43 protein-coding genes and 2 pseudogenes (1 of these 45 cut by a window edge) are annotated in these 55,668 nt (G+C 60.8%); 32 read left to right on the top strand and 13 right to left on the bottom strand.

Annotated elements, in window-relative coordinates; translation table 11 throughout:
* Positions 1-136 precede the first annotated feature (136 nt).
* Together N5D48_RS01055 and N5D48_RS01050 are read right to left on the bottom strand one after the other, a co-directional pair.
* Positions 137-1,282, bottom strand: coding sequence for an HlyD family secretion protein (locus tag N5D48_RS01055; RefSeq protein ID WP_279880131.1), 1,146 nt, complete (start codon positions 1,280-1,282; stop codon positions 137-139).
* A complete protein-coding gene (locus N5D48_RS01050; protein ID WP_279880129.1) occupies positions 1,279-2,937 on the bottom strand; it encodes an MFS transporter in 1,659 nt (552 codons plus the stop codon). The genes N5D48_RS01055 and N5D48_RS01050 overlap by 4 nt, the downstream gene beginning before the upstream one ends.
* A 395-nt stretch (positions 2,938-3,332) precedes the next feature.
* On the opposite strand from N5D48_RS01050, the gene arfB reads away from it, so the two are divergent.
* Positions 3,333-3,746, top strand: coding sequence for an alternative ribosome rescue aminoacyl-tRNA hydrolase ArfB (gene arfB, locus N5D48_RS01045; protein WP_279880146.1), 414 nt, complete (start codon positions 3,333-3,335; stop codon positions 3,744-3,746).
* A 360-nt stretch (positions 3,747-4,106) separates the two neighbouring features.
* Entirely contained in the window at positions 4,107-6,977 is a 2,871-nt protein-coding gene (locus N5D48_RS01040) for a hypothetical protein (protein ID WP_279880127.1), read from the top strand.
* 234 nt (positions 6,978-7,211) lie between these two features.
* Here N5D48_RS01040 and N5D48_RS01035 read toward each other — a convergent pair whose 3' ends face one another.
* Positions 7,212-8,021, bottom strand: a complete 810-nt coding sequence (locus N5D48_RS01035; RefSeq protein WP_279880124.1) for an isocitrate lyase/phosphoenolpyruvate mutase family protein — start codon at positions 8,019-8,021, stop codon at positions 7,212-7,214.
* Positions 8,022-8,174: 153 nt separating this feature from the next.
* A pseudogene (locus N5D48_RS26175) lies at positions 8,175-8,324 on the bottom strand (IS5/IS1182 family transposase); the annotation flags it as partial.
* Between the two features lie 644 nt (positions 8,325-8,968).
* On the opposite strand from N5D48_RS26175, the gene N5D48_RS01025 reads away from it, so the two are divergent.
* The 12 genes from N5D48_RS01025 (at position 8,969) to N5D48_RS00970 (ending at position 28,868) form a co-directional block, all read left to right on the top strand.
* Positions 8,969-9,700, top strand: coding sequence for an alpha/beta fold hydrolase (locus tag N5D48_RS01025; RefSeq protein WP_279880118.1), 732 nt, complete (start codon positions 8,969-8,971; stop codon positions 9,698-9,700).
* Complete coding sequence (locus tag N5D48_RS01020; protein WP_279880115.1) at positions 9,687-10,511, top strand: SDR family oxidoreductase; 825 nt, start codon at positions 9,687-9,689, stop codon at positions 10,509-10,511. The genes N5D48_RS01025 and N5D48_RS01020 overlap by 14 nt, the downstream gene beginning before the upstream one ends.
* A gap of 241 nt (positions 10,512-10,752) precedes the next feature.
* On the top strand, positions 10,753-13,539 hold the full coding sequence (locus N5D48_RS01015) for an amino acid adenylation domain-containing protein (protein ID WP_279880112.1): 2,787 nt from the start codon (positions 10,753-10,755) through the stop codon (positions 13,537-13,539).
* Positions 13,539-17,198: an amino acid adenylation domain-containing protein gene (locus N5D48_RS01010; protein ID WP_279880109.1), complete on the top strand. Its 3,660-nt coding sequence runs from the start codon at positions 13,539-13,541 to the stop codon at positions 17,196-17,198. The genes N5D48_RS01015 and N5D48_RS01010 overlap by 1 nt, the downstream gene beginning before the upstream one ends.
* A 16-nt stretch (positions 17,199-17,214) precedes the next feature.
* Positions 17,215-22,284 carry a non-ribosomal peptide synthetase gene (locus tag N5D48_RS01005; protein WP_279880106.1) on the top strand — a complete coding sequence of 1,690 codons (5,070 nt, stop codon included), beginning with the start codon at positions 17,215-17,217 and terminating at the stop codon, positions 22,282-22,284.
* 9 nt (positions 22,285-22,293) lie between these two features.
* Entirely contained in the window at positions 22,294-23,079 is a 786-nt protein-coding gene (locus tag N5D48_RS01000) for an AzlC family ABC transporter permease (protein ID WP_279880103.1), read from the top strand.
* 1 nt (position 23,080) lies between these two features.
* Positions 23,081-23,407: an AzlD domain-containing protein gene (locus tag N5D48_RS00995; RefSeq protein WP_279880100.1), complete on the top strand. Its 327-nt coding sequence runs from the start codon at positions 23,081-23,083 to the stop codon at positions 23,405-23,407.
* Between the two features lie 22 nt (positions 23,408-23,429).
* Complete coding sequence (locus N5D48_RS00990) at positions 23,430-23,987, top strand: alpha/beta hydrolase (protein WP_279880098.1); 558 nt, start codon at positions 23,430-23,432, stop codon at positions 23,985-23,987.
* A 358-nt stretch (positions 23,988-24,345) separates the two neighbouring features.
* The gene (locus N5D48_RS00985; protein ID WP_279880096.1) at positions 24,346-25,512 is read left to right on the top strand and encodes a radical SAM protein; all 1,167 of its coding nucleotides are present in this window, start codon (positions 24,346-24,348) and stop codon (positions 25,510-25,512) included.
* A 19-nt stretch (positions 25,513-25,531) separates the two neighbouring features.
* On the top strand, positions 25,532-26,899 hold the full coding sequence (locus N5D48_RS00980; RefSeq protein WP_279880093.1) for an ATP-grasp domain-containing protein: 1,368 nt from the start codon (positions 25,532-25,534) through the stop codon (positions 26,897-26,899).
* 3 nt (positions 26,900-26,902) lie between these two features.
* Positions 26,903-27,637 carry a 2OG-Fe dioxygenase family protein gene (locus N5D48_RS00975; protein WP_279880091.1) on the top strand — a complete coding sequence of 245 codons (735 nt, stop codon included), beginning with the start codon at positions 26,903-26,905 and terminating at the stop codon, positions 27,635-27,637.
* Positions 27,624-28,868: an MFS transporter gene (locus tag N5D48_RS00970; RefSeq protein WP_279880089.1), complete on the top strand. Its 1,245-nt coding sequence runs from the start codon at positions 27,624-27,626 to the stop codon at positions 28,866-28,868. The genes N5D48_RS00975 and N5D48_RS00970 overlap by 14 nt, the downstream gene beginning before the upstream one ends.
* A gap of 66 nt (positions 28,869-28,934) precedes the next feature.
* Here N5D48_RS00970 and N5D48_RS00965 read toward each other — a convergent pair whose 3' ends face one another.
* Positions 28,935-29,852 carry a LysR family transcriptional regulator gene (locus N5D48_RS00965; RefSeq protein ID WP_279880087.1) on the bottom strand — a complete coding sequence of 306 codons (918 nt, stop codon included), beginning with the start codon at positions 29,850-29,852 and terminating at the stop codon, positions 28,935-28,937.
* A 126-nt stretch (positions 29,853-29,978) separates the two neighbouring features.
* Between N5D48_RS00965 and N5D48_RS00960 the strand changes: the two genes are divergently transcribed.
* The 11 genes from N5D48_RS00960 (at position 29,979) to N5D48_RS00905 (ending at position 38,938) form a co-directional block, all read left to right on the top strand.
* A complete protein-coding gene (locus N5D48_RS00960; protein WP_279880086.1) occupies positions 29,979-30,737 on the top strand; it encodes a 5-oxoprolinase subunit PxpA in 759 nt (252 codons plus the stop codon).
* A gap of 94 nt (positions 30,738-30,831) precedes the next feature.
* Entirely contained in the window at positions 30,832-31,077 is a 246-nt protein-coding gene (locus N5D48_RS00955) for an acetyl-CoA carboxylase (protein WP_023629552.1), read from the top strand.
* 10 nt (positions 31,078-31,087) lie between these two features.
* Positions 31,088-32,461, top strand: a complete 1,374-nt coding sequence (locus N5D48_RS00950) for an acetyl-CoA carboxylase biotin carboxylase subunit (RefSeq protein ID WP_279880081.1) — start codon at positions 31,088-31,090, stop codon at positions 32,459-32,461.
* Positions 32,458-33,330 carry an allophanate hydrolase subunit 1 gene (locus N5D48_RS00945; RefSeq protein ID WP_279880077.1) on the top strand — a complete coding sequence of 291 codons (873 nt, stop codon included), beginning with the start codon at positions 32,458-32,460 and terminating at the stop codon, positions 33,328-33,330. Before N5D48_RS00950 ends, N5D48_RS00945 begins: the two co-directional genes overlap by 4 nt.
* Positions 33,327-34,301, top strand: coding sequence for a biotin-dependent carboxyltransferase family protein (locus N5D48_RS00940; protein ID WP_279880075.1), 975 nt, complete (start codon positions 33,327-33,329; stop codon positions 34,299-34,301). The genes N5D48_RS00945 and N5D48_RS00940 overlap by 4 nt, the downstream gene beginning before the upstream one ends.
* A 767-nt stretch (positions 34,302-35,068) precedes the next feature.
* Positions 35,069-35,947, top strand: coding sequence for a glyoxalase III HchA (gene hchA, locus N5D48_RS00930; RefSeq protein ID WP_279880073.1), 879 nt, complete (start codon positions 35,069-35,071; stop codon positions 35,945-35,947).
* A 52-nt stretch (positions 35,948-35,999) separates the two neighbouring features.
* Complete coding sequence (locus N5D48_RS00925; RefSeq protein WP_279880071.1) at positions 36,000-36,281, top strand: helix-turn-helix domain-containing protein; 282 nt, start codon at positions 36,000-36,002, stop codon at positions 36,279-36,281.
* The gene (locus tag N5D48_RS00920; RefSeq protein WP_279880068.1) at positions 36,256-37,041 is read left to right on the top strand and encodes an SDR family oxidoreductase; all 786 of its coding nucleotides are present in this window, start codon (positions 36,256-36,258) and stop codon (positions 37,039-37,041) included. Before N5D48_RS00925 ends, N5D48_RS00920 begins: the two co-directional genes overlap by 26 nt.
* Positions 37,042-37,134: 93 nt before the next feature.
* Positions 37,135-37,557 carry a nuclear transport factor 2 family protein gene (locus N5D48_RS00915; RefSeq protein ID WP_279880065.1) on the top strand — a complete coding sequence of 141 codons (423 nt, stop codon included), beginning with the start codon at positions 37,135-37,137 and terminating at the stop codon, positions 37,555-37,557.
* A gap of 97 nt (positions 37,558-37,654) precedes the next feature.
* Entirely contained in the window at positions 37,655-38,557 is a 903-nt protein-coding gene (locus N5D48_RS00910; RefSeq protein WP_279880063.1) for an acetoacetate decarboxylase, read from the top strand.
* A gap of 87 nt (positions 38,558-38,644) precedes the next feature.
* Complete coding sequence (locus tag N5D48_RS00905; RefSeq protein ID WP_279880061.1) at positions 38,645-38,938, top strand: putative quinol monooxygenase; 294 nt, start codon at positions 38,645-38,647, stop codon at positions 38,936-38,938.
* Between the two features lie 94 nt (positions 38,939-39,032).
* Here N5D48_RS00905 and N5D48_RS00900 read toward each other — a convergent pair whose 3' ends face one another.
* The 5 genes from N5D48_RS00900 to prpR form a co-directional block, all read right to left on the bottom strand.
* Positions 39,033-40,799 carry an acyl-CoA dehydrogenase C-terminal domain-containing protein gene (locus N5D48_RS00900; RefSeq protein WP_279880059.1) on the bottom strand — a complete coding sequence of 589 codons (1,767 nt, stop codon included), beginning with the start codon at positions 40,797-40,799 and terminating at the stop codon, positions 39,033-39,035.
* Between the two features lie 63 nt (positions 40,800-40,862).
* Positions 40,863-42,518 carry a cation/acetate symporter gene (locus N5D48_RS00895; protein ID WP_279880057.1) on the bottom strand — a complete coding sequence of 552 codons (1,656 nt, stop codon included), beginning with the start codon at positions 42,516-42,518 and terminating at the stop codon, positions 40,863-40,865.
* Complete coding sequence (locus tag N5D48_RS00890) at positions 42,515-42,844, bottom strand: DUF485 domain-containing protein (protein ID WP_279880055.1); 330 nt, start codon at positions 42,842-42,844, stop codon at positions 42,515-42,517. The genes N5D48_RS00895 and N5D48_RS00890 overlap by 4 nt, the downstream gene beginning before the upstream one ends.
* A gap of 87 nt (positions 42,845-42,931) precedes the next feature.
* Positions 42,932-44,542, bottom strand: a complete 1,611-nt coding sequence (locus N5D48_RS00885; RefSeq protein WP_279880053.1) for a long-chain fatty acid--CoA ligase — start codon at positions 44,540-44,542, stop codon at positions 42,932-42,934.
* A 243-nt stretch (positions 44,543-44,785) separates the two neighbouring features.
* A complete protein-coding gene (gene prpR, locus N5D48_RS00880) occupies positions 44,786-46,753 on the bottom strand; it encodes a propionate catabolism operon regulatory protein PrpR (protein WP_279880050.1) in 1,968 nt (655 codons plus the stop codon).
* Between the two features lie 194 nt (positions 46,754-46,947).
* Between prpR and N5D48_RS00875 the strand changes: the two genes are divergently transcribed.
* From N5D48_RS00875 to N5D48_RS00850, 6 genes are all read left to right on the top strand, one after another.
* Positions 46,948-48,006 carry a phosphotransferase family protein gene (locus N5D48_RS00875; RefSeq protein WP_279880047.1) on the top strand — a complete coding sequence of 353 codons (1,059 nt, stop codon included), beginning with the start codon at positions 46,948-46,950 and terminating at the stop codon, positions 48,004-48,006.
* Positions 48,003-48,386, top strand: a complete 384-nt coding sequence (locus tag N5D48_RS00870; RefSeq protein WP_279880045.1) for a DUF6285 domain-containing protein — start codon at positions 48,003-48,005, stop codon at positions 48,384-48,386. The genes N5D48_RS00875 and N5D48_RS00870 overlap by 4 nt, the downstream gene beginning before the upstream one ends.
* Positions 48,376-49,095, top strand: a complete 720-nt coding sequence (locus N5D48_RS00865; RefSeq protein WP_279880043.1) for a histidine phosphatase family protein — start codon at positions 48,376-48,378, stop codon at positions 49,093-49,095. Before N5D48_RS00870 ends, N5D48_RS00865 begins: the two co-directional genes overlap by 11 nt.
* A gap of 25 nt (positions 49,096-49,120) precedes the next feature.
* Positions 49,121-50,296, top strand: a complete 1,176-nt coding sequence (locus tag N5D48_RS00860; RefSeq protein ID WP_279880041.1) for an acyl-CoA dehydrogenase family protein — start codon at positions 49,121-49,123, stop codon at positions 50,294-50,296.
* Positions 50,293-51,072, top strand: a complete 780-nt coding sequence (locus tag N5D48_RS00855) for an SDR family oxidoreductase (protein ID WP_279880039.1) — start codon at positions 50,293-50,295, stop codon at positions 51,070-51,072. Before N5D48_RS00860 ends, N5D48_RS00855 begins: the two co-directional genes overlap by 4 nt.
* Before the next feature lie 88 nt (positions 51,073-51,160).
* Positions 51,161-52,108, top strand: a complete 948-nt coding sequence (locus N5D48_RS00850; protein WP_279880037.1) for a LysR family transcriptional regulator — start codon at positions 51,161-51,163, stop codon at positions 52,106-52,108.
* Positions 52,109-52,127: 19 nt separating this feature from the next.
* On the opposite strand, the gene N5D48_RS00845 is transcribed toward N5D48_RS00850, so the two are convergent.
* The gene (locus N5D48_RS00845) at positions 52,128-52,400 is read right to left on the bottom strand and encodes a DUF2790 domain-containing protein (RefSeq protein ID WP_279880035.1); all 273 of its coding nucleotides are present in this window, start codon (positions 52,398-52,400) and stop codon (positions 52,128-52,130) included.
* Between the two features lie 279 nt (positions 52,401-52,679).
* On the opposite strand from N5D48_RS00845, the pseudogene N5D48_RS00840 reads away from it, so the two are divergent.
* Positions 52,680-53,284 (top strand): annotated as a pseudogene (locus N5D48_RS00840) (malate dehydrogenase); the annotation flags it as partial.
* Between the two features lie 552 nt (positions 53,285-53,836).
* On the opposite strand, the gene chrA reads toward N5D48_RS00840, so the two are convergent.
* Positions 53,837-55,207 (bottom strand): chromate efflux transporter, encoded by a 1,371-nt coding sequence (gene chrA / locus N5D48_RS00835; RefSeq protein WP_279880032.1) that lies wholly within the window; start codon positions 55,205-55,207, stop codon positions 53,837-53,839.
* Positions 55,200-55,668, bottom strand: the 3' end of a protein-coding gene (locus tag N5D48_RS00830) for a chromate resistance protein ChrB domain-containing protein (RefSeq protein WP_279880030.1). It continues 473 nt past the right edge of the window; the window shows 469 of its 942 coding nt (coding positions 474-942); its start codon lies off the right edge, out of view; it ends in the stop codon at positions 55,200-55,202. Before N5D48_RS00830 ends, chrA begins: the two co-directional genes overlap by 8 nt.

Here is a 55,668-nt window from a genome sequence, read left to right as displayed (position 1 = left end):
GCGGCCCTTTCGCGACACAAGGCCGCTCCTACAGGCTAGCGCGGCGACTGCGGTACCAGCGGATTGATCAGTACAGGTACCACATCCTCAAAGCGCTCCAGCGCCAGCACATTGCGAAAGAAGTGCTCCAGGCCTTTCAGCGCCCCTTGCGGTCCTCTTCCGTGACGACCCGGGTATCGATGCTCACCACCACCGACATCCCTGGGCGCAGGCGCTGTGCCTGGGGTTGGTCGGGGTCGACGCTGACGCGCACGGGGATGCGCTGGGCGATCTTGACGAAGTTGCCGGTGGCGTTGTCGGACTGCAACAGGGCGAATTCGGATCCGGTGGCGGGTGAAATGCGCTGCACGTGCCCGTGCAGTTTCAGGTGGTCGAGCGCATCGACGGTGAAGGTCACCGGTTGGCCGATACGCACCTTGTCCATCTGGGTTTCCTTCATGTTGGCGATCACCCACACGGTATCGGGCACCAGTGCCATCAACTGTGCGCCGGAGTTGACGTAAGCCCCCAGGCGCACGCCGATCTGCCCCAGCTGGCCATCACGCGGGGCGGTGACCCGGGTGTTGTCCAGGTCGATGCGGGCCAGTTCCAGGGTCGCCCTGGCGTTTTCCACCGAAGCCTGCAGCGAGTCGCGGTTGACGATGACCGTTTGCAAGTCCTGACGGGCGATTTCCAGGGCCGCCTTGGCTTGGGCGAGGGCGGCCATGGCACGGGCATTGGCGGCACGGGTGATGTCCAGGTCGCTGCGTGACACCGAGCCGTCGCGAATCAACGCTTCGTTGCGTTGCAAGTCGGCGCGGCTCTTTTGCACCTGGGCCTCGTTGTCGACGATCGCCGCCTGCCGCTGGAGGATGGTGGCCTCGGCGCTGTTGCGTTGCTGCAGGTTGTTGGCCAGCGCCGCCTGCTGTTGCTCGAGTTGCGCCTGGGCCTGGTGCAGGCGTTGCTTGTAGATGCGATCGTCCAGGCGCACCAGCAGGTCACCGGCCTTGACGAACTGGAAGTCCTGTACCGGCACCTCGAACACATAGCCGCTGAGCTGCGGGCCGATGAGGGTCACCTGGCCGCGTACCAGCGCGTTCTCGGTGCTTTCGATGGCACTGCCGAAGGGAGGCAAGCGCCAGGCATAGAGCACCACCAGCACGCCGACGATGGCCACGCTGGCGAAGAGCATCGATGACAGTACGCGCTGGCGCCTTGAGCGTTGTTCACTGGCGGCGTTGGGCGGAGGGGCAACGCCTTCGGGGGTTTCGGCAATGGCGGTGGTGGTGGTCGGTTGGTTCATTGTGCAGGGGTACCACGGCTAGGGTCCAAGGTGTCCAGGCTGCTGGCGGTGCGGCTGGCGTACCAAAGCCACAGGCTGCGGATGAATATCCAGAGCATGGTCAGTATCGCGATGCTGCCGATCAGCATGAAGACATCGTTGTAGGCGAGGATGTTCGCCTCGCGGGTGGCGGCGTTGGCCAGCAGGCGGTTGCCCACCGAGGTGCGCTGGGCCGGGTCAGCGATGACCCCGGCGTAGGACGCTGCGCCACCTTGTATGCGGCTGAGCACCTGGGGATTGAGCAGGGTCAGTTGCTCGACCAGGTAGCTGGAATGGAATTTCTCCCGGGCGATCTGGAAGGTCCCCAACAAGGCGGCGCCTATCAGGCCGCCAAGGTTGTTGCAGATACCGAACATCACCGAGAAGCTCACCAGGTTGCGCGGGTTGGTACGGATGTGACTGATGCCCAAGGCCATGGTCGGGCCGAGAAAGAACGTGCTGCCGAAGGCCAGGAGGAACTGGCTCAGGTACATTTGCGGCGGCCGGGTCAGGTTGCTCGATGAGCAGTCCATGAACGAGCCGGTCGCCATCAGCGCCAGGGAAATGAACAGCGGTAGCACCAGGTGCTGCGGGTTGATGGTCAGGGCGCTGACCGCCAGCCCCGCAACCGCGCCAAGCAGCATCACCCAGTACAGGTCGCGCATCTGCTCGTTGCCCAGGTTCAACGCCTGCAGAAAACCCACCGCGCCGGTGGATTGCTCGGAGGTGACCATGCGGATCAGGATCACGCAGAAGGCCAGGCGCAGGGCCACGCCACTGCCCAGCCAGCGGGTCATCAGCAGCGGGTTGCGGCGATTGTGCTCGATGGCCAGGCCAGTGATGATCAGGGCGATCGAGGCGGCCAGGGCCATGCCGATCCACGGCGCTTCCAGCCACCAGTCGATGCGCCCCAGCGACAGCACCGCGCAGAGCAGGGCGACGCCGCTGGACATGATCAGGAAGGTCAGAAAGTCCAACGGCTCGAAGGTCTTGAAGCGGTCGCCCGGTGGCAGCTTGAGCATGAGCACGCAACCCAGGGCGGCCAGTGCCAGGCCCAGTTCGAACAGGTACAGGCCACGCCATTCGGCAATCTGCAGCAGGTCTTCGGAAAAGACCCGCGCCAGCGGCAACGCCAGCTGCGAGGCGCCCAGACCCAGTACCAGGGCTTTGAGCCGCCACTTGGCCGGGAACGCCTGGATCATGTAGTACAGGCCGAGCGAGTTCAACGCCGCGCCAACCAGACCATGGGCAGCGCGCACCGCGATCGCGGAGTTGAGATCGTTGACGAACAAGTGGGCGAATGTCACCAAGGCGTACAGCACCAGGAAAATCTCGGTGAAGGCGCGCAGGCCGAACTCCTGGCGAAACTTCACCAGCAGCAGGTTCATCGACACATTGGTCATGACGTAGGCCGCCGGCAGCCAGGCCATTTCTGCCGTGGTCGCGCCCAGCGCGCCTTGCAGAAACTGCAGGTTGGCGGTTACCAGGGCATTGCCCAGGCCACCGGTGATCGCCACCAGCAGGCCGACCATGCCGAACGCCAGGCGTTTGGGGGGGCTGTGCAGGGGCGTTGACGGCGAACCCGGCATCGAGGGCTTCTCGTGAGGCAGCCATTGTCGGGGTGCGTATTTGTCCATCCAGGTGTCTTGTCTTGGTCGGTTGGTGTGTTCGAACAGTCGGATTATAGAGACAGTCAGTGGGCGCGAAAGCTCACAAATGCCCGGCCTTGCGGCGAACCGAGGTTCGTTGCCCGCTGCACAAGCGGCAGGCCTTGCACATACTGGAGCGAGAAATCGACGCCAAGACGGCAGGTCTGATCGTCCAGTCCGACGTTTTTCAGGGCCATGTGAACGCAGGCATCCATGTATTCGTTGACGCGCTCGACACCTTGGACAATCGCCTGGATGCCTCGGAATATTTGGCAAGGGCGGATCAGGGCGTTTCGATCATTGTGATTGAGGTCAAACGTGTTTTGTTCTGTGGGAGAGCGACGAAGGCTGTGATAATGCAGGGTAATCACAAGGACCTTGTCATGCTGACCATCTCCAATAACGTGCATCTGCCGGATGCCGACATCGAACTGACCTACATTCGCGCGCAAGGCGCGGGTGGGCAGAATGTCAACAAGGTGTCCAGTGCCGTGCACCTGCGCTTCGACATCCGGGCTTCATCGTTGCCCGAGTTTTACAAGGAGCGATTGCTGGCGCTGCGTGACAGTCGCATCACCGGCGATGGCGTGTTGATCATCAAGGGCCAGCAGTACCGCACCCAGGAGCAGAACCGTGCTGACGCACTGGCGCGTCTTGCCGAGTTGATCATCGCTGCCGGCAAGACCGAGAAGAAACGCCGTCCGACCAAGCCTACCCTCGGTTCTAAGACCCGCCGCCTTGAAGGAAAAGCCAGGCGGAGCACGGTCAAGGCAGGTCGGGGCAAGGTGGAGTTTTAGTGCCGATGGTGGACGTTGCTGGCAAGTCTTGCTCCTGGTAGCGCCACTATCGCCTGAGCCAGCCATGCAGGGCTGGCATCTCCTACGCCATGCGCCAAGAACTGGTAGTCGATGGCCATGCTCAAGAAGTAGTCCGCGACCAACGTTTTGAAGGTGGCTCGACTTTACTCGTTGAGCCAAAGTCCCTCAGTGCTGCCGAAGAACATTCGTGAAGTCCTGCACTCGAGCGGCGTAGCAACGGCATTTCCACCCAAGAGAAGCAGGGGATGTCGTTTTGACATCCCTCTATAAGGTACTACCGTTGCTAAAAAGCGGTGCCTTGGCAACCCTAATAGGGTTGATGATAGCAAGGGGGGAGCCATGAAACGCCACTCATTCCTACTTTCTCGCCTGCTTGCAATCCTCCCTCTTCTCGTTGCTGTTATCACCCAGACAGGTTGCTCGCTTTTGCTTCGCCAAGCAGACGAGATGGTTGAAAGCAACTTCCCGCCTATAACCCATGCAGAGGCCAAGCGGGAAGCAGTGAGCCGGTCCGATGCTCAGTTGGCGACCATTCAATCTCCTGGGTTGCTATTCAATATTCCGCGAGCAGCCCTGAGCGAGGCTGTTGCCCATAGCCTGAGTACGTTTAACTCTGGTGAGCTGAGAGTTCTTTCCGCAGAGGTCGCCCCAGATGAACAAGGTCTAACGGTTACTGCTGAAGTTGAAGGGTCCATGGCCGAGCCTGGCGGGACCTTCAGGGCAAGACTCAAAGGGTGGAGCGTTTTAAGCATCAGCGGTCAAACTGCATCCATTCAGCCAATTCTCGAGAGCGCGGAGCTGACAAGCTTGAGCCTCGACCGATGGTGGACACCAGACAGGGTGATCGCCAATACCATCAATGCGCTACTGGCTCGGTATATATCCAACGTCAACGGTCAGATAAAGCCTCTTGAGTATCCGATAGACCAAGCGGCTACCGGGCTGCCCGCGTCTCCGGTTCCCATCACTCTACCCGACGGCCGGGTCGTCGTGGTGCCTTCGGTTCGCCTTGGCCCAATAGCAGTTCTGGTGGATGACAGCGGCGTTCATCTATTTGGGCAGGTTGACGTCCCAGGCACTGTGAAGAAGACAGAAATATTGCCGACTTCCAACTCATTTGAGGCGTACAGAAGTGCTTTCTGGAGCAAGTCCGCAGTCATTAGATCAGGAGAAAGGCGCAGTGATGCCGGTCTCTTCCTTTCGGATGCGTTGCTCGAACGCTTGCTTAAACCTAGTTTCACGCCGATCAAGCTCGAGGATCTTCAGCAAACAGCATTGGCCCAAACGCTGTTCTCGCTTAGAAGCTTCGGGGACGTGGCCGCTGGCGCTTTGGTGAGCTCGAGAACGTTGCTCGATGGAATACATGCCGGGCTTGTCGAGGCACTCAAGGATACTGAGGATACGGATTTCGGCGAACCGGTGGTTCAGCTCGGCGAACAAACTGTCTCAGTAACCCTTCCTGTGAAAGGGGTGATAAAAGGGGCAAATCTTAACTACCAAGGGACGGTACAGGGTGGTGGGGTACTGGCCTCTCAAGATGGCAAGCTGTACTACCGCCTGGTGGTCGGCAGCATCACGCTACAGCATCTGGAACATGTGGGTGGGCCAATCTCTATTCAACCCTTTGTGACCTCCGTGAACGACGTGGTCGCTCAGTTACTGCCGTACATTAACTCTGCCCTGGTTGAGAAACCGATCAGTTTACCGCTACCTGACCTCGCGCCGGTGGCGGTTTCGACCGGAAATATCAAGGTGCGGCCAGAGACGCTAGTACCTGCCAAGCCTGGTGCACTATTGCTGATTCCTCGGATCAGCCCCGAGGGTATAAAAGTACTCGTGCTTGAAGCGCCAGAGCTCCAAGACCAGGTGCTGGGCTACGATTATGCAGTCCCCAATATTGCTATTAGCCAGGCTGTTGAAACCGTCTCCAAAGCGGCTCTGGCAGCTGAAAAACGCGATATCGGCGTCTTTGTAGGAATCACCCCATCAATGGTCGATCAGGCTTTCAAGGCTCGTTGGGAGACAACCCTGCCGCCTTATTCGCTTCCTGATGCTCAGGTAGCTGAGCTGCTGGGTACGGTGTCACTGCGCTGGGTCACATCCTTGATCAATCGGACGCTGAAGCAAAACAATATCTCGATTGCAGGACACGTGGATAGCGGGAGTATTCCCTACGACAGCGGCAAACTCAGGTTGACTGGTGACCTACAGGCCAGTTGCGCCGCTGATAAAGAATGCCGGCGAACAAACGATTGCCGGCTACGGAGCTGCAGTCGGAATAGTTGCAACTATGACTGCAGAAGAGGCTTACCGTTTGGTGGATCTTGGGATGATCCCGTCTGTAAGGCATCCGAAGCGCTGTGCAATGTTCGTGAGGAAGCTCAGCGCGGAGCATGCAACATCCAGGCTACCGCCGAGAAGGCAGCCTGCGACGTAGCCGAAGAAACAAAATTAGCTGCCTGTAATACGCTGCGTGAATTGGAAAAATTGGGCTGCAACATCGTCAACGAAGCCATTCGGGCCATTCAGAAACTCGATGGCATCGGTTCAATCAGTGGCTCTGCCCGAGTACTTGCGGACGCTTCAATTACAGAACCCACGCTCGACTACGATCCCAACAAGGCCACCATGACGCTACAGATGCTTCCGAGCGTTGCTCTGGAAATGAGTGGCGATCTCCACTTTCAGCCCTACGAAATTGGTCACGTCCTGGTTTGCCCGACCCCGGGCACTGTTCCATTTCACTTGAACGGAGCTCTACTTGGCGCTCGCACCACGATAGTCGGGCATGTCGCCCCGGCAGACGCTTCACTGGGAGATCACTTGGACTTGAATATAAGTTTCGACCCGATTCAAGTGACAGGACAGCTTTCACCCGGGCCGCTCGAGGCGCTTCTTGTACAGAATCCCCATGTTTTCGTAACATGCAACCCGGTGCTGACGGGGGCTTTAGGCAGCGCGACGATTCTTGGCAAAATTTCTGCTTTCACACCGCTTGATATTGTTGGCGCGATTGAGCGGGCGGTGCCCGGCAATCAAGAAGAAACGAGCAAAATGCTAAAAATGGTGACATCTGGCCGAGTCAACCAACAGATTGAAATTCCACCAATGTCTGTGAATGTGCCGAGCATCTCAGCTGATCTGCTGGGCAAATCGATTAAGCTTTCGCCGCGCTGGTCGAGAAACCAGTTAATAATGGAGCAGCGGTAGGCGATCAATGGACGGCGAATCTCTTCGCAGTCCAAAAAAATCGACCCTTATCACGGGGTGATCTGAACGGGTTCGCCAAGCCCGGCCCGCAGGGCAGCGATAACGATGATGTCATCACAGGCCTTGCAGCCGGCTCCGTTCATACGCTGGTTGGCCTGGGAGGCAACGACACATTTAGGCGTAGGCGAGGGAGCTTGCCATAGCGCGTTGTCCTTACGTCTGAACTCAAACAGGTCAATCGGTCTGAGGTGCCATCAGTGCGTTCAGCTCGCCGTAGGTATGGGCCTTGAAGTCGTGGGTCTCGAGTTGCCCACTCTCCAGGAAATGGCGGGCCAATCCATCCATGGCGCCATACAAGAACTCGGCGATGCTCGAGCCGGCACTCAGACGTCTGACACCAAGACGTTGCAGCTCGTCGGGAGCAGCCAGCCCTGTGCGCCAGAGCAGGTTGACCGGCAAACTCGACTCCCGGCACACCGCGGCGATCTCATTGGGTTCAACGACGCCTGCGGCGAACAATCCGTCCGCGCCCGCGTTGGCATACCGTGCGGCGCGCTTGAGGAGCTCTTCCAGGCGGTGCTCGGCGGGCACCAGGTTTTTCAGGTAGACGTCGCAGCGCACATTCACGAACAGGTTGATCCCATGCTGATTGGCAACCCTCCTGGCGGCGTCGATCTTGTGCACGAGCAGCTCGGGGGAGGCCACGCCGTCTTCGATATTGACGCCCACCGCGCCTGCGGCGATGACGGCCTCGACGACTTTGGCGACCTGTTCGGGATCGTCCGAATAACCCCCTTCGATATCTACCGTCAGTGGCACGCCGAGTACCCGAGTCATCGAACCGATGGTGGAGCTGAGTAACCGCAGCGGGAGCTTGTTGCCGTCCTGGTAGCCGTGGGACCAGGCCATCGCCGCGCTGCTGGTGGCTACTGCCTTGCTACCCAGACGTTCGACGAGGCGCGCGCCGCCAGCATCAGCCACGTTGGCCAGGATCAGCAGCCCTTGCTGGTGCAGGCCATGAAAAACGTTATCCAGTGCTGCCATGAAATCCTGCTCCTTTGAACATCATGTTGATGGATCACTGCTGACCACGGGGTTGATTCCCGTGGTGACGGAGGTTGGCGCCGATCAGGGTTTCATCATGACACCATTGCTGAACCTGGTATTGGGTTTTGTCGATGGAGCCCTGGCGCACATCATGAGGGTCGCGTCTTCGCGAATCGGCACACTGAGCGCCATTCGAGCACACTGGCGTATCGAAGTGATCGCGGACGATGTTTCTTCCATTGCCGGACCGCTCCGCGAAATCCAGTTCTACAGTAAGCGAATGCGCAGCATCGCTTCCAAGCACTGTGCACGCAGGTAGTGAAATTCACTAAAGGCATATGAAATTCACCAAACGCATAGGTGAAATTTTCTTTATCGGTTGGGTCGGTTGATTTTTCCTGGAACGACGGTTACACATGTTCGTCGGCTTTTTCCAGGCGTGCCTTTCGGCTCGAGATTGGAAGCGATTCTGGGAGAAACATCATGTGTGTCAGGGACTTGATATTAGTAGATGCGTGCCGTTTTAGCGAGCGGCCAGCCTCGGCATCGCTCTTTGCCGCGGGCCATACTTGGCCAGTCATTGCGTCTAACCCTCCGTCCAGGCCTTTGATAGGCAACCCTTCCAAGACGCAGTCAGTGGGGATGTGCCGCCAGTACGCGCAAGGCTTGAATTAAGCGCCGCTTGTTCAGTTGTGACTGTTTGTTCGAGCAGTTGCATGTTTTAAAAGCCAGCAACTCATACAACGTGTATTGGGTGTCCGTGTGCGCTCGTAAAACACTTGCCAAAAAAGCAGGTTGCTGTTCTGCGCTCAAAAGTGTGGCGGTTGTGTTTTGTTGTCGCTGTTCCTTGAAGTGTTTGTGGAGGGCGTTGTAATGCTTGTGATCTAAGTTTCACTTCAAGTCGCGTTATTAATTGTCTCGGATAATCTCTATCTAGGTGCAGAATGTCTAAAGTTCCATTGTTGTGCTTTCCGTTTGCCGGAGCCGGTCCCTCTGTCTTCCAGCCATGGAAAGCCTTGGCGGGTGATCTCTTTGAAATTCTGCCGGTGACCTTGCCGGGCCGTGAGCGACGGTTTGTCGAGCCGGCCTACCGGTCGGTCAGGGACGCCATCGAGGGTAGCCTGGCGCAAGTTCTGGAACTCCTTGCGGGACGCGCTGAAGTGGCGATTTTCGGCCATAGCATGGGGGCCGTTCTGGCATTCGAGATGGCGCGCAAACTCTGTTCCGAGCCGTCAGTGAAGGTCGTCCATCTGGTCGTCAGCGGCTCGCCGGGCCCCATGTCTCCCCGTGAGGCGCGGGCGACAGGCCTGAGCGACGACATGTTCCTGGCGCAGGTTGCCTCGTTCGCCGGCTACAACCATCCGGCGCTGAACAACCCCGATATGCGCGCCATGCTGCTGCCTTCCCTGCGTGCCGACGTCGAACTGCATGAGGGCTACCTGCCGGAATCGGATCAGCCGTTGCCCGTGCCTGTGCTGTCACTTCGCGGCGCGCAGGATGACCTGGTCACCCGCGAGCAGGCCGCAGAGTGGTCCCGCGCCACCACGGCCGCCTTCACCGCCCTGGAAGTGGAGGGCGGGCATATGTACCTGAGTGAAAACCCAGGCGCCGTATTGCAGGCCATCCACACAGCCTTGTCGCGCGTCGCGCCGGAGGCTGCCCATGCGGCTGGCTGACAAGACGGCGGTGATTACTGGGGCGGCCCGTGGACTGGGACGCGCCTGTGCCGTTCATTTTGCCGCGCAGGGCGCTGACCTGGTGCTGTTGGATGTGGCCTCGGACATTGAGGGTGTCCCTTATGCGCTGGGTAACCGCAGCCAACTGGACTACACCGCGCAACTGTGCCGGGAGCACGGCGTCTCGGTGCTGACCGCCCCGGTCGATGTGCGCAACGATGCACAAATCGATGCGGCGATTGCCACGACCCTGGAGCGCTTTGGCCGGGTCGATGTGCTGGTCAACAACGCGGGCATTGCCGCGCCTTCGGGAAAAATGATCCACGAAATCACCGAAGAGCAGTGGCAACTGATGATTGACGTCGACCTGACGGGGGCCTGGCGAATGATCAAGGCTGTCGGGCACTGCATGTTGGCCCAGCGCAGCGGCAGCATCATCAATATCGCGTCGACCGCAGGGTTGGTGGGATACCGCAATTTCGCCGGCTACGTCAGCGCCAAGCACGGCATTGTCGGCTTGACCAAGGCGGCGGCACTGGACTTCGCCCCCTTCAAGGTTCGGGTCAATGCGCTCTGCCCAGGCTCGGTGCGGGACGATCCCAAGGTCGAAGGACGGATGCTGTCGGAGATCGCCCGCTCACTTGAAGTGCCTCCCGGCGAGCATGAGGAAATCTTCGTCCAGGCCCAGCCGATGAATGCCTTGATTGAGCCAGAGAGCATCGCGACCACGGCGGTTTGGCTGGCGTCCGATGACGCCCGCCAGGTGACTGGCAGCGTCATCACGGTCGACGGCGGTTTTACTGCCCGTTGAAGTCCGCCCGTTTTTCATCATTTTCCAGGGCTCTTGGTGGCGTATATCCAGGAGCATCGAGGGCAGGTTCAAAATGGACATTCTACCTAGCACTGCTGTATCGACTGAGCCTGGTGGTTTTCAGCGCTCCGCCGTCGTGGGCGCGAAGAGCCGCGATGGCGCCTATTGCCATGCCCTGCGCTACAGGATCAGTGGCGTTTCCTGCGTTACACAGCTTCAACAACATTATTCTCGTGTGGTCATGCGCTACTTGCCTGATGGCCATGCGGGCGCCGCGCCTGTGCCTGCCATCCTCTGGCATGAAGCCGTTGCAGGCCAATCCGGCGACGCCATCGCGGTAGCTCACTGCCGTGCGCAACTGCGCAAGCCACTTTCGTCCTCCAGCCCGGCTGCGTTGCGGGCAGTGTTGCTGGAGTACGAGGATGAGGTATGCGACTTGATCCTCGTCGGGCGTCGCAGCCAACTGGATTTGCGTTCGCTGATGCTGCTGGGGGATGCCTTGCTGGGCGGTAGCGAACTGGCGCTTCGCTTGGTCGGCGAGCCTGCTGCGGGCACCTGCCTGCTTGATGACGAAAGCCTTGAGGATGAGCGTTTTCCCGTGCCGGAATGGGCGCTTGGCGAGCCTGACCAGGCGCCGCTGCGCAAACGTTTCCGTCTGGCATTGGCGCAGGACGAAATCGGCAGCACGGCCAGTTGGCTGGCGGCATTGGCGGTGACCCTGAGTCGATACAGTGACATGGAGCCTTGCGAGGTCGCGACGCTGGTGATCGATAGCCAGCGTTCGCCTTATGCCCTGGACGCCTGCGAGCGACTGGTGCACCTGCCGATAAGCCTTGAGTCTCAGGGCCTGTGCGCGGGGTTGCTGGAAGACATCGAAGCGCGGCTGCCACGTCTGGAGCAAGCGCCTGCGGGCCCGCTCAAAGCCTTTGTGCCTGCCATGATCATGCACGATGCCCAGGCCGACCTGGTCCCTTTCAGTGACTACCAGTCATCGTTGAGCCGCCTGTATTCGCTGTTGTTCCTGCGCGCTCGGGACGCTGAAGGCCAGGCCTATCTCGAATGCTCCTACCATTGCCGCGGGTTTGATGGCGAGGTCATTCGGCACTTTGCCCGGTCACTGGTCTTCGTTCATCAGCAACTACTCGCCAACCCGCAGCACAGCGTGCAAAGCCTGCACTTGCTCAGCGACAAGCATGCCCTGGAGGTGGGGGCGCTGGGGCGCACGGTGCGCGGTGCGGATTCGCTCCAGCGCATTGAGCAGGTGTTTGCCGAGCAAGCCCGTGCCTATCCCGATGCCCTGGCGCTTTCGTTCGAAGGCCAGAAGCTGAGCTATCAAGCGCTGGACCAGCAGAGCTCCCAGTGGGCCCATGTGCTGCGCGCCGAAGGGGTCGTTCAGGGGGATTTGGTCGGCGTGTGCCTGGAGCGTTCCCTGGAACTGGTCGTGATGCTGCTGGCGGTGCTCAAGGCCGGTGCCACCTATGTGCCGCTCGACCCGGCGTACCCTGCCGAACGGTTGGGCTATGCCGTGGAAAATGCCCGCATCAGCCTGGTCGTCAGTACCCTGTCGGAGTTCCCGACCCCGGTGCGGTTGCTGTCTCCCCAGGCCATCATCGAGCGCAGCGTCGACTATCCGTCGGTTGCCCCGGCGATAACCGGCGACGCGCAAGCGCCGGCCTATGTCATCTACACCTCCGGTTCCACCGGCAAGCCTAAAGGTGTGGTGGTTCGCCATTGCAACCTGATGAGCCTGCTGGCCGGCACGCAAAAGGACTTCAAATTGTCCGCGTCCGATACCTGGACGCTGTTCCACTCCAGTGCGTTTGATTTTTCGGTCTGGGAAATGTGGGGCTGCCTGTTGACCGGTGGGCATCTGGTGGTGGTTCCTTATTGGGTGTCCAGGTCGGCCCGGGAGTTTCACCAACTGCTGGTGCGTGAGCGGGTCAGCGTGCTGAACCAGACGCCTTCGGCATTTTCCCAGCTGATCGAGGCCGACGAGCACAGTGGCGAGCCCTTGGCATTGCGCCTGGTCGTGTTTGGCGGTGAGCCTCTGGACGCCCGGATGCTGGTGCGTTGGTTCGATCGTCACCCCGAATCCGCGTGCCGGATGGTCAACATGTTTGGCATCACTGAAACCACGGTGCATGTCACGGCACAGACCATTACCCGTCGAGAGGCCCTCAAGGCCACGCGTTCGGTGGGGCGGCCGGTGGATGGCTGGCACGTCTACATCATGGATGAAGCGGGTCGATTGCTGCCGCCAGGGATCAGCGGTGAGATCTGTGTCGCCGGTGCCGGGGTTGCCCTGGAGTACCTCAATCAGCCGCAATTGACCGCCGAGCGTTTTATCACTAGGCCTTGTGACACGGGACGGCTCTATCGCAGCGGCGACAAAGGGCGGCTGCGCCCCGATGGCCGGTTGGAACACCTTGGCCGCCTGGACAGCCAGGTCAAACTGCGGGGCTTTCGCATCGAGCTGGATGAGATTCGCTCGGTGCTGTTGCAGGCCAATGCGGTGGTCGCGGCCGCCGTGGTGCTCAATCAAGGCAAGGCCGGCGATGCCGCGTCGGCGCGACTGGATGCTTATCTGGTGCTCAATGGCGGCAGCGTCCAGGACGTGCGTCAGCATGCCGGCAAGTTCTTACCGGATTACATGCTGCCTTCCACCTTCACCGTGCTCGACGTCTTGCCACTGACGGCCAATGGCAAGCTGGACGTGCGGGCCTTGCCGGCACCGATGGTGCAAGTGCAGTCACTCCAGTCGCAGAAGAAGGCTGTGGCTGACGGCGACGCCGTGACCATGAGCCTGGTCGCAATCTGGGAAGCGGTACTCGGCGTGCCGGTGGGCCTGGATGACAACTTCTTCGCGCTGGGGGGCAACTCACTCTATGCCGTGCGCATCGATGCGATGTTGCGTGAGCAGCATCTGCCTTCGATTCCCATGCGCGAGATCTACATCCAGCAGACGATTCGCAATCTGCTGGGGTTCCTGCACGCCTCTGGCGCTGAACAGTCGAGCGTGGACCTGTGATGACGAATATCCACGCATCCCTCGACGACAGCGTCGTTCGCGAACAAACGCTGGACCTGACGGATTCCGGCGCAACCACCCTCAGCCCGGCGTTGCTTCTGGCGGGATGGGCCTGGTTGATCCAGGTCTATAGCCAACAGCCGCAGATCAAGCTTGAACGGCTGGTGACCCATGCGCCTTCGCAGGTCCTGGAGCTCGATGTCGAGCTGTCCGAGGCGTTCCTGGTCTTTGCGCAGCAGATTGAACGGCAACTGGGCCCGATGCCTGAGACCGCGCTTTACATCGCGTCCACCGGCGCCGAGGTGCCAGACGACGCGCCGCGTAACTGGCAGCAAATCACGATAGCCGGTGCGGCCGGACAACTGTGCCTGCGCAGCGATCTGGCCATGGATGCACGCGCTTTCGGGCGGTATGCCTGTCAGTTGGCGCATGTCTATCGACTGCTGGCACAAGCGCCTGACCGGCTCATGAGTGAGATGCAGGCTTTGCCGGCCGAGCAGGCGGCGCAGGTGCTCGAAGGATTCAACCAGACCGCGCGTGACTACCCGCGGAGCCTGACCATCGAACAGCGTTTTGCGCGGATTGCCGAGCAGTTTCCTGAGCGCTGCGCGGTCATGCACCGCACGCACGGCTTGACCTATCAGCAGCTGGAGCAGCAGGCCAACAGTCTTGCGGCCCGCCTGCGCGCCGAGGGTGTTGTCCCAGGCCAGATCGTGGCGCTGCTGATGCCGCGCGCGCCCGCCATGGTGGTGGCGACTCTGGCGATTCTCAAGGCGGGCGGCGTATATCTGCCGATCGACCCGGACTATCCCGAAGAGCGGATCAACTTCCTGCTGCGTGACAGCGGCGCGGGGCATCTACTGGTGGATGGCGTGTGGCAGATGCAAGGGCGCGAGGCATTTGCCGGGCGCATCCTGACCGTCGCCGACCTTGCCTGCCAACCGCCAGCGGATCCCGCGCCCCTGGCCCCTGACCGCGCCGCCACCGCGGCGTACGTCATGTACACCTCCGGCACCACAGGCCGGCCCAAGGGGGCGATCGTGACCCACCGGGGCGTGATGCGCCTGGTTTGCAACCCTGACTATGTCGAGCTTGATCAGCACACCCGCATGCTGCAAGCGGGGGCCATCGGGTTCGATGCGGCGACCTTCGAAGTCTGGGGGGCGCTGCTCAACGGTGGATGCCTGCAGATCGTTGATCGCGACGTATTGCTCGATGCGACCGCGCTGGGCGGCTTCCTCGCCACCCATCGAACCACCTGCGCGCTGATCACGACATCGCTGTTCAACCAATTGGCCGAACAGGATCCGGCGCTGTTCAAACCGTTGCGCCAGTTGCTGGTCGGTGGGGACGCCATTTCCCCTTTGCACGTTCAACGGGTGCTGCACGCCTGTACCCAGTTGCGCCTGGTCAATGCTTACGGACCGACCGAGAACGCGGTGATTTCCACGGCTTGCACCGTTACGCAGGCCGATGGGCTACCGATTACCATCGGGCGTCCTATCGCCAATTCGACGGCGTTCATCCTCAACCGCTCCGGCTACCCCGTACCGATCGGTGTCGAAGGTGAGCTGTGGGTCGGTGGCGACGGCCTGGGCCTGGGGTACCTGAATCAGCCGGAGCTGACGCAAGCAGCGTTTCAGTCCGCTGCCGGCATTGGTGGGCGCCAGGTCTATCGCACCGGTGATATGGCGCGCTGGCGGGAGGACGGTCGTATCGAGTTTCTCGGACGCCGTGACCATCAGGTGAAGATCCGTGGTTTTCGGGTGGAAACCAGTGAGATAGAACAGCAATTGCTGGCGCTGGAACATGTTCGTGAAGCCCTGGTGGCAGTGCTGAGACAACCGGTGACCCAGGAGCGTGTGCTGGTGGCCTACGTGACCCTGGATGACCTTGGGTCCATGGACCGTGTGCGGCATTCGCTGGCTCAGAAGCTGGCAGGGCACATGGTACCTGCAGCCTTTGTCAGGCTCGCGGGCTTGCCTCTGGCGACCAATGGCAAAGTCGACCGTTCGGCGCTGCCGCCGCCTGAGCTTGCTGATTTCACCCGCGGCACGCTTGATGCCACGCCGCCATCGACTGACACCGAGCAGGTATTGGCGCGGCTATGGGCCGAGGCGCTGGGCATGGCGCAGGTGGGGGTCCATGCCAGCCTGTACGAGCTGGGGGGTAGTTCGTTGACGGCGACGCTATTGGCGGGGCGTATCGAACACGCCTTGGGCTTGCGCTGCCCGGTGGCGCAGTTGCTGGCCACCCCGACCATTGCCCAGGTCGCGGCTTACCTGGATTCGGCGCAAAGGCGTTTGGCGCTGCCTGTCGAGGGAATGAGCGCTGCGGGTAAACAACCGCTCTATCCGGTTTCAGCGCAACAGCACCGTGTCTACATCGAGCAAATGAAGGACGATCGGTCCACCCATTATCATTTGCCGATGGTGGTAGCTCTCCCCGCAACAGTGGACGTGACGAAATTGCGGGGTGCCTTGCAGGCGCTCGTGCAACGCCACGAAATATTACGCACGGATTTCCAGCAACAAGACGCCTCGACCTGGCAGCGGATCCATGAACACGTGCCGGTCGAACTGAATGTCCATGACTATCTCGGCACGGTCGAGGCATTTCTGCGGGAGTTCGTTCGCCCGTTCCAGTTGAGTCATGCGCCGTTGTGGCGAGCGGCGTTGGTGCGGCATAGCGGCGGTACCGCGCTGGTGTTCGATATTCATCACCTCATCACTGACGGTTTTTCCCTGGCCATGCTGTTCCGCCAATGGGCCCTGGCCTATGGCGGCGTGCCGGTCGCCGAGCCGCCGTTGCATTACAAGGACTACGCCCAATGGATCTCCCAGGGGGCGGCAGCACCGCTGTTGACGCAAGCCAGAGCGTATTGGCACGAGGTGTATCGCTTGCCCTTCAGGCCGCTGGATATCCCTTGTGATCACCCTCGCGCAGCGAAGCGCTCCAATGCCGGCGGCAGGCTCGATTTCGAGCTGGGCACCCTGCGCACCACAGCGTTGCGGGCCCTGGCCCGAGAGCGAAACGTCACCCTGTTCCAGGTATTGCTGGCCGGTTACGGCCTGTTTCTGGCGCGCGTCAGCATGGCCCGGGATGTGACCCTCGGGACGCCGGTCTCGGGCCGCAACCTGGCGCAAAGCCAAGGCATGCAGGGCATGTTCGTCAACACCGTGTGCCTGCGTCTGGCACTGCCGGGGCACCTGGGTTTTGACCAGTTCCTCCAGGAGGTTGCCGCACACGCCAATCAGGCTTTCGACCATCAGATCTACCCGTTCGACGCGCTGGTGAAAGAGTTGCCAGTGGTGCGTGAACCCAACCGCAACCCGTTGTTCGACAGCCTGTTCGCCCTGCAAAACACTGACCTTGAGTCGATCGATTTTCTCGGTGGCCAGCCACGCTGGGTCCCCGAGGCAACGCAGAGCACGATTTTCGAGCTCAACCTGCAGATCAGCGAGCAGCCGCAGCAACTCACGGCGGCCTGGATGTACAGCACCGATCTGTTTCTTGCGCCCACGATAGGCAGCTTTCGCGATACCTATCTGGCATTGCTGGATGCGTTGTTGGCCGACCCTTCGCAAACCCTTGATGCGCTGATCACAGAGCCGGCCGGACAGGCCGTCGAGCTGCCCACTATCGATTTCTGTTTCTGAAATTCTGGAGCTTGTCATGCAATCCATTGAAACCCTTGGCCAACTCAAGGTCGCCGCGGCGCAGCGCCCGAAACAAGCCAGCTACTGGCGCGAATTGTTCAAGCTGGACTGGAGTAAAACCGGTTTTGCCGTGGACAAGGCGGCCAATGGCGAGCCGCGCCAGAGTGCCTCGCGCTTCACGTTACGTCCTGAGGTCGCGGCCAATGTCATCAAGGTGACCCGAGGCAATGAAGCCAGCCAGCAAGTGCTGCTGACGTCGGCGGTCATGGCGCTGCTGCACGTCTACACGCGCCGGGAGGTGCTAGTGGTCGGCCTGCCGGCCAGCTTCGAGGCCCGCCTGGCCGCTTCGCAAAACCTGGCCTTCCCGCTGCACGCCAGCCTGGAGGCGGGTACCAGCTTCAAGCAGTTGCTGGATCAGGTGCGCAGCCGGGTACTGGGTGCCATGGAGCACAGTGATTACCCGCTCGAGCTGTTTGCCGAAGAGTTCTCGCTGCCTGAGGCCGAAGGCCAGAGCCCGTTCTTCGACGTGGCGGTGGAAATCGCCCACCCAGAAAAACCAAGCCTTGCGCAGCGTCTGAATCTCGCAATGCTGTTCAGTTTCACCGTCACCGCTGAACAGGTCGATTTGGCTATCCACTTTGATGCGCGCTTGTATGAGGCGACCACGCTGCGCTGGCTGGCCATGCACCTGGAGGAGCTCCTTGCCCAGGCCCTGCAAGCGCCTGAAGCGCCGCTGGCGGATCTGGATCTGATGACGCCTCAAGACGTGGACTTCCTGGCCACCGTCAATGCCACCGAGCACGCCTACGACCAGAACGTGAGACTCGAAACGCTGTTCGCCCGTCAGGTGAGCCTGCGTCCCGATGCCGTCGCGGTGGTCTCGGACCACGGGGAGATGACGTTTGCCGAGCTGGACAAGCGCTCCAACCAACTGGCCCGTACCCTGGTCGGCAGGGGCGTCTGCCGTGACCAGGTGGTGGCGGTGGTCGCCCAGCGCTCCAACGAAATGCTGGTGGCGATTCTCGCGGTCATCAAGGCTGGCGGGGCGTACTTGCCGATTGATCCGAACTACCCCCAGTCACGCATCGACTATGTGCTCGATGACAGCGGCGCCCGTGTGATCCTGGCGCAGACGCACTTGTTGAGTGCCTCCCAGGAGCGTACCCAGCAGCTCATCGACCTGGATGATGCCAGCGTGTATGCCGCTGACGACCAGGCCCTACCTGTGGCGGGCGACTCGCGCAATCTGGCCTATGTCATCTACACCTCCGGCTCCACCGGGCAACCCAAGGGCGTCATGGTCGAGCACCACTCGGTGGTCAATCGCCTGGCCTGGATGCAGCGCGCCTATCCCATCGGCCCTGGCGATGTGATTTTGCAGAAGACCCCCATTGCCTTCGATGTATCGGTGTGGGAATTGTTCTGGTGGATGATCGAGGGTGCGACGGTCTGCCTGCTGGCGCCGGGCGCCGAGCGTGATCCGCAAGCGATGGTCAACACCATCGAGGCCTACCGGGTCTCGACCCTGCACTTTGTGCCTTCGATGTTGAACGCGTTCCTTGGCTATGTGCAAAGCACTCAGGCAAGCACCCGATTGGCGAGCCTGCGCCAGGTGTTTGCCAGCGGTGAAGCGCTGAGCGTGCATCAGGTACGACTGTTTGAAACGCTGCTGTTCGACGCTCACGCAACGGCCTTGATCAACTTGTACGGGCCGACTGAAGCCACGGTGGACGTGTCGTACTTCAATTGCTGCGGGCGCAACTTGAGCCACTTGGTACCGATCGGCAAGCCCATCGATAACACCCGCCTGCACATTCTGGACGCCAACCTCAAGGCTTTGCCGGTGGGCGTGCCGGGGGAGTTGTGCATTGCCGGTGCCGGCCTGGCGCGTGGTTATCATCAGCGTGAGGCGTTGACTGCCGAACGCTTTGTCGAGCGACCAACGGACGCGCAAGGGCGCATCTACCGTACCGGTGACCTGGCGCGCTGGTTGCCGAGCGGCGAAATCGAGTACCTGGGGCGCATCGATAACCAGGTCAAGCTGCGTGGCCTGCGTATCGAGCTGGGGGAAATCGAAACCCGCCTGCGGGACTTCCCCGAGGTGCGCGAGGCGGTGGTAGTGGTTCGCCAGATCGGTGAGACCCAATCGCTGTGCGGCTACATCGAGGCGCCGCAGACACTGGACTTGACGCACCTGCGCGGTTTCCTCGGGCAATTTTTGCCGGAGTACATGGTGCCGACGCACTTGACCGTCGTTGACGCCTTTGCCTTGTCCCCGAGCGGCAAGCTTGATCGCAAGGCCTTGCCCGATCCGCTGCTGGCAAAAGCCGACGACACCGAATATGTGGCGCCGCGCAATGCCTGCGAGGCGTTGCTGGTAACGATCTGGGAAGACGTGCTGGGTGTGCGCCCGATTGGTGTGCATCACAACTTCTTTGCGCTGGGGGGAGATTCCATCCACTTCGTGACCATCCTCGGCCGGGCACGCAGCCAAGGGCTGGACTTCACGTTCCAGGACTTCTTTGCCCGGCCAACGATTGCCAAGCTGGTGGAAGGGCTGACGTCAGGCAGTGTCGGTGAGCAGGCCCGCCATACCTTCGAGCCTTATGAGTTGCTGACCCAGGCCGATCGCGACCGCCTGCCTTCAAGCGCCGAAGACGCCTACCCGCTGTCCATGCTGCAAGCGGGGCTGATCTTCCAGAACGAACTCAGCTTTGGCACCGCGCAGTATCACGACATCATCAGTTATACGATCAAGAGTGCGATCGACCTGGCGGTATTCGAGCAGGCCGTTCGGATTCTGGTGCAGCGCAATCCGATTTTCCGCACCAGCTATCACTTGTCCGGGTATGACCAGTTCATTCAGATGGTCAATCGGGACGTGGAGTTGCCGTTGACGATGGCAGACCTGCGTGGCATGGATGAGCATGCGCAGGAACAGTGGTATCAGCAATGGCTCGAGGATGAAAAGGCCCACCGTTTTGTCTGGGAAAACGCCGGGCTGGTGCGGCTGCATGTGCATGTACTGAGCGACAATCTGTACCGCTATGTGCTCAGTCAGCACAACTCGGCCCTGGACGGCTGGAGCATTACGCTGGTTCACACGCAGCTTTTTGAAATCTACTACAGCTTGCTCAAGGGCAATGCCTACGACAAGCCGCTGGTGGATAACCACCTGCGTAATTACATGGGGCTGGAGCAGCAGTCCCTGGCCAGCGAAGCCGATCGCCAGTTCTGGCACAAGCTGATGGAGGGCGCGCGGTTTACTCAAGTGCCGCGTTTGCAACCAGAGGCGCCCACCTCGGGCCTGTCGGTGGTGTTCCATGAAGTCAAGATCGACAGCATGCTGTCGGAGCGCATCATTGCCCTGGCCGACGCCCTGCATGTGCCGGTCAAGAGCGTGCTGATGACCGCACACTTGAAAGTCCTCAGCGAACTGGCCGCCGATGACGACGTGCTGGTGGGCTATGAGCACAGCGGCCGCCCGGAAGTGGAGGGGGCGACGCGGGCCATTGGCCTGTTCCTCAACACCCTGCCGTTGCGGGTGAAGATTGCCGAGGGCTCCTGGGCGCAATTGATCCAGCAGGTTTACAACGCGGAAACGGACCTGTTGCCGCATCGTCGTTACCCGATGGCCCAGATCAAGCAAGACATGGGCACTCAGCAAGCACTGTTCGAAACGGCGTTCAACTACACCCACTTCTACCTGCTCAAGGACCTGGAGAGCCTGCCTGAGTTCGACCTGCTGGACGTGCGCGCCAACTCCGAAACCGAGTTTGTCCTGCGGGCCGAATTCTCCCGGCATTTCTCCACCGATGATGTCCGGCTCAGCCTGCATTATCACGATCATGTCTTCAGTGCGCAGTACATCGAACAGATGGGCAGTTACTACCGCCAGGCGTTCGAGTTGATGACCCTTGACATGCACGCCCGGCATGACGCGATCGCGCTGCCGAGTCCTGAGCAGGCGCGGTTGTTGAACCAGGCCAGGGCCATCGAGGCCATGACGTTCTCGCGGGCGAGCAAGCCTGCAATCACCGGGCAGAGCGGGGCGCCACTGACGCCAGAGTCAGCCACCGAGCGGCGCATTGCCCAGGTCTGGGCAGAAGTTCTGGGCGTGCCGGTGCAGAGCATCACGGTGGACGACAACTTCTTCGAGCTGGGAGGCACCTCGTTGGCCGCGATCCGCGTGGCCCTGGTGTCCGACGGCTTGATCTCCATCCCCAACCTGATGCGCCATTCCACGCTCAAGCCGTTGGCCGAGGCCATTGATGAGGGGGCGGGCAATGCCCAGGGCTTGCTGCAACGCCTGACGCCGCCATGCAGCGATGCCAGCGTCGCCGTGGTGTGCTTCCCTTATGCGGGAGGCAACGCCATCAACTTCCGCGACCTCGGGCAGGTCCTGGTGGCGGACGGGCGCGAGCGGGATATCTTCGCGGTCGAGCTTCCGGGGCACGATATCACCCGTGCCGACGAGCCGCTGCTGGATGTCCGCGAGGCCGCGCAACGCGTCGCCCGGGCCATCGAGCAAGCATCGCCGTCCGTGCCGTTGCTGTTCTGGGGCCATTGCGTAGGGGCGGCGCTGATGCTGGAAACCGCCAGGATCCTCGAAGGGCTCGGCCGGCCCATCAGCCGGGTGTTTGTCGCTGGCAAGCTGCTGGACAGCGCCGAGGTGACTCGTCAGCGCGTAGCCCAGACCCAGGCGCTGTCCCATGAGCAGGTGCTGGACTGGATGGTGGGCGAGACCGGCTACCAGGAACTGGCGCAGATGAGTGAGCAGCAGTCGACAACCTTGATCCGCGCCTTCCGTCACGATGCCACGGTGGCCAATCTCTACCTGGCCGATGCCGAGCAAGCGTGGAACGCCCACCGCCTGGCGGCACCGCTCACGGTGGTGGTGACTCACGATGACAGCATGACCCCGGACTATTCGCAGCGCTACCAACGCTGGAACCTGTTCAGCGACGACGTTTCCCTGCACGTCATCGAGGACGGTGGGCATTACTTCTGCCGGACTCGCCCAGAGGCTGTCGCTGCCGTGATCATCGGTGCGATCCAGGCAGACACCCCGCGTACTGCTTCATAAGGAATCGACATGACCAACAAAGAGTCTTTTGTACAGGACGCGGCGGTCGCGGTTGCAGCAGCCGATCTTGATGCCAACTCCGTGCCCGACCGGCGCGAGGAGTTGGTTGCCGGGGCGAGGGCCATGACGCCGTTCCTGGTCTCGGCGTTTCCCATGGGCCTGCTGGGCGGTGCGTTCGGCATGACCAGCGGGCTGGGGGAGGCCAAGACCCTGGCGCTGGCCATGGTGCTGAACTCCGGAACCGTGCAGTTCATTGCGATCAAGTTGCTGCAACAGGATGCGGCGGTGTCGGTGTTGTTGCTGACCGGCTTGGTGCTCAGCCTGCGGTTGCTGATCTACAGCACGGTGCTGCGTTCAAGCACTCGCTACCTGTCGCAGCGCTGGCGGGCGGTGGTGGCCTTCGGCATGATCGACGCGGTGTTTTTCGTGATGCTTGACCGCTTCAAGAAAAAGCAGGACGCCTATCCCGGCTGGCAATGGTTCTACTGTGGCGCTTCCCTGGTCATGTATTTGACCTGGATGGTGGCGACCGTGATCGGCATTGCCATTGGCGCCTCGTTGCCCGACCTGATCCAGCACGGGTTGGATTTCCCGATGATTGCAGTGTTTGTCGCGATGCTGGCCTCCACGCTGGTCAACTGGAAGGTCTGGGCCATCGTCAGCTGCTCCGGGGTGACCGCGCTGCTGTTTGTGGGGTTGCCGTACAACCTGGGGTTGCTGGTTGCAACCGCAGTGGGGGCGGCGATGGGCGTGCTGTGTGAAGTGCTGGAAAAACGTCGCGCCAAGGAGGTGTGAAATGAGTACCTGGATCCTGATTTTCGGCTTGGGCCTTTGCACCTTCCTGCCGCGTTATCTGCCCTTGGTGCTCTGGGGGCAGCGCGAGCTGCCAGCGCTGGCCAAGACCGTGCTGGGCGCGGTGCCACCGGCGGTACTGGCAGCGCTGGTGCTGCCGGCGATGCTGGTACCCAGCGGGACAACCCTTAACACCAGCCTGGAAAACCCCTATTTGCTCGGGGGCGTGGCAGTCTTTGTGCTGTTTTTGCTGACTCGGCGCATGCTGCTGTCGAGTTTTATCGGTGTGCTGGTGTTCTTTGCAGCCCAATGGTTCTTTGGTGGCGTATGAATAGCCTGGAAGGAGAAGGAAGATGACAGTCAGGGTTTTGATCTTGCCGGGCCTGTTCAATTCGGGTGAAACACACTGGCAGTCACAGTGGGAGCGGCAGTTCTCGGGCTTGCACCGGGTCGAGCAGCAGGACTGGGAAACGCCGGTGGCGCAGGATTGGGTCGCGCGCTTGGATCAGGAAATTGCCGCTGCCGACGGAGAGGTCGTGCTGGTGGCCCATAGCCTGGCTTGTACCTTGATCACGCACTGGGCGCAGCAGTCTGCCCTGGTGAGCAAGGTGCGTGGCGCATTGCTGGTGGCGCCGAGTGATACCGAGGCGCCCAGCTATCCCCCAGGCACGTCAGGGTTTGTGCCGATGTCGACGCAACGCCTGCCATTTCCAACGATCATGGTGGCGAGCACGGATGATCCGTACGTCACCCAGGATCGGGCCAAGACTTTCTGCCAGGACTGGGGGAGTGAACTGGTCTGGGTGGAAAAGGCTGGCCATATCAATGGCCAGACCGGGTACGGCCCCTGGCCCGAGGGCGTTGAATTGCTGTTTAAACTCACGGGGGATCTGCAATTCAAGCTCAAGTAGCTTGAGAGGGGGCATGGATAAACTCGTTGATCAACGAGAAGGGCGATGCCCCCTGCGGACTTTTGCGAAACACTGTGCGCCAACAAATAAAGTGCATGGGTACTGATAGCCAGTATTTTTCGTTTGCAGTTTGTTGGCAGCAGTTGATCGACGGGGAGAGAACTTCTGAGTGCGTTCGGGCTCCGCCTGAGTGCTGGCTCGATCCGATCAAGTCCTAGCTTCCCTAGTCTCATATATCTCAACACTTTTCAGCCGCGGCGACCCAATCGCCGCAGTGGCGGCGTTCGCGCAGCGTTCTTGTTGTGTGGGCGATCACGCCTAGAGCATTTGCCAATTTTTCACTGGAGGTTTCAGGGGTATGTCAGTATTCGAGCGCACTATTCACCCAGTCGGAAGTTGGACTGATTGGCGCTGGCAGCAGCAGAACTCCATACGTGACGAGTTGGCACTTCGCCAGGCCTGCGGAGGCTGGGACGCGAATGTAACGGCGAACATCGAACGTAACCTGCAAGAACGCAAGATGCAGATTACCCCCTATTACGCGGACTTGATCAGGAAATCGCTGGGGGATGAGCCTATCACCCAGAACCCTTTGTGGCGGCAAGTTGTACCCTTCTGGGATGAAAAGGGCGTGGCTGACTATGATGGCGTCTCCGAGAACTGGGAGCTGGATCATGAGATGAAGACGCCGATCTGTCAGCACAAGTACGACAATCGCGTCATCATTCGCCTGACCAATACCTGCAACGCGTATTGCCAATTTTGTTTCGAGGCACTGCGGACCTTGGAACTGAGCACGGAAAAGGCCAACGCCAACACCGACTCCTTCCGGGAAACGATTCAATACATTCGCGACAACCCGAACGTCGAGGAGGTCATTCTCAGTGGCGGCGATCCGCTCATGCTGGCAGACCGCAGGTTGGAAGAGCGCCTGGATGCCTTGCGCTCCATTCGAGACGATCTGCTTATTCGCATCCACTCCCGCGCATTGAGCTTCAACCCCTACCGGGTAACGGATGAACTGGTGTCGTTGTTCGCCAGGTATCAGGTCAACGCATTCGGTGTGCATGTCTGTCATCCCCTTGAATTGAGTTCTGAATTCAAGCAGGCGGTAAAACGTATTCAGCAAAGTGTGCCGATCGTGTTTTCCAATATGCCCCTTATTCGTGGTGTCAATGACAGTGAAGACGTCCTGCATCGCCTATTCATCGAGCTTTATCGCATGGGTGTGAAACCCTATTACCTGTATCACTTCATGCCGTTCTCGCCGGGGGCGTCGGCGTACAAGACCACGGTCGGCAACGCGGTCGAACTCATGAATCGGTTAAAGCGACGGATATCCAATATCGCCATGCCTGAATATGTCCTGCCCCATGCGCAAGGGAAATTCACGGTGCCGCTAGTGGACCTCGAGGCGCCTGAAAGTTTTCCGCACTTTACGACGCGCGAAGGGCAGCGTTACTACCGGTTCAAGAACTGGCAGGGTCAATGGTGCACCTGGCACGACGAAACGGCTGCCGTTTGAGATGGAGCGAAAAACAATCATGAAACAAGATGCCATTCTCTTCGTCGATGTCGACGATAGCCCTGATGGACGCTATCGCTACGCCGAACCGCACTTCGCGGCGGCGCGCGCGCGGGGCCTGACGTGTCTGACCGCGGCGTTATCGGAACACGGTCGATTGCAGCGCCTCTACGAAACCAGTGACGATGTTTATTTCCTCGATACGCTGAGCGAAACCGATCTTCTGGATTTGCTCGAGCGCCTCGGCGGTCAATACACGATTCGCGCTATTTTTTGCCACGCCGGGCATGCTTCGGCGCGTGGGCAAGTCGGGCTCATCGTCGCGCAAGTCGCCAGGCAACTCGGTCTGGTGCATAGCTGTGCCGACGCCATTGCCGCCTGCAATAACAAATTCCTAATGCGTCGGGCATTGCAAAAGCAGCAGTTGCGCTCGGTGCCCTTCGAACTTTGCAATGATCAACAGTCGCTGGCTCGAGCGGCGGCGCGTATTGGCTTTCCGCTGATCGCCAAACCGGTATTCGGCGCCGCGTCGGTATTTATCAAGAAGTGTTCGAACTGGGATGAACTGAGCGCCCATTACGCGCGCTACCTGCACCAGCATGGTGAGGCTGCGTGCGCCGATTTCTACGGGGCCGCGCATACACTGTCGGAGCAGGGTGAACCGCTGCGCGACTACATTCCGGGTCGCAGCATCTTGCTTGAGGGCTATATCGAGGGGATCGAAGGAACCGTCGAGTGCGCCATCGTCGACGAGCGTATTCACCCCATGCTGATCAATGAAAAGCTGATCCTGACCGAGCGTAGCGGCACCATCCTCGAGAACTTGCTGATCACGCCGCCGGTCTCGTTCACCGAGGCCCAGTGCGAGGACATCCGCCAATATGCCAAGGATTGCTTGCGCGCCGTCGGGATGACGAACTCGATGGTGCACTTTGAATTCCGCATGAGTGCGGACGGGCCGGTCGCGATTGAAATCAACCCGAGGCTCGGCGGCTTGTACGTCAATGCCGCCTTGCGCGATCTTGCCGGCATGGATCCCTACGCCTTCTATATAGCGCTACTGCTGGGCGACCCTCCCGCGAGCCTGGACCTCGAGGCGCATACCCTCAAGGCAAGCCAGTCGCGACAGCGCTACGCGATGCTGGCTATCTACCCTGAAGAAAGTGGCGCTTTCGAAGGGTTCGAAGGCCTCGAGCATCTTGATGATTGCGATGGGGTCGAGGAGTACGCCGTACAGGAGAGCGGCGGTTATCTGAATGCCGACATCGAGGAGCACTACCTGCTCAAGTGCTGGGCGAGTGTCGATGATGCCGCGCATGCACACGCGCTGCATGAGCATTTCAGCAAGTGCCTGAAACCTGTCATTCATCCTTTGGCCGAGGCATGAATCGTGGATATCCAGCAGGCGTCAGAGGAACTGAGAGAAAAACATTACTGCCACCTCGCAGATTTCGGCGAGGGGATCCAAGTTGGGCCAGCAGAGGCGCAGTCCTTTCGCGGTTACTGGTCAAACCTGGTACGGGACGAGGCTTACAAGGCCTATACCCACCGCGAACGGCGAATCTTGCGCTACCACTTGCTGCCAGGAGGGCGACTGCGGTTGAACAAGGAGGTTGATTTCATCTCTCCGGTCATTTACCCCGTCGACTATCGCAAGGGGACCAATGTCCTGTCCTATGCCGAGGAGGGTTTTATTTCCCACGCCATCACCCGACAGATCCTGGCTGTCGATATTGGCATGGCGGTGGCTCAGTTTGGTGATCGCGCCTTCAGCATCGATATACATCAGTTTCGCGTGAAGGCGGATGGCAATGCGTGCAGTCCGACGACCTCCGGTATTCACCAGGATGGCTTGGATTGGGTGTCGATGCACTTTATCGGCACCTCCAATGCACAACCGGTGCTGTCTGAGGTCTATGCCAACGACGATGTGCAAAGTCGGGTATTGAGCGTGCCCCTGGAAAGGTTCCTGGATACCCTTGTTGTCCACGACCGCATGGTCTACCACCGAGCCGGGGAAGTGCGTCAGGTGGACGGTGCGGCGCCGGCGTGGCGCGATATGTTGGTGGTGGGCATGCGCTGCCTCCCTGATGATCTTGGGGGGACGTGCCATGACGCTCGATGACGAGTTGAACGTGTCCAATCGAAACCGCGGCTTGATCATCGTTGCCAGAAGCATTTCGGACTTTGGCGCCTTCCTCAACATGGTGGCGCTGAGCACCTATGTTTATTGGCTCAGTCAAAGCGCAATCGCTGTCAGTGTATTTCTCGCTTGCCGGGTCTTCGGAGGCATCGTGGCCAGCCTGCTCGGCGTTGCGTTGTTCCAACGCTTCACTGGGCGCGTGCCGCTGGTTTTTCTGGACTTGTTCCGAGCGTCGCTGTTGACGCCATTGCTGTTCTTGCCGTCGGCTCAGCAACTGATGCTATTGCCATTCATTGCCTTTGGCATAGGCCTTGGCAATTCGTTGTTCGCCATCGGTCTCAATAGCCAATTGCCCATCTGGGTGGCGGCCGACCAGCGAGTGGCGACCAATGCCTGGCTCACATCCGTGGGCGCGACTGGCGCGGTGCTGGGCAGCTTGTGCTCCGGACTGATCATGGCCGCTGGCGGCTTTCAGATGATCTTCACGGTGAACGTCATCACCTACGTGGTTGCTGCTGGCCTGATCCTGCCGCTGACCGTGCTGTATCCGTCAACGCAGCAGGAGCGTGGCACGCTGTCGGACCAGTGGCGTGAGCTGGTTCGAGGACTTCGTGGCGCGCCAGTGCTGGCCGTGATGTTGCTGATCAGCTTGCTGGACACCTTGGGCAGTGCGGCCCATAACGTGGGATTTCCACTGCTGGCCGAGGATATCGACCCCGGCGAGTCGACGCGCGTGATGGGCTATCTGCTGGCGGTCTGGGCCCTTGGCAAGTTCGTTGGGGCTCGCTTTGCCAGTCGCCGGCTGCAGGGGCGTGCCAGCGAACGCTTGGAGCGAGCGTTCTTGCTGGGGGTCGCATTGATGTCCAGCGCGTTCATTGTCACGTTTCAGCAAAGCGAATTGCATTGGGCACTGGCATTCATCGTGTGGGCCGGGATGGGTGACGGGGTGGCGGAGGTGGCATTGATATCGCGAGCGCAGAGCGAGCCGCAGAGCCTTCGCCTGCCGCTGTTCAGCTTGCTGACGTTGAGCCAGATGGTTGGGTTTGGCGTCGGCATGTTGTTGGTCGGCCCCTTCTACTCGTCATGGCCGCTGACGCTGGTCATTGTCTTGTTCCATGGCTTGCCCTTGTTCGCACTGTTACTTACGGCAGTGTGGTTGTACTTCAGGTCGAACACCGCCGAGCAGCGGGTTCGATACCAGGGCAGGCAGTGAGCGTGGACAGCGTGGGGACAAGATGGGCCGCTCTGTGCCCATCACTCAAATATGCCTTCGTTGCTTTCAGCGCCGCGCAGAAAGTTGTTGCGGGGCCAGAAATGCGTCGTGGAAGTAATTGTGGAACGCGTGCATCGCCGGGCTGAATTCCCGCTCGCGATGCCAGGCCAGGCCGACGCTCATGGGGGTGACCTTGTCGGTGATGGTCACCGTTTCGATGCGTTTACCCTCCAGCGACCAGGGACGGTGTACCAGGTCGGAGAGGATCGCCACGCCGCTGCCGTTGGCCACCATGCTGCGCACAGCTTCCACAGAACTGGTGCGCACCCGCACGTTGGGCTGCTGCTGGGCATGTTCCCAGTAGCGCATGGCGCTTTGTTCGGCTTCGTCGACGGTAAGCAGGATGAAGGGCTCGCGCGTGACGTCGGCAAGGCTCACGGCCGAGCGCTCGCACAGCGGGTGATGGCTGGGCAGCCACAGCCGGCGCTCGGAATTGAACAGGGTTTTCGAGACGATGTCCGGGTGGGTCAGGTTCGAGGTCAGCACCACCGCCATGTCGAACTCGCCTTCCAGCAGGCCTTGCTCGATGGCCTGGCGCTCCCGTTCGTGCACTTCGATGGCCACGTCCGGGTGCCAGTGTTGCAGGCGTTGCAGGTGGTGCGGCAGGAAGTAGCCGATCACCGTGTAACTGGCCGCTACCCGCAGCAGGCCGGTGGCGCGAACGTCCGGCAGCGGGCTGTTAAGGGCGTCGTCGACGCTGCGCAAGATCACGTAGGCCCGATTGAGAAAGTGCCGTCCGGCATCGGTCAGGCTCATGCCCTGGGCCGAGCGCTGGAACAGTAGCGTGCCGAGCATGCCCTCCAGCTCCTTGATCGCCGTGGTCACCGCCGACTGGGAAATATTCAGATGAATCGCCGCTTGGGAGATCTGCCCGATCTCGGCGGTGGCGACGAAATAGCGAACCTGGCGCAAGGTCAGTGACATGGAACACTCCGCTTGAGGAGGTATCTGATTTTCAGAAGATATCCCCTCCGATAATAGATCTTCCCAAGGGGGTGGCAGGAATCTAACGTGCTCTGCATGAAGTCACAAGCGTCAGGAGCGAGTGTCATGCAGGCAGTAGATTTCAATTCGGACATGGGCGAAGGCTTCGGTCCGTGGACTATCGGCGATGGCGTCGACAGCGAACTGATGGGCTTCATCAGCTCGGCCAACATCGCCACCGGTTTCCATGCCGGCGACCCCGGCACCATGCGGCGTACTGTCGAGCAGGCCAAGCGCCTGGGCGTGGCCGTCGGCGCCCATCCGGGCTTTCGCGACCTGGTCGGGTTCGGCCGCCGCCACATCAATGCATCGGCCCAGGAGCTGGTGGACGACATGCTGTATCAGCTGGGCGCCCTGCGTGAGCTCGCCCGAGTCCAAGGCGTGGCCCTGCAACACATCAAACCTCACGGCGCGCTGTACATGCACCTGGCCCGGGACGAAGAAGCGGCGCGCTTGCTGGTGGAAAACCTGCAGCGCCTGGAGCCTGGACTACTGCTGTATTGCATGCCCGACTCGACGATCTGGCGTATCGCCAGGGCGCTCGGCCAACCGGTGATCCGCGAGTTCTATGCCGACCGCGAATACGACATCAGCGGCTCCATCGTCTTCACCCGCAATGTGCGTGCCTACGACCCCGCGCAAGTAGCCGCGCGGGTACTGCGCGCCTGTCAGCAAGGCGTGGTGCGCACGGTGGAAGGTGAAGACCTGGCGATCGAGTTCGACTCCATCTGCCTGCACAGCGATACACCCGGTGCCCTGGCGCTGGTCGAGGCCACCCGCAACGCGCTCGATGGCGCGGGGATCAAGGTGCGCGCACCGCGATAAAGCCACCGAAGACACCTGGCACGCAGACGCCAGGGCTTATTCGCCACACAGATTACTTGCCTGCCTTTCTACAACTATTCCAAGAGGAACAGACATGGCGCAGCACACCGTCATCACCCCGTTGCCGGGGACTTTCTACCGCAAGGCCACCCCGGAGTCGCCGAACTACGTCGAGGCCGGTGCCAACGTCAGCGCCGACACGGTGATTGGCCTGATCGAGGTCATGAAGCAGTTTTCCGAACTGACCGCGGGTACGGCAGGGCGCCTGGACGCGTTTCTGGTCGAAGACGGTGATCCGGTGGAGCCGGGTCAGGTCATCGCTACACTCGAAGACGCGTGAGGGCACAACCATGACCCAAGGCATTGGTAAACTGCTGATCGCCAACCGTGGCGAGATCGCCGTGCGGATCATCCGCGCCGCGAAAGCGCTGGGGATTCCAACCGTGGCGGCGTGCAGCGAAGCAGACGTCGATTCCCAGGCCGCGCGCATGGCCGACGAAGTGCACATCCTCGGTCCGGCCCGCGCTGACAAGAGCTACCTCAATGTCGAGGCCTTGCTCGCTGCCCTGAAGGCCACCGGGGCCAACGCGGTCCACCCCGGTTACGGTTTTCTTTCGGAAAACGCCGAATTCGCCGAAGCGGTACTCGCCGCCGGAGCGATCTTCGTCGGCCCAAGCCCCGAGACCATCCGCCGCATGGGTGACAAGGCCGAGGCCCGGCGCACCGCACAAGCGGCGGGCGTGCCGGTGGTGCCTGGATCTCCCGATGAACTGTTCGATGTGGAGGCGGCGGTCGAGGCCGCCAGATCCGTCGGCTTCCCGCTGCTGATCAAGGCCTCGGCCGGAGGGGGCGGACGCGGCATTCGCCTGGCGGAAAACCCGCAACAGTTGCGCGAAGAATTCCCCCGCTCCCAGCGCGAAGCCCAGGCCGCCTTTGGCAATGGCGCGGTGTATCTGGAACGCTTCATCGGCAAGGCCCGGCATATCGAAGTGCAGGTGCTGGGCGACGGCAAGCAGGCGGTGCACCTGTTCGAGCGCGAATGTTCGCTGCAACGCCGTCGACAGAAAATCTTCGAAGAAGCGCCGTCGCCGGTCCTCGCTGCGCCGCAGCGCGAGGCCCTCTGCGCGAGCGCCGTGCGCCTGACCGAGGCGCTGGGATACCAGGGCGCCGGCACCCTTGAATACCTGTACGACGACGCCACCGGCGAGTTTTTCTTCATCGAGATGAACACACGGATCCAGGTGGAACATCCGGTCAGCGAGCTGATCACCGGTATCGATCTGGTCCAGGCCATGTTGCGCATTGCCGGTGGCGAGCCACTGGGACTCAAGCAAAGCGATATCGCGATCAACGGCGCGGCCCTGCAGATGCGCCTGAACGCCGAAGACCCCGCGCGGGATTTCTTCCCAAGCCCAGGGCTTGTGCAAGCGCTGAACTGGCCACAAGGCGAGGGCGTGCGTGTCGACAGCCATCTGTATGAAGGCTACCGGGTACCGCCATACTATGACTCGCTGCTGGCCAAGCTGATTGTTCATGGCCGTGATCGCAGCGAAGCCCTGGCCCGCGCGCGGCTGGCGGTCGAGCAGACCACGCTGACCGGCATGGCCAGCACCTTGTCTTTGCACGGCGAACTGCTGGAGCAACCCTGGTTGCACAGCGCCGACTTCCACACCGGTACTCTGGAAACCTGGCTGGCCGAGCGCCGCAGCGGAGGTGCAGCATGAGCAGTGCGATTCGCTACAGTTTTGGCGCCGACGAACACCTGTTCGCCGAAGTCAGCGACAGCATGTCCCTTGAAGCCTTCTTCAAGGGCATGGCGGTCACCCGTGCGGTGGAGCGTTTGGCCCTCGATGGCGTGCTCGACGTGTGCCTGGCCAACGCCTCGTTCCAGGTCCGCTTCGACCCGGATCGCATCGCGCCGGCCGATCTGCTCGAAGCGGTGAAGGGGGCCGAGGTCCAGGCCGTGGCCGAGCGCACCCTGCACACCCGGATCATCGAGATCCCGGTGCTCTACAACGATCCCTGGACCCACGAAACCCTGATGCGCTTTCGCGACCGCCACCAGGACCCGAACGCCACGGACCTGGAGTACGCCGCGCGCATCAACGGCTTGGCCGACGTCGAGGCGTTCATCGCCGCCCACAGTGGCGCGCCGTGGTTCGTTTCGATGGTGGGCTTCGTGGCGGGCCTGCCGTTCATGTTCCAGATGGTCGAGCGCGAACGCCAGTTGCAGGTGCCCAAGTACCTGCGACCGCGTACCGACACGCCGAAATTGACCCTGGGCCATGGCGGCTGCTTCGGTTGCATTTACTCGGTACGCGGTGCCGGTGGCTACCAGATGTTTGGCGTCACCCCGGCACCGATCTACGACCCGCGGCAGAGCCTGGCGTACCTGAAGGAACACATGGTGTTCTTCCGTCCCGGCGACATCGTGCAGTTCAAGCCGATGGACCGCGAAGCGTATGACCACGCCGTGGCCGAGGTCGAAGCCGGGCGCTTCGATCTGCGCATCCGTCCAGTGGAGTTCTCGCTCGATGCGTTCCTCGCCGACCCGATCGGCTATCCCAAGTCGCTGCAGGAGGCGCTGGCATGATCAAGGTACTCAAACCCGGTCTGGCCACCTCGGTGCAGGACCTCGGCCGCGAAGGCTACTACCACCTGGGTATCCCGCCTTCCGGGGCGCTGGACCAGTACGCCCTGAGCGCGGCCAACCAGCTGGTTGGCAATCCGGCCAATTCGGCGGCGCTGGAGTGCACGTTGCTGGGGCCGGAGCTGGAATTTCAGCAGGACGCCCTGGTGGCGGTATGTGGCGCGCAGATGACGCCGAAGGTCGATGGCGTGGACATGCACCTGGACACCGCCTTCGAAGTGAAGGCCGGGCAAGTGCTGCGTTTCGATTTTCCCAAGGCTGGCGCGCGGGCCTATCTGGCGGTGGCCGGCGGTATCGATGTGCCGGTGGTGCTCGGCAGTCGTTCCACCTACGCGCTGGGGGCGCTGGGTGGTTTCCAGGGGCGCAGGCTGGCGATTGGCGATGAACTGCCGGTAGGCATAGACAGCGGCAAGGGTCGTGTCGGGGCGAGCCTGCCCATGGCGCTGCGTCAGTCGCTGGGAGGGGAGATCACCCTGCGGGTGGTGCCGGGGCTGTACTACGAGCGCTTGACCCTGGCGGCGGCGGACAGTTTTTTCGCCGAAGCCTGGACCGTCGGCTCGGAGGCAGATCGCATCGGCTATCGCTTCAAGGGTGGCAGTCCGCTGAGCTTCCAGCCTCGCGAGCAGCCGTTCGGCGCCGGCTCCGATCCTTCGAACATCGTCGACAGCTGCTACCCGATCGGCTCGATCCAGGTGCCGGCAGGGCTCGAGCCCATCGTTCTGCACCGCGATGCCGTGTCCGGTGGCGGCTACGCGATGATCGGCACGGTGATCAGCGCCGACCTCGATCTGGTCGGTCAGATGCAACCCAACCAGAAGGCCCGCTTCGTCGCGGTGACGCTTGAAGAGGCGCTGCAAGCCCGACGTTCCTACAAGAAAAAACTCAGCTGTCTGAGCAAGCTGTTCCCTACCTGATCCGCCCGCCGCACCGCGTGGGCAAAGCCAAAAAGGCAAGCCAACGCCGCACTTCGGTGCGGGGGCGGCTGCCCGCGCTGCAACCTCTGGCTGGCTCTGGGGTTCATGCATATGGCTGCTCTATCGGCGGTGCTTGCGGATGTGTTCGCATACTTGCTCAAGGCGTTGTCCTGCCAAGGCATCTTTGTAGTGGCTTGGGTCGATGTGGCATTTGCGCGGATTCTTTTTGCACGTTCTGATGTGGCTGCGTTCGGAGGGGAGCCCACATGGAATGCTGTCGGCTTGACGGCCTGGTTTGGCGCCACCGCATCGGGGCTGGCTTTGATGCTTGCCGGTGGTGTTAGGGTTTGTACGAAAAGTCGCCGAGCGGCGATCAGGCAAGGCGAAAACAGGCGAGGAAGCGGAGTTTACTGGTTGTAAATGAGCATTCCGAGCCTGTTTTCAACGCAGCATGATCGTCGCGCAGGCACTTTTCGTACAAAGCCTAACGCATGCCTAGCGGCCACGGGGTCAAGCGTACCTTCTGCTGGCGCATATGCACCATGACTCTCCGGGACTGGACACCTGGTATCAGCCTTCCGTACAGGTCGAAGGTGGGTGATCGAAGCCATCGGTCGGGTTATTCCACCCGCCTTGATGCTGCACTAAAATTTCAATCTGAATCTCAGTTGAGGAGCTGTTTGGTTAGGGGAAAACCCTCATTGCTGTCGGGATGGGTGGCCCCCTAGGATGAACATCTTATTTTGCCAGCCACGACGGAGTAAGCCATGACTAATGCGCAAGCTGAAGACAAGCGCCCAACCGAAGATCCCGCAGAGGACAATGCGTTTTTCCCCTCGCCTTATTCGCTAAGCCAGTTCACCTCGCCAAAATCCGATCTCAGTGGTGCCGACTATCCTGCGCCCTATAAAGGTGGCCGGTGGAAGGTACTGGTCATCGGCGCTGACGAGCGTTATCTGTTGACCGATAATGGCACCATGTTCTCTACAGGCAATCACCCTGTTGAGACGCTGCTGCCGATGTACCATCTGGATAAGGCAGGGTTCAAATTCGACATTGCGACCTTGTCTGGCAATCCGGTCAAGTTCGAGTTCTGGGCGATGCCATCAGAAGACGTCGAAGTGAAGGGGCTGTACGCTAAATATCGCGATAAGTTTAAACAGCCCAAAAAACTGGCTGAAGTAATCGATCAGGCACTGGGTGACGATTCCGATTACATCGGCGTGTTTATTCCCGGTGGCCACGGCGCACTGATCGGGTTGCCCGAAAGTCCCGATGTTAAAAAGGTGCTTGAGTGGGCGTCCAAGAATGACAAGTTTGTGATTTCGTTGTGTCATGGCCCGGCTGCGCTTATTGCTGCAGGTTTGGGTGGGGGCCGAGAAAACTATATTTTCAACGGGTACAAGATTTGTGCGTTCCCTGACGACCTGGATGCGAAAACGCCGGACATTGGCTATATGCCGGGTCACTTGACCTGGAAGTTTGGTGAAAAACTAGAGGCGTTGGGCCTTGAGATAATTAACAAAGATATTTCTGGAGCGGTGCATAAGGACCGTAAATTGCTGACCGGCGACAGTCCGTTGGCGGGTAACGCTCTAGGCAAGCTGGCGGCGGCTGAACTGTTGAAAGAGGCCGCAGGGCAATGATTCCGGCCCGGGTGGCAATCAAGTAGATAGCAGCCCCGACGCTCGTCTGGTATTGGCCACCGATGCTTTCAATGCCGCTCGCCGATGGCTGGAAACGCCCCATGCTGGAGGTGTCCGACAGCTTTCCGTTCGCGAGCGCGAGGTGTTGACTTGTACGGCTGCGGGTTCACGGCATGCTGATATTGCGGTGACGCCGGGCTTGTCGGAGCGTACTGTGGAGAACCCTCTTCGTGCGGCGCGGCGCCATGTTGGTGTCGCTACAACTGCTCAAGCGATCAAGATCGCTATTCGCAACGGCGACCTTGGTCATGGTCGAGACCAATATGATGGGTAAAAAAGTGCTGGTGACAGGCGCGGCAACCGGTTTTGGAAGAGGCGTGGCCTGGGCGCTGTCGGAGCGTGGGCACCAGGTGATCGCTGGATGCCAGATATGGCCGCAGGTGTGGGAGCTGCGCAACGCTGCGTTGTTGGCCGGGATTGAGATGCAGGTTATCAAACTTGATGTCCTCAACGAGATTGACCGCAAACATGCGCTGGCAATCGAAATCGATGTCTTGTTCAACAATGCGGGCATCATGGAGTCGGGTCCCATTATCGAAATACCAATGTCAGTGTTTCGTTCGGTTTTTGAGACCAACGTATTTGCCGCCCTTGAGTTGGCGCAAGGCTTTGCTCGGGGGATGGTCCAGCGCGGCCATGGGCGGATCGTCTGGACGTCGTCGGTGGCCGGGTTAGTCAAAGTGCCTTTCGATGGGGCGTATGCCGCCTCCAAGCATGCGGTCGAAGGCATCTGTTCGGCAATGCACGATGAACTGATGCCTTACGGCGTCGAAGTAGTGACGGTCAACCCGGGTGCGTACCGCACGGGCTTCAATGACACGGGCATGGAGAGCATGGACCAGTGGTGGGACCAGGGTGACAGGGTTGTCGCTCATTGGCCGGTGCGTGAGCTCAATCGTCAGCATGATCCTGCCGAGATGATCAATGCGATCACTGCGGTGATTGAACAGGACAAGCCCAGCTATCGTACTGTTCGACCAGTCAGTGCTGAAGAAATGGTAAAGAAAGAGCAGTCGGACGTATGGGAACGATAGCTTAATTGAACCAGCCAAGGATGCTGTAGAAAAATGGAGGCGCTTGAAATCGGTATTGACCAATAGGTCGGCTGATGAATCGAGGAGATTGAGATGCAAACATCCCTAGGCATCGCCAAACACTTTTTCTCGCGTTATAACGCTCATGATCTTCAAGGCATGCTGGCCTGTTTCTCTCCACAGGGTCGAATTGATTATGTTCCCATTGGCCTGGAGGGACCGGTACATGTCGCTGGTCTTGAAATATGGGGGGCACTGATTGATGCATTTCCCGATTTGAATAATCAGGTGACTGCGCGCTATGTTGATGAGCAGGCACAAACGATTGTAGTCGAAGTGACTATTCGCGGTACTCAGGCGAAGGATGCATTTGGCATTGAAAACCTGGGGCGCAGCTTCGAGCTGCCTCATGTCTTCATTCTTGGCCTTGCTGACGACGGCCTGATTCTGGCGATGAAGGCCTATTGGGATAACGCCACGTGGTTTCAATCCCTGGGTAAAAAACAATTTGGCTAGCTGGCCGCAATAAAAACACTCAACTCAGTTGAGGAAGCCATTCCTCTGGCGCTGTAACGACCCGCTGTTTCTAAACTATCGCTTGGAGGCAACAGTCATGAACTGTCCAGTTGATCTTTCACGTAGGCAGGTTTTACTGACGGCAGGCATCGGGCTTGTGGCCGCTTCGTCACCCTTGCTCGCCCAGTCGCTCAATGGCACGCAGCTCTCCACTCGCTCGTCGGGCGGGCTCTATCTTCCGAATTCTGCCGCCGACACGCCATGGACGCCTGAAAGCGTTCGTCAAAAGGCTTATGCGATGCCAGTCGTTTCGCCGGCTTACCCGCAACCACCAAGTTGGTTTCTGGACCGCCCGTCACTGACGATAACTTATCGCACCGATGTCGAGCTCGCGCGGGCAATGGTGCCTGAACCATTGATGGTCAAGGACCCGCTCGTCAGCCTTTCATTCCTTTGGATGGTTGCGCCTGGGATCGGCGACTACTACGAGTTCGCCCAGAGCATCGCTTGTTTTCTGGGGGACGAGGCTGTCAGTTTTCGCCCGCTCATGGTGGCCGAGAATGTCACCGCCATCATGCTGGGCCGCGAGGTCTGGGGATTGCCCAAGAAATACGGCCATCCTCGTGTTGGGCAAAACAATGAATCTTATGTCGGCACGCTCGAGTACGACGGCACGTTGGTGGCCAGGGCCAGCATGGCCTACAAGTACCAGGAGGTCGACCTGGCGCAAGCGGCGGCGGCCATGCGCACTCCCGGGGTTGTTCTCAAAGTCATTCCCGATGTGGACGGCAAGACAGCGCGTATTGCCGAACTGGTAAGGTTCGAATATTCGACGGTAGAGCTCAAGGAAGCCTGGACGGGGGCCGCGAGCCTCGAGCTGTTCGATCACGAGGCGGTCCCGATCGCCGCGCTGCCCGTTCGCGAGATCGTGTCAGTGCGCCATACGCTAGGCAACTTCATGCTGGCGCCCGGCAAGGTCGTGCACAACTATCTCAAGTAGCAGCAGATGGCGGCCGTTGGCCGGGGCTTGGCTGCGTGTTGATCCCGGCTACGGCACACAATGTATTTCCACGCAGAGAACCCGCCGATGTCCACGTTGTATGTCACCGCCAGCTTCCTGGTCAAAGCCCAAGGGCTCGAATCTGTGCTCGAGGTGTTGACCACTTTGAGCGAAGCTACCCTGCAAGAGCCGGGTTGTCTGGACTATGGCTACTATCAGTCGCTGGAAAATCCCTTGCAGCTGACATCCTTCGAAGTCTGGCAAGACGAAGAGGCCGAAGCGCTGCATTGGCAATCCGAACACCTCGAGGCTGCGTTGGTCCAGGTTTCCGGATGGCTGCAGGGGCCGGCGCAAGTCACCCAGTATCGTCGAATGTGCTGAGTTGGATGATGGCGTTGGATTTTCGCGGCCCTGGCCAGTCGGGGTCGGCCTTCCAGGCCAGACCCCGGCGGCGCTGCGCTGCAGCGCCGATCTCTCAGAACTGTTCGGCGTCCAGCACGTAAAGGCAGGCACTTCCCACGCGAGCAGCACTTATCAAGGACTCGATGCGCGGTAACAGGCGGTCGAAGTAGAAGTGGGCGGTGGCCAGTTTAGCTTGATGGAAACTGTCTTCCTTTCCGGTGGCGGCCCGTGCCATGCGTGCCCACATGTAGGCGTAGGCGGTGTAACCGAAGACATGCAGATAGTCGACGGCCGCGGCGCCTGGTTCGTAAGGGTTGGTCCTGGCGATGTCGATCAGATGATAGGACAGGGCCTCCAGTTGCCCCAGTGCCTCCAGCAGATGACGGCTGAAGGTTTCCTGCGGGGCTGCCGCCACGAAGGCGCGGACTTCTTCTGCGAACAACGACAACATCTCACCGCCGTTGGCCAGCACTTTGCGGCTGATCAGATCCAGCGCCTGGATACCGTTGGTGCCTTCATAGATCTGCGCGATGCGCACATCACGAACCAGCTGTTCCTGACCCCACTCGCGAATGTAGCCATGGCCGCCGAATACTTGCTGGCCATGCAGGCAGGATTCCAGCCCGGTATCGGTGAAGAATGCCTTGGCGACGGGCGTGAGCAGCGCCACCAAGGCTTCGGCACGGGCGCGCTGCTGTGCGTCGGCAGCGTACTTGGCGATGTCCAGGTACTGCCCGAGATAGGTCGCGAAGGCACGACCACCTTCGGTCAAGGCCTTCATGGTCAGCAACATGCGACGCACGTCAGGGTGGACAATGATGGCGTCGGCGGCGGCGCCCTTCGTTTGCGCGCCTTGCGGGGCTCGCCCTTGTTGACGCTCGCGCGCATAGTCGACGGCGGCCTGATAGGACTGCGCGGCGCAGCCGATGCCCTGCACTCCGATGGACAGGCGTTCGTAGTTCATCATGGTGAACATGGCGGCCAGGCCCTTGTCGGCTTCGCCTACCAGCCAGCCCGTGGCACCGTCGAAATTCATCACGCAAGTGGCCGAGGCCTTGATACCCATCTTGTGTTCGATGGAGCCGCAGGCCACGGCATTGCGCGCACCGAGTTGCCCCGCGTGGTCGACCAGCACCTTGGGCACCAGGAACAGTGAAATGCCGCGTGATCCGGCGGGGGCGCCGGGCAGCTTGGCCAACACCAGATGGATGATGTTCTCGGTGAGATCCTGTTCGCCGCCGGTGATGAATATCTTGGTGCCGGTAATGGCGTAGCTGCCGTCGGGGTTGGCCGTTGCCTTGGTGCGGATCTGCCCCAGGTCGCTACCTGCATGGGGCTCGGTCAGGCACATGGAGCCGGCCCAGCGCCCTTCGTACATTGCCGGGAGGTACTTGGCCTTGAGTGTTTCGCTGGCGTGAGCGTCGATGGCCAGGCAGGCGCCTGCGGACAGCGTCGAATATAGGGCAAAGCTGGCATTGGCCGCGTAGACCATTTCCTCGAATTGCACCGAGAGCATTTTGGGCATGCCCATGCCACCGTGTTCGGGGTTGCCGGCCAGCCCCACCCAGCCGCCTTCGGCGTACGTGGCATAGGCTTCACGAAAACCCTCAGGGGTCCTCACCACGCCGTTTTCCCACTGCGCACCCTGCTCGTCGCCGAGGCGATTGAGTGGGGCGAGCAGGCCCGCAGTGAGTTTTGCCGCCTCCTCGAGAATCGCGTCGGCCACCGTGCTGTCAATGCGTTCAGCCAGGGCTGGCAGCGCCTGCCAGAGGGTTGGCGCATCGAACACGTCGTTGAGCAGGAAGCGCATGTCGCGCAAGGGCGCCTTGTAGTCGGGCATGGACTTTACCTCTTGGAAACAGATGTTGTTGAAAGGCAGCGCGCGTGCGTACACGGCCGCATGTCAGTGATCGTGGGCGCCCGCGGTCCCCAGGCCGGTCTGCGCCTGGACCAGCTGATGGTGGAACCCGTCTCGGTCTTTCACAGCTCTGGCGCTGCGGTCGAGCTTGGAGACCACGACGATGACCAGGAACGTCAATGGCATCGAGAACAGCGCGGGGTGGTCATAGGGGAAGAGCGCCCGTTCGTGCTCCAGCACGGTGACCCAGACCGTAGGGGACAGGATCACCAGGCCCAGCGCCGAAACCAGCCCGGTCAGGCCGCCGCAGATGGCGCCTCGGGTGGTCAGGTCTTGCCAGTACATGGCCATGAACAGCACCGGGAAGTTGGCGGAGGCCGCGATGCCGAATGTGAGGCCGACCAGAAAGGCGATGTTGACCTGTTCGAACAACATGCCCAGGGCCATGGCCAGCACGCTCAGCACGGCCACGGCAGCCCGGGACACGCGCATTTCCTGGGCCTCGCTGGCAGCGCCGCGCTTGATGATCATGGCGTAGAGGTCATGGGAGATGGCGGAGGCGCCGGCCAGCGTGAGTCCTGCGACGACGGCCAGGATGGTGGCGAATGCCACGGCGGACAGGAAACCGAGGAACAGGTCGCCGCCAACGGCCTTGGCCAGGTGCATGGCAACCATATTGTTGCCGCCGAGCAATGCTCCGCCCAGTTTGCCATCGACGAAATAGCTCGGGTCGGTGCCGACGACGACGATCGCGGCGAAACCCAGTACGGCCACCACCAGGAAGAAGTAGCCGATGAATCCCGAGGCATAGAACACCGACTTTCGTGCTTCGCGAGCGTTGGGCACGGTGAAGAAGCGCATCAGGATGTGTGGCAGGCCCGCCAGGCCGAACACCAGGCCCAGGGCCATGGACGCGACATTCACCGGGTTGGCCAGCATGCTGCCGGGGCCCATGATCGCCCAACCGGCCGCATGGGTTTCAATCGCGCGCTGCGCCAGGCGTTCAAGGCTGAAGTCGAAGGGTGCCAGGGCCAGCAGCATCAGTGCCGTGCCGCCCAATAGCAGCAGGATTGCCTTGGTGATCTGCACCCAGGTGGTGGCGAGCATGCCACCGAAAATCACGTACACCAGCATCAGCAAGCCGACCACGACCACCGCGACGCTGTAGTTCAGGCCGAAGAGCAGTTTGATCAACTGGCCGGCACCCACCATCTGCAACAGCAGGTAGCAGCACACCACCGTCAGCGAACCGCAGGCGGCCAGTACCCGCACACGTCTTTGGTCGAGCCGGAAGGAGACGATGTCGGCAAAGGTGTAGCGCCCCAGGTTGCGCATGCGCTCGGCCATGAGGAAGGTGAGTATTGGCCAGCCGACGAAGAACCCGGTCACGTAGATGAGGCCGTCATAGCCTTTGGCGAAGACCATGCTGGACAGGCCGAGCAAGGTGGAAGCCGACATGTAGTCGCCGGCGATCGCCAGGCCATTCTGCAGCCCGCCGATGCCTCCACCGCCTGTATAGAAGTCGCTGGCGGAGCGGGTTCGCCGGGCGGCCCACGCGGTGATCAGCAAGGTGATGCAGACGAACAGCAAGAACATGCCGATGGCCGGCAGGTTGAGGCTGCTCGGTGGTGCAGCGCCGGCCGTCGCGGCAACGGCAGGTTGCAGGCAGGCCAGGCAGAGCAGGGCGCTGAGACGTTTCATGCCTGGCTCTCCTCGACGATGCTGGCACTGAGGCTGTCGAAATGCGTGTTCGCGCGGTGAACGTACCAGCCGGTCAGCAGCCATCCACTCAGGATGAGCAGCGTCGACACCGCGATGCCCACGCTGAGGTGGCTGCCTTGGTGCAGTCGAGCATGCAGTAGGGTAGGCCAACAGGCGGCGACGCCCATGAAGGCGAAGTAGGCGCAAAGCACCACCAGGCTCAGGCGCCATGTCAGTTTCGAGCGGGTCTGGACAAGCACCTTGAACCTGGGGTTGGCCAGGATGCGTTGGGCGTGTTGGGTAGTGCTGGGGGGCGTGATGTTCATGCTGGCTCCGCTTGTTCTTGTTGTAGGATCGGCCCGCTGATGCGTTGGGCAACGCGTGAGCGGGACCATGTGCCAGAGGTGCTTCTGTCAGCGCTGCAGGGTGTTGGCGAAACGCTCGCGCAGCATCTTCTTGCTGACCTTGCCGGTCGCGGTATGGGGGAGCTCGTCCAGGTACTCGCAGGCGTCCGGCATCCACCATTTCGGAATCTTGCCGTCCAGGAACGCCATGAGCTGCGCGTGAGTGGGGGCGGTTTCGGCGTGCCTGGGGACGATGACCAGCAACGGGCGCTCGCTCCAGCGCGCATGGGGAACCGCGATCACAGCCGCCTCGGCAACGTGCGGGTGGGCCATGACGGCGTTCTCGATTTCCACCGAGCTGATCCATTCACCGCCGGACTTGATGACGTCCTTGATCCGATCGGTGATCAGCATGTAGCCGCGCGGGTCGATGGTGGCCACGTCGCCGGTATCGAACCAGCCTTCGCAGGGCGCTTCGCCGAAGTAGCCGCTGCGCACCCAGGGGCCGCGGACCTGCAGCGAGCCGGAGGCCTGGCCGTCGTGGGGCAGGGGGTGCAGGGCTTCGTCGACGATGCGCATCTCGATGCCGAACAAGGCCCTGCCTGACTTGAGTAGTTGCCTGGCGCGGGCCTCGTCGGGCAACACGTCATACCAGGGTTGGTGCCGGTTGTAGCTGCCCATTGGGCTGAGCTCGGTCATCCCCCAGCCGTTTTCCAGTGCCACGCCATGGCGGTGCATGGCGTCGATCAGTGAAAGCGGGCAGGCGGCACCGCCACTGACGGCGCGCTGCAAGGAGGGGATGGCCCCGCCGTGGTTGTCCAGATGCTGGGTAATGTTGGCCCAGAGCGTGGGCACCGCCAGAGAGAAGCTGACGTGTTCGTCATTGATCAACTGCACCATGGTGCCCGCATCGCCGACCCAAGGGCCCGGCAGCACCAGCTTGGCCCCGACCATCGCCGCGTTGTAGGGCATGCCCCAGGCATTGACGTGGAACATCGGCACCATGGGCATGACCACATCGAGTGCCCGCAGCCCGACATTGTCGGCCATGTTCTGCGCCATGCCATGCAACACGGTACTGCGATGGCTGGTCAGCACGCCCTTGGGGTTGCCGGTGGTCCCGGAGGTGTAGCACAGCCCACTGCTGCGCTGCTCGTCGAGCTCGGGCCAGTCGTAGCTTGCCTTGCACGACTGCAGCAGCGCTTCGTAGCTGAGCAGGTTGGGCAACGAACTGGCGGGCAGTGCGTCCTGCGCGCACAGCACGATATAGCGACGCACGCTGCCGATTTCATGCTGGATGCTTTCGAGCAACGGCACGAACTGCGGGTCGACGAACAGCAGGTCGTCTTCGGCATGGCGAATGATGTAGCTGACCTGCTCGGGGAACAGCTTGGGGTTGATGGTGTGGCAGACCCGCCCTGAGCAGGGGATCGCATAATGCAGCTCGAAATGCCGGTGGTCGTTCCAGGCCAGAGTGCCGACCCGCGCATCCGGGGGGCAGTCCAGCGCATCCAGCACGTTGGCCAGGCGACCTGCGCGAGCGAACGCATCTGCGTAGGTGTAGCGATGTACCTGGCCACTGGAGAGCAGCGAGACGATTTCTCGATCGGCAGCAACCATGAGCGCCTGCCGCATGATCGCGGTGATACTCAGGTCGAAGTTCATCATCAGGCCTAGCACAGGCACCTCCTGCCTTGTTTTTGTAGTGAGCAGAGCCGCGCACGTAGGGGCGTGGCGGCCCTGGAGCAGGAAGAGCAAGCGATGTGCCAACTGACGGTGCGTTGCTAGAACAAGTGTTAAAGTCCTTTTTAATCAGATAGATGCAAATAAAACACAGCCGCGGTCCAGTAATGGCGGTGGAGCGCGCAGGTCGCTTTGCATTTCATTGCTGAAATCGAATTCAGAGTTGAAACGAGGTTACGGCTAGCCAGCGGTCGTCGAACGCAAGCGTCTCCATAGTGTGGTGCGGCTGATGCCCAGGCGCCTGGCTGCCTCGTCCATGTCACCCGCGCACAGGGCCACCATTTCGCTGACCCGGGCGCTTTCCTGCGCGCGACTGAGGCTGCGCAAGTCCTGGGCCGGGTGCGCCCCGAGCGCTTCGGGCGACAGGGCAGGGGATGCTTCGAACAGCTCGCCGAACAGCGTTTGCAGCGCCAGGGTGGCGTTGCTGTCCTGGAGTACATTGGCCGACAACACCGCTCGCTCGACGATGTTCTCCAGCTCGCGAATATTGCCAGGCCAGCCGTGCCGTTGAAGGTAAGGCATAAGCCGATCGAGCAGGGCGTGGGCGGCCGCGCTGGTTGGCGTACGCGGCGATAGCCTGGCCAGCAGCGATTGGGCGAGCATCGGTATGTCTTCTGGGCGTTCGCGCAGAGGCGGGATGGCCAGGCGCAAGATGTTCAGCCGGTAGTAGAGGTCCTCGCGGAACTCGCCTTCGCGCACCCGTGCACGCAGATCGCGATGGGTGGCGGCAATGACGCGAATGTCGACGGGGGTGGGTTCGGCTGCCCCCAGGCGCAATACTTCCCGCTCCTGCAAAACCCGCAATAGCCGAGTCTGCAGCGTCACCGGCATGTCGCCGATTTCATCGAGGAACAGCGTGCCGGTGTGGGCGTTTTCGATCAGGCCGGCCTTGCCGCCCTTGCGCGATCCGGTGAAGGCGCCTTCTTCATGGCCGAAGAGTTCGCTTTCCAGCAATGACTCGGGAAAGGCGGCGCAGTTGATGGCGACGAAAGGCCCGGCCTGGCGGGGGCTGGCGTTGTGCATGCTTTGCGCCAGCAGTTCCTTGCCTGTGCCACTCTCACCATGCACGAGCACGGTGGCGTCGGCGTTGGCATAGCGTTGGGCGAGGTCCAGCATGACGCGAAAGCCCGGTGCCTCGCCCAGCATCTGTTCGAAGCGATAGCGGGCGGTGAACTGCCGTGGCTTGACCTGGCTGCGAATGCGCCGTTCCGCTCGCTGAATCGCGTTCGTCTCCTGGCAGGTGATCACCAGGCCATCGGGACGTCCGTTTTCAATGATGGGTGTGACGTTAACTACTAGTGTTCGGCCACCTATCTTGAGGATACGGCTTTCCTCTGCGTCATCGCTGAAATGGACATTGCCGAAGTCGAGGCCGGGTACGACTTCATTGAGCGGCCGTCCACGCGCCCAATCGCCGGAGATATCCAGCAGGGTCGCCATGCGTGGGTTCAGCGATTGAACGGTGCCTTCGGCATCCACGGCGATCACGCCATCGGACAGATTGCGCAACACCGCATTGAGGCGTTGCTGCTGCACCAGGCTTTGCTGGCGGCTTCGGCAAATCGCCAGGGCGTCCTCCAGCGCGCGCCGCACCGTGTCGGCATTGAGTGCCAGAATCCCCTGGGCGCCAGCCGCCTCGGCGATTTCCACCGCGGTGGACGAGCCCACCACCACGCGATAACCGTCATCGACCAAGCGGTGGACCTGTTGGCGAGCGCCCTCGTAGCTGCTGTAGGTGACCTGGCGGATATCGACGGTGAACAACGACGACATGGCCTGAAGCTCGGGGTGCGCCTGCTGGAAGCTGACGATGCCGACCTTGGTGGTCCGCGCCCGGGCAAGGTCGAGCGCACGGATGAGGTCGTATTCGCCCATGCGAATCGACAGGATCGCGGTCGAAATGTGCCGCCTCAGGTATTCGGAGGTCGCGCCCGAGCAGATGATCACATCGACATCCTCCCTGGCCTCCAGGGCGTGACCGGCGTCGAGCAACTTGCTTACAGTGGTTTCGACGATCTCTATGCGGGCGCGGCCGTAGTAGTCCGGAATCACCTGTTCGACGATCCGGGCCATCCGGCTGAGGCCGTCTGGCAGGCGCAGGTGAGTGATCAGCGCAACCACTCTGGGCAGGTAGTCTTCGTTATGCATGGCCGGCTTCCGTTTTTTTCCATAGTGAAACCGTTGTTTCAGATCTGCAATGGCGGTTGGTGCCGATAGCCACGGTAAATCCTCAATTTCAGCATCAACTAATTGATAAATAACGACTAAATAGAGTTTTTAAAAAGCTGGCGCGGCTCTTGCTGAGGGGAATACGTACCCTTCCGAGCGAGTTTGAAGACGCGATGTACAGCACTCACCCCACAGGATCCAGCTTCGAGCGGATCAGTATTCCCGATGCGCTACCCGCCCTCGGCGAGTATCTGCGGCACCAGCTAGGCATGGACGAAGTAGCGCTGAACCATTGCCAAAGGCTTTCCGGCGGCGCGATTCAGGAGAATTGGCTACTGAGCGGCACGTTGCGCGATGGTGAACGGCTGTCCAGCGACAGCTGGGTCCTGCGCACCGATGCGGCATCTTCCGTGGCGGTGAGCATGAGCAGGCCCCAGGAGTTCGCCGTCCTGTCGGCCGTGCACGGTGCCGGGGTGGCGGTGCCGGAGCCACTCTGGCTGTGTCGCGATCCGTCGGTGATTGGCCGCGACTTTTTCATCATGCGCAAGCTCGAAGGTATCGCCAACGGGCATCGCCTGACCACTGACCCCGCCTTGGACCCCTCGCGCGCCGAGCTGTGTCGCGCGCTGGGGAGGAATCTTGCGCAACTTCATCGCATCACGCCAGACCATGCCGGCCTGGCATTCCTGCCGCCACCAGCCAAAGACCCGGTACAGGCGAGCATCGATCAATATCGGGAGTATCTGGACGCACTGCCCGAGAAGCACCCGGTGATCGAATGGGGGCTGCGCTGGTGCGAGCTGCACAAACCTGCGTGCGAATCGCCACGACTGTTGCACCGCGACTATCGGACCGGCAATTACATGGTCGACGAAGGCCGGCTCAGCGGCATCCTCGACTGGGAGTTCGCGGGCTGGGGTGACCCCCGCGAAGACATCGGCTGGTTCACCGCCCGTTGTTGGCGTTTCGCCAGGCCCGAGCGGGAGGCCGGCGGCATCGGCGAGCTGAGCGCATTCCTGGATGGCTACGCGGCGGTAGGCGGGTACCGCATCGGCGCAGAGGACCTGCGTTTCTGGCAGCTGCTGGCGCATCTGCGCTGGGCGGTGGTCGCGCTGCAACAGGCGCAGCGCCATGCCAGTGGCCAGCAACCGTCCCTGGAGCTGGCCCTCACCGGCTATCTGGTCGCGGAACTCGAACATGAAATTCTTCGGCTTAGCGGAGCGCGTCCATGAACACCAATACCCTCGCCACCATCGACCTGCTGAGCACCGCCAGGTCCGTGCTGATCGACGAGGTGCTCCCCGAACTCAAGGGGGCGCGCCTTTACGAATGCAGGATGATCGCCCGGGCCATGGCCATCGTCGAACGAGAACTCGAGCAGGGGCCGGCGTTGGCCAGCATCGAGGCGAACGCGCTGGCGCAGATCATGGCCCGCCATGGCCTGGCCGAGATAACGCCTGCGCATGCGCGCAGCCTGTTGGCCAGCTTCATCCGCAAAGGTGTTTTCGATGAAGCGGACAATGCGCAGTTGCAGATGCTGGACGCCTTGCAGCGGATCACCCAGGCGCGGTTGGCCATCAGCAACCCGAAGGTACTGCGCGATGGCCATTGACCACGAAGCCCCGGCACGCCGGCGGCGTTGCTACCTGGTTCGGCATGGGCACGTCGAGTACTTCGACGCTCAGGGGCGGCCGCTGGATCCGCGTAGCGTGAGCCTCTCGCCCAAGGGCGTGGAGCAAGCCACCGCGCTCGGCGCAGTGCTGCAAGGGACGCACTTCGACCGGGTGCTGGTTTCCGACTACCCACGGGCGCAAGAGACGTTGAGCCTGCTGCTAGGCGACCGCGCGGCGCCGATCGAAACGCGCACGGAGCTGCGGGAGATTCGCGCCGGGCGCCTGCGCGAAATTCCAGCGCCCGGCTTGCGTGAAGCGGTCATCGGCGCCTATTCCGGCGCGGCCGAGCCTGGGGCGAGCTTCCTGGGCGGCGAACGTTGGTCCGACTTCAGCCAGCGTGTGCTGGGTACCTTCCTCGAGTTGCTTGAGGATGATTCGTGGCAGTGCGCGCTGGTCGTCAGCCACGATGCCGTCAACCGCGTGCTTCTTGCCTGGGCCACCGGCATAGGCCTGCCAGGCATCGCCGCGTTCGAGCAGGACTACGCCTGCCTGAACGTCCTCGATGTCGACAGCCACGGCAGGCAACGCTACGGCGCCAGCCTGCGCGCCCTCAACTTCACCCCCTACGACCCGCACAAGGCAGGCCTTCACGACACCGTTCTGGAGAGTCTGTACCGCGCCATTCAACCGAGCGGGCTGCGTGCCTGACTCGCCACTTGCCAAGGTATTCGACATGAACTTTGCACTCTCTGCTGATCTGCTTGCGCTCCAGGCGCGTGTCCGCGAATTCATCGCCAATGAGATCGTCCCGCTGGAGGGCGACCCTCGCCAGACGTCCCACGGCCCCACCGCCGAGCTGCGTGATGAACTGGTGGCCAAGGCGCGCGCTCACGGCCTGCTGACACCGCATGCGTCGACGCAAATGGGCGGACTGGGCCTGACCCATATCGCCAAGGCCATCATCTTCGAAGAAGCGGCCTACTCCCCGTTGGGGCCGACGGCAATGAACATCCACGCCCCGGACGAAGGCAACATCCACCTGATGGAAGTGGTCGCCACCGAGGCGCAGAAGGACCGCTGGTTGCGCCCGCTGGTGCAAGGGCTGATCCGTTCCTGCTTCGCCATGACCGAACCCTCTCCGGGCGCGGGTTCGGACCCCTCGATGCTGATGACCACTGCGGTACGCGATGGCGACGATTACCTGATCAACGGCCGCAAGTGGTTGATCACCGGCGCCGAAGGCGCGAGCTTCGCGATCATCATGGCGCGCACCGAAGACGGTAACGCCACCATGTTCCTGACTGATACCGACGCGCCGGGGTTCATCCTCGAGCGCATGATGGACTCGCTGGACACCTGCTTCACGGGCGGCCATTGCGTGCTGCGTTTCGAGAACCTTCGCGTTCCCGCGAGCCATGTGCTCGGCGAGGTCGGCAAGGGCTTCCGTTATGCCCAGGTGCGCCTGGCGCCGGCCCGCCTGACGCATTGCATGCGCTGGCTGGGGCAGGCGCGTCGCGCGCACGAGGTGGCCTGCAGCTATGCCGGCAAACGCGAATCCTTCGGCAAGCGCCTGGGTGAGCATCAAGGGGTCGGTTTCATGCTCGCCGACAACGAGATGGACCTGCACACCACGCGCCTGGCGATCTGGCATTGCGCCTGGGTGCTGGACCAGGGCGAACGTGGCAATTTCGAGTCGAGCATGGCCAAGGTCATCAGCTCGGAAGGGATCTGGCGCGTCATCGACCGCAGCGTGCAGGTGCTTGGCGGGCAAGGCGTCACCAGCGAGGCGATCGTCGACCGAATCTTCCGTGACGCCCGAGGTTTCAGGATCTACGACGGCCCTAACGAGGTTCATCGCATGAGCCTGGCACGCAAGATCCTGTCGCGGGTCGAAGGGGGTGCGCTGTGACTGATTTCATCACACGGCTTTTCGACCTGACCGGCAAGCGCGTGCTCGTGACGGGGGCTTCGAGCGGGCTGGGGCTGCACTTTGCCAAGACCCTTGCCGCGGCGGGCGCGCGCGTCGCGGTTGCGGCTCGGCGGGTGGAGCGCCTGGATGACCTGGTCAGCGACCTGGCGTTCGAAGGGCATGAGGCCAGGGCCTATGCGTTGGACGTGACTTCCCGCCAGTCCGTCATCGCCTGCCTCGACGCCGTGGAGGCGGACTTCGGCGGTTTGGATGTGCTCGTCAACAATGCCGGGGTCAGCGATACCAAGCGGGTGCTGGACTATGACGACCAGGATTGGGACGGCATCGTCGACACCAACCTCAAGGGCGCCTGGATCGTGGCGCAGGAGTGTGCCAGGCGCATGATCGCGGCGGGGCGCAGCGGCAGCCTGATCAATGTGACGTCGATCCTGGCCAGCCGTGTCGGCGGAGGGGTCGGGCCGTATTGCGCGGCCAAGGCCGGGCTCAGCCATCTGACCCGCTCCATGGCCTTGGAACTGTCCCGTCACGGTGTGCGCGTCAACGCCCTCGCGCCGGGTTACATCGCTACCGAGATCAATCAGCAGTTCCTGGCCAGCGAAGCGGGTGAACGCTTGCGCGCACGTATTCCCAGTCGCAGGTTCTGTGTCAGCGGCGATCTGGATGGTGCGCTGCTGTTGCTGGCGTCCGATGCGGGGAAGGGCATGACGGGAGCGGAAGTCATCGTCGATGGCGGCCACGCCTGCGCAGGTCTGTGAGCCGCTAAGCTTCTGACCAGGCTGGGCTGATGCGCAGCCAGGCTGAGGGTGAAGCCCGAGCGGGCTTCGCCTGCCCCCTGGATGCTACATGAGGGAATATGCCGTGGAGATCTTCCATGCGATGCAGATTTTCGTTCGAGTTATAGAACATGGCAGTTTCACCGCTGCGGCTGAGTCCTTGGGTTTTTCGACTCCGCATGTCTCGCGAAGCATCTCCGATCTCGAAAGCCACCTACAGGCACGGCTGATAAACAGAACCACCAGGAAACTGGCCCTGACCGAGGCAGGGCAGCGTTACCTGGAGAGATGTCGCAGCATTATCGAAGAAATGAAAATTGCAGAGCTCGAGGCGGCTGGTGCTCATCTGCAAGCGTTCGGGAAGTTGCGTGTGCACTCGCCTAACGGCATCGGTCATTATCATGTTATCCCCTTGATCGCCCAATACTCGGGTTTACATCCGAATGTCGATTTTGAATTGAACCTCTCTCAGCTGGCACCGGACATGATTGCTGAAGGCTACGACCTGGTCATCTCTGCCGATAGCCGAGTGGCCGACTCAGGCTTTATCGCGCAGACGCTGGGCTCGACCTACAGTGTGCTGTGTGCCGGACGTGGTTATATTGAGGAGCATGGGGCGCCAACATCACTTAAAGATCTAATCGGACACAGGTGTTTAGGGTTGCGCGACCCTGCCTTTCCGATGGGATGGGAGATAGAGGGAGTTGATATTGGGGAGTTGCTGCCGGTCCGCCAGCAGTTTTCTGTAAATGTGGCAGACGCACTCGCTCAGGCCGCCAAGGAGAACATGGGTATTTGTTTGATTCCCAGCTACGTGGCAGCAGCGGCAATAACGAATGGTGATTTGGTTTGCCTGTTGCCTCATGTACGCGCTAATCAGCGAAGTATCACAGCAATCTACCCGTCTCGACATTTTCTGGATGCCAAGGTCAGAACCTGGATTGATTACTTGAAAAAATATCTGCCTGAACGGTTGACTGCCGATGAACTGATCCTACAAGGGCGAGGCGAGCATTAGGCTCGCCTCGGAGCACCCATCAACCATTTTCACCCTGGCACGAGTCGGAACTCTTGTGGTACTCGATGGTGTGCGCGTGACCGTTATGGTCCATGAAGGTCATGCGGGCCGGTACGACGCCACAGTTAGCGCTCTCGCTCGAGGTCGAAATCACGCTGTCGATATCCAGTTTCATATCGTATGTGTATGCCTGTGCTTCGCTAGAGACAGCATTGTTAATTTCGTTTGAGCTTTGTGCGGCAAAAGTCTGGCTGGCGAATCCAAGAACGGCAAGTACAATTAAGGTTTTCATTTCGGGTCTCCTGTTAAATGTCACCCTTGGAGGCATCACTCGTTGGAGGGGGTGATACTTTTAAAAGGTGTGATTGGATTTTCACCCCGTGGCGTCTTGGGTAAAATGCTTAGACAGTTAAGACATTGTTCGGCTTTGGTTAACAATCGCAATCCATCGCTTGGACGGTGTCTGTCTTAATTGAAACTAGCCTTTGGAGGGAGGGTATTAGAACTCCAGCTTATGCTTTCGTCTGGAATAGATGTGATCCTCTAATGTCTACCTGTCCACTTGTGCGTTCTGCCCATCCTCGATGGCATCATGCAGGACATCAAACGTCACGCTCCGGCGGCGACAGTGTTGGTGGTGGCGAATCCGGTTGACGTGCCGACCTGCCAGGCTTGGTGTCGGAGTGGGCTGGAACGCAAGAAGGTGTTCGGGCAGGCAGGAGTGCTGGATACGGCGCGGATGAAGTGTTTTATCGCCGAACAGACAGGTTTTTCTGCCTGGGATATCTCGGCGCTGGTCCTGGGAGGACATGGCGACAGCAGGGTGCCGCTCATGCGCTGGGTCGATACCTCTGTCTCACTTCCTGTCCAATGAGCTGATCGAGAAAGGTGTGGAGCGCACACGCCAGGGCGGTGGCGAGATTCTGGGCTTGAAGAAGCTGGGCAGCGCCTGTGATGCCGGGTGTCGCAATCGCGCAGATGGTGGAGGCTATCGGCAACGGACGAAACCACATCTTGCCGACGGGTGAGTACGGGCGAACAGGCATCGCCATGGGAGTGCCCTGTGTAGGGGGGACGCGGGTGATTGAGTTGCCGCTGGATACGTAGGAACAGGTGATGTTCGACCACTCTGCGGATCAGGTGGCACGCGATATTGCTGAGATGGATGCTTTGTGACGCAAGTCTGTCAAGCAGGCCGGTCCCGGAGTGGTGCCTGGGATGGGCCATGGCCCTAGCGGAACTACTGGAATATCAAAGACTCTCAGGGTCGCCAAAGAACATTTGGAAAGGCCTCTGGAACGGCATTTCTGGCTCCAAAAAGCAGAAATGTACCCCCAAAAATACCCGCGATACCCCCAGCAGGATGCACGATCGAGAATGGCGATTTCTGACAGCTGTCGAGATGGTGCAGCTTGGATTTCAGTGTAACTCCATGGCGGTGTGGTCGAAAGCAGGACAGTGCCGCGTCCGTATGGAAATTTTTTCACACGGCTGCTATCGACCCAGAGCGGTGAGACATTAGGCGGACATCTTGGCATTTGAGCACAGAACACGGTCCGTTATTAGGGATCTGCCACGTCGCGAATGACCGCTATCGACCCAAAGCGGACACTGGTGAGCGGCAGCTTATCTCCAACGTGATAAAGCACATAGGCGCGGCCTGTGGACGTCGTTAGAAGAAGCCGCGACCGACCCAAAGTGCTGAACTGTCGGGCATATCATCTGGTTTCATACACGCAACATGTGAACTGCCAAGCCGGCCAGTGCGCAGACAAACAGCACCTGTATCACACCGCGCTTGAAGCGGAACATGGCAACTGCTGCAGCAACCGCGATCACCGCTGAAGGCCAATCAAACGTCCCACTGAAGCCTTTTGGCCAGAGCACGTGGTAGCCGAAGAACATGGCGAGGTTCAGAATTACCCCCACCACAGCGGCGGTGATGCCTGTCAGCGGTGCGGTGAATTTCATCTCGTTGTGAGTTGACTCCACCACGGGGCCGCCAGCAAGGATGAAGATGAACGACGGCAGGAAGGTGAACCAGGTGACGAGGCTCGCCGCGACTGCGCCGGCAAGGAATGGGTGTTCCACACCGAACATCGGATGCACATACCCCCCCACGAAGCCGACGAAGGCGACCACCATGATCAGTGGTCCGGGCGTGGTTTCCCCCAAGGCGAGGCCATCGATCATTTGGGTCGGCGTCAGCCAGCCGTAGTGCCCGACCGCGCCCTGGTAGACATAGGGCAGCACCGCGTAAGCACCACCAAAGGTCAGCAGTGCGGCCTTGGTGAAGAACCAGCCCATCTGCGTCAGGGTTGCTCCCCAGCCAAACGACAGCGTCAGCAGCCCCATGGGCAGGACCCAGAGCGCAGCACCGACCAGCAGCAAGCGCAATAAGTGACCCCAACTGAAGCGGGCATGCTCAGGGGCCGGAGTGTCGTCATCAATCAGTGCCGGGCCATAGTTGCTCTTTGCGGCTCCATGACTGCCACCGATCACGAACTTGCCTGGGGCAAAGCGCCCACCCACATAGCCGATGATGGCAACCACCAGCACGATCAGCGGGAACGGCACGTTGAGGGCGAAGATGGCCACGAACGAAGCACCAGCCATGGTCCACAGCCAGCCATTCTTCAGGGCTCGCGAGCCAATCCGGTGGGCGGCATGGACGACAATGGCCGTGACCGCTGGCTTGATGCCATAAAAGATCCCCGCGACTACCGGTACCTCGCCAAAGGCGACGTAGACCCAGGACAAACCGATCAGGATGAACAGCGAAGGCAGCACGAATAATGCGCCAGCAATCACCCCGCCCCAGGTGCGGTGCATGAGCCAGCCGATGTACGTCGCGAGCTGCTGAGCTTCAGGACCAGGCAGCAACATGCAGTAGTTCAGCGCGTGCAGAAATCGCTTCTCACTAATCCACCGCCGGCGCTCAACCAGTTCCTGATGCATGATCGAGATTTGCCCGGCGGGCCCGCCAAAGCTGATGAATCCCAACTTGAGCCAGAACAGGAAGGCTTCATAGAGGCCGATCGGTTGCTGAGTTGCTTGCGATGGTGGCTGCTCGCTCACCGCGGAGGTGGTATCAACCATTTTGGGCTTCCTCACTTGCGAAAGCCGTCAGCAGGCCATCGAAGATGCCTCCGGCGACCATTGTCAGTTGATCGTCATCACCAATGCTCTCTCTCAAGCCGGCGAGGACACGCTCGATACCTGGTGCTTCGGAAGGCTGGTTGCCCCCTACATCCAGGTAGTGGATGACGTCTGCCAGGCGTGTCAGACCTCGCTGCTGAACGGCAAAGCTCTCAATGAGATTTTCGAATGAAACCCGCTGGCCGACGTGGCTGAACCTGGCCCCATCAAAATCAAAGCCGAGTGCATCGCTTGGGCAGTCGCTGGGACTGTCCAACCAAATGAATTCGGCGTCGGCATCGATGAAGCGACGGATTAGCCAGGCACAGGCCAACCGATCCACCCAGGGGCGTTTTCGCGTTGCCCATCGGCGACCTTGGTATTCGCTGCGCTCCAGCTGGTTGATGGCCTCATCATGTGCA

The organism is Pseudomonas sp. GD03858, assembly GCF_029840925.1.
In the GTDB taxonomy this organism is placed as follows: Bacteria; Pseudomonadota; Gammaproteobacteria; order Pseudomonadales; family Pseudomonadaceae; genus Aquipseudomonas.
This window is presented reverse-complemented; position numbering and strand designations above follow the sequence as displayed.

What these genes read in the sequence shown, in the direction of transcription:
- N5D48_RS01055 (WP_279880131.1), bottom strand. Translation starts at nt 1,282, where the DNA reads ATGAACCAACCGACCACCACCACCGCCATTGCCGAAACCCCCGAAGGC.
- N5D48_RS01050 (WP_279880129.1), bottom strand. Translation starts at nt 2,937, where the DNA reads ATGGACAAATACGCACCCCGACAATGGCTGCCTCACGAGAAGCCCTCG.
- arfB (WP_279880146.1), top strand. Translation starts at nt 3,333, where the DNA reads ATGCTGACCATCTCCAATAACGTGCATCTGCCGGATGCCGACATCGAA.
- N5D48_RS01040 (WP_279880127.1), top strand. Translation starts at nt 4,107, where the DNA reads ATGAAACGCCACTCATTCCTACTTTCTCGCCTGCTTGCAATCCTCCCT.
- N5D48_RS01035 (WP_279880124.1), bottom strand. Translation starts at nt 8,021, where the DNA reads ATGGCAGCACTGGATAACGTTTTTCATGGCCTGCACCAGCAAGGGCTG.
- N5D48_RS01025 (WP_279880118.1), top strand. Translation starts at nt 8,969, where the DNA reads ATGTCTAAAGTTCCATTGTTGTGCTTTCCGTTTGCCGGAGCCGGTCCC.
- N5D48_RS01020 (WP_279880115.1), top strand. Translation starts at nt 9,687, where the DNA reads ATGCGGCTGGCTGACAAGACGGCGGTGATTACTGGGGCGGCCCGTGGA.
- N5D48_RS01015 (WP_279880112.1), top strand. Translation starts at nt 10,753, where the DNA reads ATGCGCTACTTGCCTGATGGCCATGCGGGCGCCGCGCCTGTGCCTGCC.
- N5D48_RS01010 (WP_279880109.1), top strand. Translation starts at nt 13,539, where the DNA reads ATGACGAATATCCACGCATCCCTCGACGACAGCGTCGTTCGCGAACAA.
- N5D48_RS01005 (WP_279880106.1), top strand. Translation starts at nt 17,215, where the DNA reads ATGCAATCCATTGAAACCCTTGGCCAACTCAAGGTCGCCGCGGCGCAG.
- N5D48_RS01000 (WP_279880103.1), top strand. Translation starts at nt 22,294, where the DNA reads ATGACCAACAAAGAGTCTTTTGTACAGGACGCGGCGGTCGCGGTTGCA.
- N5D48_RS00995 (WP_279880100.1), top strand. Translation starts at nt 23,081, where the DNA reads ATGAGTACCTGGATCCTGATTTTCGGCTTGGGCCTTTGCACCTTCCTG.
- N5D48_RS00990 (WP_279880098.1), top strand. Translation starts at nt 23,430, where the DNA reads ATGACAGTCAGGGTTTTGATCTTGCCGGGCCTGTTCAATTCGGGTGAA.
- N5D48_RS00985 (WP_279880096.1), top strand. Translation starts at nt 24,346, where the DNA reads ATGTCAGTATTCGAGCGCACTATTCACCCAGTCGGAAGTTGGACTGAT.
- N5D48_RS00980 (WP_279880093.1), top strand. Translation starts at nt 25,532, where the DNA reads ATGAAACAAGATGCCATTCTCTTCGTCGATGTCGACGATAGCCCTGAT.
- N5D48_RS00970 (WP_279880089.1), top strand. Translation starts at nt 27,624, where the DNA reads ATGACGCTCGATGACGAGTTGAACGTGTCCAATCGAAACCGCGGCTTG.
- N5D48_RS00965 (WP_279880087.1), bottom strand. Translation starts at nt 29,852, where the DNA reads ATGTCACTGACCTTGCGCCAGGTTCGCTATTTCGTCGCCACCGCCGAG.
- N5D48_RS00960 (WP_279880086.1), top strand. Translation starts at nt 29,979, where the DNA reads ATGCAGGCAGTAGATTTCAATTCGGACATGGGCGAAGGCTTCGGTCCG.
- N5D48_RS00955 (WP_023629552.1), top strand. Translation starts at nt 30,832, where the DNA reads ATGGCGCAGCACACCGTCATCACCCCGTTGCCGGGGACTTTCTACCGC.
- N5D48_RS00950 (WP_279880081.1), top strand. Translation starts at nt 31,088, where the DNA reads ATGACCCAAGGCATTGGTAAACTGCTGATCGCCAACCGTGGCGAGATC.
- N5D48_RS00945 (WP_279880077.1), top strand. Translation starts at nt 32,458, where the DNA reads ATGAGCAGTGCGATTCGCTACAGTTTTGGCGCCGACGAACACCTGTTC.
- N5D48_RS00940 (WP_279880075.1), top strand. Translation starts at nt 33,327, where the DNA reads ATGATCAAGGTACTCAAACCCGGTCTGGCCACCTCGGTGCAGGACCTC.
- hchA (WP_279880073.1), top strand. Translation starts at nt 35,069, where the DNA reads ATGACTAATGCGCAAGCTGAAGACAAGCGCCCAACCGAAGATCCCGCA.
- N5D48_RS00920 (WP_279880068.1), top strand. Translation starts at nt 36,256, where the DNA reads ATGGTCGAGACCAATATGATGGGTAAAAAAGTGCTGGTGACAGGCGCG.
- N5D48_RS00915 (WP_279880065.1), top strand. Translation starts at nt 37,135, where the DNA reads ATGCAAACATCCCTAGGCATCGCCAAACACTTTTTCTCGCGTTATAAC.
- N5D48_RS00910 (WP_279880063.1), top strand. Translation starts at nt 37,655, where the DNA reads ATGAACTGTCCAGTTGATCTTTCACGTAGGCAGGTTTTACTGACGGCA.
- N5D48_RS00905 (WP_279880061.1), top strand. Translation starts at nt 38,645, where the DNA reads ATGTCCACGTTGTATGTCACCGCCAGCTTCCTGGTCAAAGCCCAAGGG.
- N5D48_RS00900 (WP_279880059.1), bottom strand. Translation starts at nt 40,799, where the DNA reads ATGCCCGACTACAAGGCGCCCTTGCGCGACATGCGCTTCCTGCTCAAC.
- N5D48_RS00895 (WP_279880057.1), bottom strand. Translation starts at nt 42,518, where the DNA reads ATGAAACGTCTCAGCGCCCTGCTCTGCCTGGCCTGCCTGCAACCTGCC.
- N5D48_RS00890 (WP_279880055.1), bottom strand. Translation starts at nt 42,844, where the DNA reads ATGAACATCACGCCCCCCAGCACTACCCAACACGCCCAACGCATCCTG.
- prpR (WP_279880050.1), bottom strand. Translation starts at nt 46,753, where the DNA reads ATGCATAACGAAGACTACCTGCCCAGAGTGGTTGCGCTGATCACTCAC.
- N5D48_RS00875 (WP_279880047.1), top strand. Translation starts at nt 46,948, where the DNA reads ATGTACAGCACTCACCCCACAGGATCCAGCTTCGAGCGGATCAGTATT.
- N5D48_RS00870 (WP_279880045.1), top strand. Translation starts at nt 48,003, where the DNA reads ATGAACACCAATACCCTCGCCACCATCGACCTGCTGAGCACCGCCAGG.
- N5D48_RS00865 (WP_279880043.1), top strand. Translation starts at nt 48,376, where the DNA reads ATGGCCATTGACCACGAAGCCCCGGCACGCCGGCGGCGTTGCTACCTG.
- N5D48_RS00860 (WP_279880041.1), top strand. Translation starts at nt 49,121, where the DNA reads ATGAACTTTGCACTCTCTGCTGATCTGCTTGCGCTCCAGGCGCGTGTC.
- N5D48_RS00850 (WP_279880037.1), top strand. Translation starts at nt 51,161, where the DNA reads ATGAGGGAATATGCCGTGGAGATCTTCCATGCGATGCAGATTTTCGTT.
- N5D48_RS00845 (WP_279880035.1), bottom strand. Translation starts at nt 52,400, where the DNA reads ATGAAAACCTTAATTGTACTTGCCGTTCTTGGATTCGCCAGCCAGACT.
- chrA (WP_279880032.1), bottom strand. Translation starts at nt 55,207, where the DNA reads ATGGTTGATACCACCTCCGCGGTGAGCGAGCAGCCACCATCGCAAGCA.